The organism is Flavicella sediminum, assembly GCF_006381105.1.
Classification (GTDB): domain Bacteria; phylum Bacteroidota; class Bacteroidia; order Flavobacteriales; family Flavobacteriaceae; genus Flavicella; species Flavicella sediminum.
Genome location: NZ_VDET01000018.1, coordinates 57,672 through 115,342 on the forward strand (window position 1 = coordinate 57,672; position 57,671 = coordinate 115,342).

Here is a 57,671-nt window from a genome sequence, read left to right on the forward strand (position 1 = left end):
GCCACATTGAACACAATTTGTAAACAATTCTGGCACCTACATTTCCATCCCATTCCTTAGTGCCTACCTCACATAGGTCAAAGCCAATCAATATTTTTCCTGAATTGATAATTTTTTCCAACAAATAAATCAGTTGTTCGTACGTAAGTCCGCCAGGAACGGGGGTTCCGGTTGTAGGGCATAAGTCAGGATTTAAGCCATCTATATCTAAACTGAAATATACTTTTTCAGGCAGTTTTGATAAAATGTTTTCACAAATAGCATTCCATGAAATTCCATTAAAAAGTTGATTTTTTATAGAATTATCAGTTAAAACAGTAATATTATTTTCTTTCGCATAATTTATTTCAGCTTCACAATAATCGCGAATACCAATTTGTACTAGTTTGGATACAGCAGCTATTTGTTTTGTAACATTGTAAAAAATACTGGCATGTGAATAACTAAATCCTTCATAGGCTTGACGCAAATCCAAATGTGCGTCTATTTGTAAAATTCCAAAGTTTTGATGGATTTCACCAAGCGCTTTGATATAGCCAAAAGGAGTACTGTGATCCCCTCCAATTAATCCCACCAATTTATTTTGTGAGAACAGCAATTTACTTTCGTTGTATATATAGGCATGAAATTCAGTACAACCAGAGTTTATTTCCTCTAAAAGCTTTGCGTTTGTGGGAAGCTCATTTTCTAATGTATAAATGTGTTGCTCAGCTTTTGTTCTAAGTTTATTGTTTATGGAAATCCATTCCTTTGAAGATGGGCGCATATAGATGCCTTTTTTCCATGAATTTGGATAGTCGACATCGTATAAATCTAGTTGAGAGGAGCAGTTTAAAATATTTTGTGGCGCTTTGGAAGTTCCGGCTCCGTAAGAAACAGTAACATCCCAAGGAGCGGAAAGGAGAACAATTTTTGCTTCCTTTTCTTCAAAAGGTAAACCAATAAAATGGCCATTGTCTTTCCCAATTCCATTTGGATCGAAGTCTTTATACATTAGTTTTTGTGCATTGAAAAAAAATAATGTGTAAAATTATCAAAAAAAGATAATATTTTTGCTTTTTTTATAAAACTAAAATACAAATAATATACACTTTAATAGGAATATAAATTATGTCTAAAGTAATGATCATCGGCGCTGGAGGAGTAGGGCGTGTAGTTACCCAAAAATGTGCTTCTATCCCAACTGTTTTTTCTGAAATAATGTTGGCAAGTAGAACCAAATCTAAATGTGATATCATCGCAAATGAAGTAGGCCAAGGAAAAGTTGTCACCGCGCAAGTAGATGCCGATAATGTACCTGAGCTGGTCGCTTTGATTAATCAGTTTAAGCCTAAGATGATTATCAATGTGGCGCTTCCATATCAAGATTTGAATATTATGGATGCTTGTTTGGAAACAGGAGTTCATTATTTAGACACAGCAAATTATGAACCTTTAGAGGAAGCTAAATTTGAGTATTCTTGGCAATGGGCTTATCAAGAGCGATTTAAAAAAGCCGGCTTAACAGCAATACTAGGTTGTGGTTTTGACCCTGGGGTTACAGGTGTTTTTACGGCTAGAGCTGCCAAACATCATTTTGATGAAATACACTATTTAGATATTGTAGACTGTAATGGAGGTGATCATGGAAAAGCTTTCGCAACCAACTTTAACCCAGAAATTAACATTCGAGAAATTACTCAAAACGGTCGTTATTGGCAAGATAATGAGTGGGTGGAAACAAAACCTTTTGAAATAAAGCAAGTACTGAATTACCCGAAAATTGGAGGTAGAGATTCTTATGTATTGTATCATGAAGAGTTAGAATCACTTACAAAAAATTTTCCAACTATTAAACGGGCTCGTTTTTGGATGACTTTTGGTCAGGAGTATTTAACACATTTACGCGTCATCCAAAATATAGGAATGGCACGTATAGATAGCATTAATTATAAGGGTGTGGATATAGTTCCTTTGCAATTCTTAAAAGAAGTATTACCAGATCCTGGAAGTCTTGGAGAAGATTATAGCGGTGAAACTTCTATTGGTTGTCGTATTAAAGGCCTTAAAGATGGAAAGGATAAAACCTATTATATCTGGAATAATTGTAGTCATCAAGCTGCATACGACGAAACAGGTGCTCAAGGTGTTTCTTATACGACAGGTGTGCCTGCCATGCTGGGTGCCATGATGTTTTTAACAGGAGAATGGAAAAAGCCAGGAGTGTACAATGTTGAAGAATTTAATCCGGACCCATTTTTAGAGAAATTAGCAGCACATGGATTGGCATGGCATGAGGAGGTAAATATAGATTTAGAGTTCGATTATAATGAATAATGTAATAACGTCACCTGCATATGTGATAGACATGGCATTGTTACGTAAAAACTTAGAGCTAATACAATATGTGCAGGAGCAATCTGGAGCAACTATTATATTAGCTTTTAAAGGGTTTTCTACTTGGGGTACATTTCCATTGGTAAGAAATTACGTTAAAGGAGCAACTGCCAGTTCATTGAATGAGGCAAGGTTGTGCTTTGAGGAAATGGGGTCTTTGGCTTACACGTATTCTCCAGCTTATCATCCAGTAGATTTTGAAAAAATATGTAAGTATTCAGGGCATATTGTATTTAATTCATTATCGCAACTGGAACGATATTATAAAGAGACGCAAGAGGTTTCACATTCAATTTCATGTGGACTGCGTGTTAACCCTGAATATTCTGTGGTGGAGACGGATTTGTACAATCCTTGCGCTCCGGGTTCCAGACTAGGTGTGAAGGCATCTTTGCTTCCAAATAAATTACCAAAGGAAATTGAAGGTTTGCATTTTCATGTATTGTGTGAGTCTTCTGCAGAGGACTTGGTAGCGGCGTTGGCACTTTTTGAAAAAAAATTCAGTAAATATTTCTACCAATTAAAGTGGGTGAATTTTGGAGGAGGACATTTAATGACTAGTAAAGGATACAATGTTGATTTGTTAATTCGTACGCTTCAAGCTTTTAAGGAAAAACACAAATTGGAAGTGCTTTTAGAACCTGGTTCTGCTATTGCATGGGAAACAGGTGTTTTGATTTCTGAGGTATTGGACCTGGTGGCAAGTGATGGAATTACAACTGCAATTTTAGATGTGTCTTTTACTGCACATATGCCCGATACGTTAGAAATGCCCTATAGGCCAAAAGTTAGAGATGCACAAGATGCCATTACCGGTGGACAGTTTAATTATAGATTGGGTGGGGTAAGTTGTCTTGCCGGAGATTATATGGAAGCTTATGATTTTGGAAAAGAATTAAAGATAGGCGACCGAGTAGTTTTTGAGGACATGATTCATTATACCATGGTTAAAACTACCATGTTTAATGGTGTAAATCATCCAGATATTGTTTTGTTAAATGAAGATAAAAGTACGAAATTACTTAAGAAATACGATTACGAGCATTTTAAAGGAAGATTAGGCTAACTGAACATATTCTTTAGATGGCTAGCTCTCAATTGCTATGTTTTTTAATGAAATAGCAATTCGTGATATTTTGAATGATTATTTAATTTGCATTTCATTTTTTAAAATCTGAGCAACAGCCTGTTTGTACTTTATAGGGTTTGACGCCTTTTTTATGGCTTTGTAAGTTTTTTGAGGGTTACTTGTGGCTTGTGAAAAGTATTCCCAAAAACCTAACATTTTCATTTTTATGGGTGTAGGGCCAGATAAATATTCGTCATATTGTTTGTAAATAGTGTCATGAAATTCAGAAAAAATTTCCCATCTATTGTCAGGATATTCGGTAGTATTATTTTTGATCATGCTCGGCAAAAAAGGATCTGCAATTAAACCACGGCCAATCATAAAATGATCAATGTTTGGAAATTGCTTTTCTATGGCTTTAAACGAAGAAATACTTGTAATGTCGCCATTGTAATACAATTTATGTTTGGTACTGTGTAGGCATTTTTCGAAAGCTTCTAAGTCAACGGGACCTTTGTAAAGTTGCTTTCCAATTCTAGCATGTATCGCAATATTTTTAAGCGGGTATTCATCTAACATCGGAAATACTTCCAAAATCTCTTGCGCATTTTCATAACCCATTCTCATTTTCATAGAGACAAGAATATCGGTTTCATTGTGTGCTTTATGTAAAACTTCTTGAATTTTTGAAGGATTGCAAATTAAGCCTGAACCCATGCCAGATTTGGCCACCATAGGGTAGGGGCAACCCAAATTCCAATTCAATTCTTTGTAGCCTAAACTTTGTACATATTTGGCTACATACACAAATTCATCCGCATCATTGGTAATTATTTGTGGAATAACTTCTAAGGTCGTATTGTTTTCAGGCAGTAAATCATTTTGATATGATTGCTTGATTTTCAACTTTCCATTGAGTCGGATATACGGAGAATAAAAAGTATCAATTCCACCAAAATAATGTTGAAAAGCATTGCGAAATCTGAAATCGGTAAAACCTTGTAAGGGTGATGAAAGGAGAGTAGTTGCCATCTTCATAATTAATAAGACAAAGATAGGTCAATTGAAGGTATGTTTATATATTGTTGTTGGTATTTGATTTTTCGTAAAGCAAATTAGCACTTAAATATTACTTTTTATCCCAAATACCAACGTTTTATTTTTAGAAACTTTTAATTAAAAGCTGTTAAATTTTGTTACCTAAAAACTTTTGAAACTTTTTAGGATTGCAATCTTCATCGCCAATAAGCAAATAATAGATCATTCCAGCATCTGAAATGTCTGCTCTTTTTTCATTGTGTTTTTTCATACAAGTCCATATCCAAGCTATGTCTTTATTTTTATGATTTTTTAGCCAATTCCATACACTCCAATCCTGATTAGAACTTAAACCTTCGTTTGGATTGTTTTTATTGTTTTGGTCTTTTATGCGTTTGAATATCAGTCGATTTTCACTTAATTCGAGAACATCGTCTATAGTGTGATGCTCAGGTCTTCTTAAATGATGATCGTTATAATGGCTATGTGAAATGACATATACGTTCAACAGAGCAGTTTCATTACCTTCTTCAATAACCAGCTGTATTGCTTGGTATAAGAATTCGGAAGGTCCCATATTGATAAAATATAATGGGTCCATTGGTGTGGATTTTTCTATTTCGTGCTTGAGGTGTTTTATGGCTTCTTTTTTATGAGTTCCTACATCGAAGAAATTATTCTTATCAAAATTCCATCTTTTAATGGATCCATCAACTCCTTCTTTCATGTAATTTCTTACTGTAGTGTGAGGAGGAGATGGCGTGAAATTATTGTACGAAAAGTGAACTAATTTTTCTTGAAGCTTTTGTTTAGCTAAAATAGCCAAAGCTGCAGGAGTAGCTCCCCAGTCATCAGGGTCAGCGTAGTTATATCTTCCCTTGTATTCTAAGTCCGGTTGTGCATTCCCATCTGCGCTACAAGCAATTCTATGATTGTTGTATTTCAAGGCTTGTGCATTTGATAGTTTTGGAATAATCATCAAAAGTACAATGATGAATTGACAGCTTATTTTGTTCATGTTTTTGTTTTTTTATTCGCAGCTAATGGTTTCTGTTCGGGATTTAGATTTTTCCATGGCTACCTCATTGGTCATGCCTTTTGATAAGACAATTTTATCTAACTGGAAAAACTCTGATCTCGCACAAATTTTTAATGAATACTCTCCTGCAGCAGGAAATTCAACATTGTACCACGAACTCGCTTTTGGATTGTGTAAATCTAAAACACCTCCATAGGCAAAGTCACCTTTTCCTCGGCTGACAAACTTTTCATACTGTTCTAATACTACCGATTGGTCATTTACCCAGGCCCTACCATAGTTGTTAGGAAAATAAATCCAAACATCATTAGATTTATCACCTTCTGCCTCATCGGGTTGTCTCATATACCATTTTACAAGATATTTCGAAGCTCCGTTAATTGTGAATTTTATGGAAATTTCATGCGTAAGATTTTGACTGTTGTAACTATTGCTTCCGTAGTATTCAATATATTTTCCTCCAGAAGCTTTTTCATCTTCAACAACGCGCCATTTTCCTTTTAAATCGAAACTTTCAGCTTCTAATATTAGTAAGCCGTCTTTTTCAACGATTTTACAAACTTCAGCTTCTTCGCTTTGTGTTTCTTCTTCATTTTCTGTTTCCTCTATGTTTTCCATTTCAATTTTTGATTGTTCTTTGGAACAAGAATTAAATAAAAAAGCAGTTATGACAAATAAAGATAAAATAGAAGCGTGGAACCGATTCGTAGAAATTGTGTTTTTCATGTGTTTAGTTTTTTTATAAAATTTGAACAATTTAAATACCGCTGTTCTGAACAGATATTAAATTGTGTACTTGTTTTTTCAAAATTGCATTTTTAAAGACGAAATAAGGCGGTTTACGACTTTACAATAACTTTACAATTGCCGTAAATGCCCTTGTTTTGCTTAGCAGTAAGATGGTAAATGAATTTAAAGATGTACATTTCCAATATGAAACGGATTTTTTATTTAGTAGTTTTTTCAATTTTGTTTTTAGGGCCATTTTATGGTATTTCAAAAAACATTTCATTCAAAAATCACTCCTTATTTGTAGCCGATTTATTGAAAATAGAAGGTGTACAGTCAAGTTTTTTCAAAGAAAAATCAAAGGACACGCTTATATTAATTAAAGAACATTTAGAAAATGCTGATCAACATAAGAATAATAGTTTGTATGCTGTGGCCTACGAGCATTTATGGAAAGCAATGCTGTTAGCAAATACAATAAACGCTACTGATAAATTGGTTGCTATACATAGTGAGTTAGGAATGCTATATGGTATTTATGGTCAAGAAAAGGAAGCGATTGAACACAAAAAAAAATCTTTGTTTTATGCTAAATTAAGTGAACAGCCTATTAAAAAAAGAGAGAATGGCTTGTTAAAAGCGTATTACAATTTAGCCGTGCAATATCGCAAAGCTAAAAATTACGATCAGGCATTGGTTTATTTAGATTCTTGCTCCTATACCGAAAACAAAAACAGAGCAATATTTAGAGAGAATGCCTATGTACAAGCAGAGAAAGGAAATATAGCTTTACAAAAAATGGAGTTGGCCAAGGCTGAAATTCTTTTGTTAAGTTCAAAAAAGTTGTTAGAGCATAAAAACAAACATTATTTGGTTGTGGTTTATTCTTTTTTAGGTGACTTGTATATCGCTAAAAAAGATTTGGAAAAAGCTATTTATTATTATGAAAAAAGCTTGACGAGTATGTTTGACTTTAAATCGCATACGGATTTAAAATCGGATGTTTTTAAAAAAATATCAATGGCCTATAAGGAACAAAAACAACTAGACAAGGCTTATCAGTATTTAGAGGCTTCTACAAAAATTGCGGATAGTTTGTTCAGCATGCGAAGTCAAAACAACAGTAGGTTATTCGAAATTAAAAACAGCTATAAAGAGGCTGTAGTTGAAAAGGATAAAAAAATACGACAACAGGAGAATGTACTTGTCAATAAAAAGAAAATTCAAACACGATTAATTTTTGGGATTATCATTATTTTTTGCGTGTTTTTTCTATGGATATTTGTTTCTTCTTACAAAGAAAAACTTCGTAAGCTAAAGACTGAACAAGAGAAATCGGCACTGAAGATAAAACACAATCAGGAAAAATTAGCCATCGTTTTGGAAACAAAAAGTAAAGAACTTACGGTGTCGGCATTGCAATTAATAGATAAAGATAAAAACATAGATAAGTTGTTAAAAGCTTTAAAACTTAGTGCCCCAAAAACGTATGGAAAGGTAAAGCGAGAAATTGTAAATGGAAATAAAGGTTTGTGGGAAACTTTTAATTTGCGGTTTACAGAAGTAAACAGCGATTTTTACGTGCGTTTAAGAGCGCGACACGCAACACTTACCCCAACGGAACAAAAACATTGCGCCTTAATGAAACTAAAATTTGATAGCAAAGAAATGGCTAGATTGTTACATATATCCATAAGCAGTGTGCATATGTCTAGGCATCGTATTAGAAAAAAAATAGGCCTACAAAGAAATGAAGATTTAAGTAATTATATTGATACGATTTAGTGTGTTCTCTATGAAATTTAATGAATGTTTTTTATCCAACATCCAACATTTTACTTATTCTTTGGCTCCATGACTTTTAGCCGTTTCAATCCAGTGTTCAGAAATAGCTTTTGGATCTGCTCCCAAGGCCTTTGATAAATGCAAAGCCAAGCCTATTAGAAGTATTGAAGCCTCTCTGACTTCTTGAAAAGTAGCCACAGCTCCAAATTTTTCTTGGGCTTTTGCTAGAAGTAATTCATTGTGTTTATGAGCAAATAAAACAGGATCTTCAATGGTTGAATCTATATTAGGTAGCATCAACGTGTCTATCCATTCATTACCTATTCTTTCGGCTAATACTTCAGGAAGTTCATTCCCCATTGCTCTCCACTGACTAAGGGTTTCTGTGTCGCCAGATTCTGACAAACCGGATTCTAATAACAATTCGAAACCGATATCTGCTATGTTTTGCATGATCGTTAAATAGGCATCTTGTGCTTTTTCAAAAGGTTCGGCACCCTGGCCTTTAAGATAAGCACCGACCGTTAATTTGGGTAATTCTAAAACTTCAGCGCAGTCGGTTAAACAAGGAAATTTGGCTCCTTGGTAAATGTATTGTGCTTTTTCAAATTGTATTTGCCGACCTAAAGGATACAAACGGCAAGCTAAAGGGCGACCGAGATGCACACTACACCCCATATGGTCTATATATTGACTGCAAGCATTTTGTCCTTTGTTGTCTTGTTTTCCATCAAAGCGTAAACGTATACCTCCAAACTCGCAATATTGATCGCGAAATTCTCTGGCAGTAATTTTTTTCTCTTTGCTAAAACTTAACAATTCCCATGGGTTTAACATTACTGCTTTACCAAAACAACAAGTTCCAGCACGAGAGCAGGTTAGTGGTAATATACTGTCAGAATTTAGTTGGGTTGTTTGCATGTGTTACTTGATTTAGGGAATGTAATTTTATACTAGAACCCTAAGTTCGTCGAAGGGAGGAAGTAAAAATAGGAATTATTTACAGGTGAAGGTTTAGGAATTTTCCTTTTCTGCTATCTCATCAAGCATTTCCAAATAAATGTCTTCTACATGTTCTCTTGCCCAAGTCATTCTTCTTAAAAAGCCAAGACTCGATTTCATGGTTGGATTGTTTTTAAAACAGCGAATGTTTACGCGCTCTCCTAAATATTCCCAACCATAATACGCTACAAGTCGCTCTAATACCTGTACTAGTTTTACTCCGTGAAAAGGATTGTTTAATTCTTCTTCCGTAGCCTGTCTTCTTTTTTTTCTTGTTGGGTTGGCAGCATTCAAGGCATCATTACTCAGTGGTTCAAGTGCAGATTTAGAAACTTGTTCAGATGCGTTCTGATGATCAGTCGACTCGTTTTTTATATCCATTTTGATATGTTTTATAGCGTGTTCAAATGTACTAAAATTTGCAGGAAGCAATTGCTTTGAACGAGCCGACTGATTTTAATTCAATACCGATGATTTACTATGCTTTATAATTCAGTAAAAGAAATTACATATTGTATACTCCACCATTAATATCAAGCGTAGCACCGGTAATAAATCCGTCATATTCTGAAGCCAGATATAAAACGGCTCTGGCCACGTCATCAGCATTTCCTGCTCTTTGTATAGGAATACCGGCCGTAGTAGCTGCTGCGGATTCTTTAGTAGTGTGTGTATTGTGAAACGAGGTTCCTAAGATCAGACCAGGAGCAACCGCATTGACTCGTGTTCCTTGTGGACCTAATTCAGCAGATAAAGCTCTTGTAAAAGTTAAAATGGCTCCTTTACTGGTAGAATAAACTAACGATCCTGGATGTCCGCCTTTTCGCCCTGCAAGCGATGCCAAATTAACAATACTACTGTTTTTATTTTTGGCTAGGTGAGGAGCTGCCGTACGTGTTACAAACATCATGGATGTCATGTTTATATCCATTACTTTGTGCCAAAATTCTGCGTCCATTTCGCTTAGCATTCTTCTTGCTACAAGAGAACCTGCATTGTTGATGAGTATATCCAGTCCTCCTAAGGCTTCTATTGTTTTTTCAACCAGAGTAGTTGCATCGGCTTCTTTGGTTAAATCACCAGCGATAGCAAGTGCTTTTTGTCCTTTAGAAATTGCGTAGGCTACCAATTGATTTGCCGTATCTGCACTCGAAAAATAATGAATGGCAACATGGGCGCCACGATCAATAAAGTGTTTGGTAATGGCTTCTCCAATTCCTTGAGCTCCTGCGGTTATAAGAACATTTTTTCCTGTTAGTTTATTTGAATTCATAAGTATTGTAAATTAATTTATTTAATCGTTTTTTTCGAAATAACCTTTGTTTGACACGGCAGCATTACTTACCGAGATACTTGCGGTTTTAAACCATACTTCGGCATAATTTCCATCTTCGTATTGCTTTGGAATATCACCTCCATGGGTTTCAGCTCCAGAGCACCAGTTTTTATTTACTTCAGGAGATTTTCCATTTGTTTGGTTGTAAGCACCTAGTTTAAAGAAAAGACCTTCACCTGTATAAGCATTTTTACGCTCTACACCATCTTGGCCAATAGGAACAAACAATTTTTGTGTTTGCATTGGAATGTCGGCTTTGCTTGCGTACTCCGATACAATTAAGTTTTTTGTAAATGTTTTGGTTTCATGACCTTTACTAGAAAAGGTTAAATGCATTAGACCTTCTTTGACTTCAATTTTATAACTGAATTCTTCGCCCAACTCAATTCCTTCTGTAGGTTCTTTAGGATAGGTGTTGGCCTCAGTTCCAACAAAAGAAAAATCGTTCCCCCAAACAGCAGTTGAATAATCCCATCTAAAAGAATTGTCAGCACCAGCAGTATTAATTTCATAATGCCAAAAGACAGAACCCTTTGTGTGTCCTGGGAATTTCTTGTAGAATATTTTTAAAGGCTCGTTTTCATGGGCGTCAGCACTATGAATTTGACCTACAACAACGGCATGTGAAGCGGCAACACGAGCATCACCTGTAGCGGAAACGTTCATGACTTTTAAGGTAGCTGTCAGTTGATCATTGGCCGTTTTGGGATACCATTTTTTCGACTGGGCCAATTCAGTTCTTGTATTGTTAGAGGTTCCATGGGTGTCACCAGCATTTGGCGCTTTAAAAACAACCCAATTAGTTTTACCGTCATTTTCAGTGTAAAAGAACTTTTTATCTTCAAAATTAGTGGCAATCCCAGCGTTTGATCCATCTCCTAAAATTAATTTCCAATGATCGAAAAAAGGAATAACATCGCTAGCGTATACCTTTTCCTTCGCTTTCGTTGTATTTGTCTCCGTTGAAGGCTTGTTTTTTTTATTCTTACAGCTAGTTAAAACAAATAGGAGGCTTAGAATTAGCATGCTATTGGTAATAATTTTTTTAGAATTTAATGTACATAGTTTTTTCATTTTAATTGATTGTTTTAATATAGTTTGATAATTTAAAGAAGTGTTGCTTCATCATTTTTGTGGCAAGTTCAGGGTCTTGCGCTTCTATGGCTAATAAAATAGCTTCGTGTTTTTTTATCTCGATATGTACTAGGTCACCTTCACAAACGGTAGCTCTTTCGTAAGTTTTTAAAATAGGAGGTATTAATAAAAGCATTAAGGAAACCATGGTGTTATTTTTACTCGCTTTAGCAATGGCTAAATGAAATAATAAATCTTCTTCTAAATAATCAGTTCCGAGCGTGATTTTATCTTTGAATGCATGCAAAGCACTTTTTATTTGTTGCAAATCACTTGCTGTTCTTCTTAAGGAAGCCAATCGAACCATCTCCAATTCTAAAGAAATTCTAGTTTCTACCAACTGATTAAAGGAAGGAGCTTCTAAGGCAATTAATTCATCAATAATTCCGTTAAAGGCATGTAAGCCAACAGACAAAAGTGTACCACTTTGCGATATGGATTTTAAGACACCATAAAATTCTAATTTTCGTATGGCTTCACGAATATGATTTCTCTTGACATTAAATTTTTCTGACATTATTCTTTCTGAGGGGAGTTTATCACCACATTCCAAATTTTTAGCATTGATCAAATCTCTAATATTACAAATGATTGCATTTTGTAGGGTTCTATTGGAATTTTCATCTATTAAACTTATTTTCATGAGTATTCACAGTTTTCTATTGGTTATTCTGTTTAGTGTTTTAATTGGATAACCAGATTGGGCACCCAAATATAAGTGTTTTATTTTTAATAATAATTTGAAAATGCGGTAATTATGGTTTTTTGTTGAAAACAACTATTCAAAATAAAAAGAGGAAGTAGGTATAAAAGTACTATTGGATAGGGCAAATACACGGGTTTCGATGCGTGAAAAATCAGACATAAGAAAGCCCAATGATTCTTGAAAAAGTTCATTGAGCTCGTAGTGTTAAGTACTACTTATTTTAGATAATTGTGCTATTCAAATTTTATAGGTAAGCTATAAAAGGCTTCCACAATTTTTCCGTTTTTTTCTGCGGGTTTCCAATTGGGCATATTTTCAAAGGCTTTGCTTATTTCTTTGCTGATAGAAGCGTCTAGTTTGCCACTTAATTTGAGATTTTTTATTCTTCCCGTTTTGTCCACAACAAAATAACAATGCGAGGTTCCTTTTTGTTTGTGGGCTGAAATATTTTTTTCGAGATAGGATTTTAGCTTTTGTCTTCCTCCTATAAATTCTGGTTGTTTGTCAACATAATGATAAGGTTCTTTAAAGTCTGTATCGGTGACAATGACTCCCATGGTAATGGTCAGCATTTCTTCGTCGATTATGTCATCAGTAGTTTCGCATTCAATTTTATCTAAGTCAGGTATTGAATCTTGATGCGGAGAAATCAGCGCTTCAACACCATTTTCAAAGTAAGCACTATCAGAATCATAACAGCTACTCAAAACCAAGGTTGCTGCAATTGTGCAGATATACAAAGGTGTGTTTTGGAATAAATTTGCTGTGCCTCTATTGTAATTTAATATTATTTCTTCAGGAGTTAATTCAAAATCTAGTTGATTAGAACAAACTCTACCACAAATGGAACCTGCTTGTTTTTTGTCTAAAATTTCGAAAATTTCCTTTTTGCTTTTCTTGGTAAAGTCTACAACAGACTTGTTGCAGCTACTACAATGTCGTGAGTTGATACCTAATTTCATGACACCCCAGGTTTCAGAGCAAGGATTGTTTATTCTAAGTTTTGTGTTCTTTTCCATACATCAATTTTTGTATGAATAACCAAATATTGCTCCAAAGTCATGTAAGTTTAATTTTTTGTAAAAATTAGATGGGCAAATACGGATGCTATCTGATCTGGATTTTTAGGCTTGAAAAAATGCATATAGAATTTATACGATAAAAACAGGACAAATCAGGACAGTTGTATAGTGTTAAAAAATTAATTTTACGAAAATGATAGTTTAATACGTATGAAGAAAATGAATTTAAAACTTACTTTAATTGCTGCATTATTTGTTTCTGGAGCTTTTCTTTCCTGTCAAACAAATGAAGAACCTATTGATAAAGAAGAGGAAGAGGTAGTCGTGGATCCTGAAGAAGAAAAGGAAGAAGAGAAAGAAGAAGAAGAAGAGGAGGAACAAGAAGAAGTGGGGCCATATTCTGTATATATTGCCGATGAATTAACAGGAAGTTATGCGACTTGTACAGAGGGGAAAAATAACTCAGATAGAAGTACTGCCGATATTCCAAATGCTGTTAACCATGGTACAATTGACGATAGGAGTTGTTATTCCGACTATTCTGAAGTTGATGCCAATGGCGTTGTTTATGGTGTTTATAATATTACAGATGGTTCCAACCATTTAGATGCGCCTAATACTTTGCAACCACGTATAGAACGTTCTTTGTCGAGGTCGCAAAAAACAGGTATAGGAAGCTATGTTAAATTTAGTGGTAGGGTAAGGATTCTTGAGGTAGGAAAAACAAGTAGTGATGGAAGTGATGGAACTTACATTATGCAAGCAAAAGGAAAACACACTGGAGAAGGTGGTTCGGCAGATCCAGCAATTTGTTTGTATTTGGCAAAGCCTATATATGGAAAGGATAGCAATGGGAATACGACGCAAGTTTCTTTTAATTTGTATCGTGAACAAATAAAAGTAAGAGGAGGATCTGGTGCTTCTGGAAGGGATGTTGTGTTTTTAACGAATATCAAAAAAGGAAAACCTACAGATATCGTTTTAGAAGTTGGATTTAGACAAGACCCTAATGATGCCTCAAAAAAGATACATTATGCAGACGCCTTGATTGGAGGACTTGCATTTAATTTTAATATCCCAGAACCGGAACGTGGAACACAATCAGGTATTCGATATGGTGCATACAGAGTTAAAGGTGGTAGAGCACAAATTAGATGGGCAAATACAAGTTTTGAGAAAGTAGAAAAAGACTAATAAAGAATTTTTATTAATGTGATAATTTAGTTTTAAGTAGCAATGAGGCTGTCTGAAAAGACAGTCTTTTTTGTGTGAATTAAAACGCTGTATTGCTTTTTACAGTTTTAATTTGGTTTTAGATCCAACTTCATAATCGGTAAAAAACGATATGGAATAGTTGTTTTTAGCTTGCCTATGACATGAAAACCGAAGGCAATATAAAATTTTTTAGCATTAGGGTCGGCATTTAGGGTGACTTTTACAAAACCTGATTTTTTAATTCGTTTTAAAAAATCAGTCATCAGTTTTTTACCATAGCCTTTGCCAATAAATTTTGGATCTACAAATAGGAAATTGAGTTTTATGTCAGTTTTAGTCTCGGCTTGGTAGGCATAAAAACCAATCAGTAAATCATCAATAACTAGTTTATAGACTTGGTTTTCGGAAATGTACTTTTCTGTAATTGTTAATTCCGGTCGCCATGCTTCAATTTGCTCTTGGCCATATTCCCAATACGATTTTGAACGAATGGTTAATTCCGTTAAAATACTTGCATCAGGTTTTTTGGCTTTTGTGATGGGCATAATTAAAAATAGTGCTATTTGAAATAATAGCAAAGTTTTATATTTATCAAATTTTTTTAAAAATTTTCACGAAAAAAGCTTACAAAATCAATTACTTCGATTTGTAAGCTTAATGTAATAATGCTAATTTTTTTGGAGAAAAGAGTTGCTTTTTACTTCTGATCTTTGTTTGCAACTGAACGATTTCTAATTTTCTTCCCGTTTAAATATATCAAGCTTGTAGCCTAATCCGACCCCTAGCCATAATTTATTATCAAAATTCCATTTATTTCCAATACTTCCTAATGCATTGTCAAAGCCTAAAAAGAATCCTAATTCAAATTTTCTGATATCACCAACTATACCTATCCCATATGAAAATGACGCAACATTTACTTCAATATCTTTTTTAAGGTGTTGTAAGTTCGTTGAAGTCGATATTGAATCGAGTTTCTGAGAACTTAGGCCTATAAAAGCACCAATAGTGATACCTGATGTTTTTTCTTCCATACCATCATATTTATCATAGATATATTTTGCTCTTCCTAATTTGTAACCGACAAATACATTTGCATTAATATCCTTCTCAATTGATGAATTACTAGTTATTCCATTATTTTTCACACTTGGATGATATTTAAATGGAATTGTAAGAGCTGAAAGAACTCCACTATTCTTGCGAAAACTCACGGATTCTCGGTTTCGTAACTTGATGAAATATTTCTCATCAGGTACAAAGGTATATTCGTTTTTCTTTATGAGTTTTTTGTTTTTATCAAGATCATAATAGGTTTTATTTTTAATTTCTTCTAACCAAAAATTAATAAGAAGACTATCTTTAGATACGGAGATATTTGCTTTATAGAAACAGTCCTTTTTTTCTTTAGAGTATAAAGGTTCTATTTTGTTTTTATTTACGTAGATTATTTTAAAATTATTTTCTTTTATTATTGAATCTTTATTGAATGAATATTTTATCCCGCTATGAATTAATTCGTTTGATTTAGAAAGTTTATAATCTTTTGTAAAAAAGATAGTATCTTTTTTTTTCACTTCGATAACTTTATAAACTTGATAAGAAACATTATTATATTGCTCATTCTCTATTAGTTTATTGTCTTTATCAGTTTTTGGCTTTTTTAATAATTTTATTTTGGCATACTTTTTAAATTCTTCTTGAGAATTCATATTATTCACAGAAAAAAAGATTATCCCAAGTGTTATCAATATTAGTTTTTTCATAGTTGATATTTTTAAATTAGTTTTGTTGTCAACGGTTTGTATATTAAGAGTATGCAATTTAGAAGTACAAAATTTTTGAGTAAGTGCAAAGTTTGATACGGTATATAGACCTTGGGTTTAGAACAATTTGGATTATTTTTCATATACATTGTTGTAATTCGTTTATCCTACTTCACCAGGAGAGTTTGGTTGGCAAGTATTATCAGAGCAGCCTCCACTTGGGTCGGCAGGATCATTAAAAGCACCATAAGGATTTAATACATTAGGCCATATTGAAATATGAGGTGTCATTTGAAATACATCCTCATAGTCACGAAGTAAATTACTATAATCATTGTTAAAGGTGTTATTTATTTGAGTCCTTAAGTCATTATTATTTTTAGCTTCTTTTAAAAGGAGTGTATCCATAGGAGAATGATGTACAAATCCTCCTAATTCTTTACAAAAATTATTATAATCTTTAGTAAACATTAAAAATGTGTGCCATATTTTATCAATATTTCCAGTTAATTTATAACTCTTTTTAGTCGCATTTACTTTAGCTATGACTAACCATTTTTTTAATTCTATGGCTCTTAATTCAGCTGTTTTAGTATCGACTTTTTCATCTTTTTTATGCCTCTCAATGATTTTTGATAAATCATAGTCCTTTATTTTTTCAAATAAGTCACGTGATTCTTGAATCTCTAATTTTTTCATGTTTTTTGTTTTAAAATTTCAATTGATTGCAACAATTGTTCACGATTATCGACAAATTTTGTTAATAAAAAAGAATAAAATCACACTTCCAATAACATTTTTACAAATACTTAAAATAGGAGTGGTGTAAGGCGGTCATAGCAATTTTAAATCTGTTTAACTTCTAGTTGCTTCAACATTTTTGTATTTCGAATACTCCAAATATAGCCTCATCAACAGCTCCATAAAATACCCAACAATGGGTAAATTTTGATTTTCCTTCAATGCATTCAAAAATTAGATACTATAATCACACGATTGTTTTTAGGAGGATGCCTTAGTAGTTTCCTTTTCAATATTTATTTTTACTTTAGCCATTCAAATTTTCAAAAGGCAAACAATGGCAAAGCAATACAAATGGGGAATTATAGGTTGTGGTAATGTAACAGAATTAAAAAGCGGTCCTGCTTATAAAAAAACAGAAAATTTTGAGTTGCATGCTGTTATGCGTAGAAATTTGGACAAAGCAGAGGATTATGCCAAAAGACATAAGGTACCTAAGTTTTACAACGACGCATCTGCTCTAATCAATGATCCAGAAATTAATGCGGTTTATATTGCAACCCCGCCAGATTCTCATAAAGAATATGCATTACAGGTAGCAGCCGCAGGTAAAATTTGCTGTATAGAAAAACCCATGGCGCCAAGTTTTGAAGAATGCCAAGAAATTAATGAAGCTTTTCAAGAAAAAAATATTCCGCTTTTTGTAGCTTATTACCGTAGGTCGTTGCCAAGGTTTGAGCAAATAAAATCGTGGTTGCAAGAATCTAAAATAGGAGCTGTCCGCCATGTCAATTGGATGTATACCCGTACACCAAGTCCGGTAGATTTGTCGGAAGCATACAATTGGCGTACCGATGAAAAAATTGCCCCTGGTGGTTATTTTGACGATTTAGCCAGTCATGGTATGGATTTGTTTGTGCACTTTTTTGGAGAAATTACCACAGCGAATGGAATTGCTGTGAGTCAACAAAATTTATACACGGCCAAAGACGCCATCGTTGGAAACTGGTTACATAGCAATGGAGCCACAGGTTCTGGGACATGGAATTTTGGTGCGGATGCTAGAGTGGACAAAGTAGAAATTATTGGAACAAAAGGAAAAATCACCTTTTCTGTGTTTGATGAAGCGCCAATTTGCTTGCAAACGGAAACCGAAAATATCTCTTTAACAATTGAGCATCCAGAAAATGTACAGTTGTACCATGTAAATAATATGGAAGCCCATTTGTCAGGAAAAGCAATTCATCCGTCTACAGGTAAATCGGCAATGCATACTTCTTGGGTTTTAGATAAACTATTAGGGAAATACTAAGAAACAGCGATTTAAATTGTGGAGTTTCCTGTTAAAATTAATAGGGAATTCTGTATCTTTGCCGACTAATTTAACCGAAGTTATTTTTACAGATATGGCAAATATTAGAGAGGTGTTAAAAGAAAAAATTCTTGTACTCGATGGAGCTATGGGAACCATGTTACAAGCGTATAATTTTTCAGAGGAAGATTTTCGTGGTGAGCAGTTTAAAGACTGGAAATTGTCTGTAAAAGGAAACAACGATATGTTGTCTATTACACAACCCGACGCCATCAAAGCCGTCCACAGAAAATATTTTGAAGCTGGTGCAGATATAGTGGAAACGAATACGTTTTCTAGTACAACCATTGCCATGGCAGATTATGAAATGGAGGCTGAGGTATATCAGTTAAATTTTGAATCAGCAAAAATTGCTAAGGAAGTGGCCGATGAGTTTACAGCAGCCAATCCAGATAAACCGAGATTTGTGGCGGGTTCTATCGGACCTACAAACAAAACAGGTTCTATGTCGCCAGATGTAAATGATCCTGGGTTTAGAGCTATTACTTTTGACGAATTACGTGTTGCCTACAAGCAACAAGCAGAAGCTTTGCTAGATGGTGGAGCAGATATTTTATTGGTAGAAACTGTTTTTGATACGTTGAATGCAAAGGCAGCTTTGTTTGCTATTGAGGAAGTAAAAGAAGAAAGAGGAATCGATATTCCCGTAATGCTAAGTGGAACTATTACCGATGCCAGTGGTAGAACTTTATCAGGACAAACAGCTGAAGCTTTTTTAATTTCTGTTTCGCATGTGCCTTTGTTAAGTGTCGGATTGAACTGTGCCTTAGGGGCTAGTGCTTTGGTTCCGCATTTAGAAGCTATTTCGAGCAATACAAACTTTGGTGTATCGGCACATCCAAATGCTGGTTTGCCCAACGCTTTTGGTGAATATGATGAAACACCTGAAGAAATGGCGGCTCAGATTAAAGAATATTTAGAGAAAAATTTAGTAAATATTGTTGGAGGTTGTTGTGGTACTACTCCAGGACATATCAAAGCAATTGCAGAGGTGGCTAGTCAATACAAACCACGTAAAGTAGCTTAAAATCATAGCTTTTGGCCATTGGCCTTTAGTAAGATGTGTAAAATAGAGAATAGCCAAAGGCGAATAGCTAAAAGCAAAAACAAATGATCAAACAAACGAAATACATGAAGTTGTCTGGATTAGAACCATTGGTTTTAAGTCCTGATATGAACTTTATAAATGTAGGAGAAAGAACCAATGTAGCCGGATCACGTAAATTTTTACGTCTAATCAAAAATGAGGAATTTGATGAGGCTTTGGCAATTGCCAGAGACCAAGTTGAAGGAGGAGCTCAAATCATCGATATCAATATGGATGATGGAATGATCGACGGAAAAGAATCGATGGTTCGTTTTTTACATTTGATCATGGCAGAACCAGATATTTCACGTGTACCTATCATGATTGACAGTTCTAAATGGGATATTATTGAAGCTGGTTTGCAAGTTGTGCAAGGAAAATGTGTGGTAAATTCAATTTCTTTAAAAGAAGGAGAAGCTGTTTTTCGTGAGCATGTACGTAAATTAAAAATGTATGGTGCCGCTGTTATTGTCATGGCTTTTGATGAAGTGGGACAAGCAGATAATTATGAGCGTCGTTGCGAAATTGCAAAACGTTCTTATGATATTATGGTCAACGAAATGAATTTCCCGTCAGAGGATATTATTTTCGATTTAAATATATTTCCTGTCGCAACAGGAATGGATGAACACCGTCGAAATGCTATTGATTTTATTGAAGCGACGCATTGGGTTCGTACCAATTTAACAAACGCAAGTGTAAGTGGGGGAGTAAGTAATGTTTCTTTTTCTTTTAGAGGAAACAACGTGGTTCGTGAAGCCATGCACTCTGTGTTTTTGTACCATGCCATTCAAAAAGGAATGAACATGGGGATTGTAAATCCGGCCATGTTAGAGGTGTATGATGACATTCCTAAAGATTTATTAGAGCATGTTGAAGATGTTATTTTAGATAGAAGAGAAGATGCCACAGAACGTTTGTTAGATTTAGCAGAGTCTTTTAAAGGAGGTGCAGGTAAAGTACAAGTGCAAAATTTAGAATGGCGTGAAAAACCATTGCAAGAAAGAATAACCCACGCCTTGGTAAAAGGTTTGGATACTTATATTGTTGAAGATGTAGAGGAAGCTCGTTTGTTAGCTGCAAAACCATTAGAGGTCATTGAAGGGAATTTGATGATTGGAATGGGGGTTGTTGGCGATTTGTTTGGAGAAGGAAAAATGTTCTTGCCTCAGGTAGTAAAGTCGGCACGTGTAATGAAAAAAGCCGTGGCCCATTTAATGCCATTTATTGAAGCAGAAAAGGACGAAAATTCTAGAGCACAAGGAAAAGTTTTATTGGCAACTGTAAAAGGTGATGTTCACGATATTGGAAAAAATATTGTGGGGGTTGTATTGGCCTGTAACAACTATGAAATTGTTGATTTAGGCGTAATGGTTCCGCCAGAAAAAATATTAGAAGCAGCTATTGAACATAAAGTAGATGTGATTGGACTGAGTGGTTTGATTACGCCTTCTTTAGATGAAATGGTTCATATAGCGAAAGAAATGAAGCGTTTGGATTTTAAAATTCCATTGCTAATTGGTGGAGCAACGACTTCTAGAGCGCATACAGCAGTGAAAATTGCACAGCAGTACGATCATGGAGTGATTCATGTTTTGGATGCATCACGTTCTGTACCAGTTGTGAGTACTTTAATTAATGAAGACACAAGTCAGGAGTTTTTAGACAAGACGTATGCAGAATATGATGTTTTACGCGATGGCTATTTGAATCGAGCTCGTAAAAAAGTGTATTTGCCTTTAGACGATGCGCGAAATAATAAATTCCGTATCGATTGGAAAGCGGAAGATGTATACAAGCCAAATAAACTAGGAGTACAGGTCATTGATAATTTAGATTTGAATGAATTGGTCCCTTATTTAGATTGGACACCTTTCTTTCAGTCATGGGAATTACACGGAAAATATCCTGCCATTTTAACCGATGAGGTTGTGGGTACACAAGCAACAGAATTGTTTCAAGATGCCAAAGAAATGTTGCAAAAAGTATTGGATGAAAAATGGTTTACTGCAAAAGCAGTTTATGGATTATTCCCTGCAAATACTATAGAAAACAATGATGATATTGCGGTGTACACCGATGAAACAAGAACGGAAGTTTTAGAAACTATTTTAAGTTTGCGTCAGCAATCTAAAAAAGGATCCGGAAAACCAAATATTGCCTTGGCCGATTTTATTGCGCCTAAGAAAACAGGACTAGAAGATTATATTGGAGGTTTCTGTGTTACTACAGGATTTGGGGTAGAAGAAATTGCAGAAAAATACAGAGCCGATTTAGACGATTACAATAGTATTATGGTCAAAGCTTTGGGAGATCGTTTTGCAGAAGCTTTTGCGGAATATTTACATGATAAAGTTCGTAAAGAATTTTGGGGCTATGCTTCTGATGAAAACTTATCTAATGAAGATATGATTCGTGAAGAATACCAAGGAATTCGTCCGGCGCCAGGGTATCCTGCTTGTCCAGACCATACCGAAAAAACAACACTTTGGCGTTTGTTAAACGTAAAAGAAAATATAGGTGTAGAGCTGACAGATAGTTTGGCTATGTTCCCAACTGCTGCCGTTTCTGGATTGTATTTTGCACATCCTAGAGCAAGGTATTTTGGATTGGGTAAAATTACCAAAGAACAAGTACACGATTTCGCTGAAAGAAGAGGGTATACCCATGAAGTGATGGAACGCTGGTTGGCACCGAACTTGAATGAGTAGTTTGAATTAAGTATCAGGTATCAGGTATCAGGTATTTTGTAGAGGTGCTTAAAAAAATCAGAAGTTAAATAGGTAGATTGGGCCTATTGAAGTATAAAGAATTCAAACCTAACAGGTTTTCAAAACCTGTTAGGTTTTTTTTTGTGCTTGTTTTAAGCAAGAGAACCCCAAAAAAAAATAAAAAGATGATAAAACCTGTCAACTTAAAAGCGATTGGTAATTGAGGCTCTAAACTTTTGTTAAATATTTTTCGAGAACTGCTAAATCTTTTCTTGTGAATTGTTTAATTTCGCCATCGCGTTAGGGATTGCAGCGATATCCTTTTTGGTGCTTGCGAGAAAAACGAAGCAATCTCAAAAAGATTTAGCGGAAAGCCCGACCTGTAAGGTAACGCCCAAATTATGAAGACATGAAAATAACAGAGCATATAAAACAAGCAGAAGGAAAAACCTTATTTTCTTTTGAGATTGTACCGCCGGTAAAAGGCCAGAACATTCAAAAATTATACGATAATATTGATCCTTTGATGGAGTTTAAACCTCCTTTTATTGATGTTACTACTTCTAGAGAGGAGTATGTGTATTTAGACAAAGGAAATGGTTTGTTGGAAAGAAAAGTTACAAGAATGCGTCCTGGAACGGTGGGTATTTGTGCTTCTTTAAAACATAAATACAATGTAGATACTGTGCCGCATGTATTGTGTGGTGGTTTTACTCGTGAAGAAACGGAGTATGTTTTGGTAGATTTACATTATTTAGGAATTGACAATATTGTGGCGCTAAGAGGGGATGCTATGAAACATGAACCTCAATTTACTCCGGTTAAAGGAGGTAATAATTATGCCGTGGAGTTGGTAGATCAAATTGCCAAAATGAACGACGGAAAGTTTTTGAATGATTCAGAAGAAATGCAATACAAACCCGATTTTTGTATTGGTGTGGCGGGGTACCCTGAAAAGCATTTTGAATCGCCAAGCATGAAAAGTGACTTGCAACGTTTAAAAGAAAAAGTGGATGCAGGTGCGGATTATGTGGTCACTCAAATGTTTTTTGACAACCAAAAATATTTTGATTTTGTTGCGGCAGCCAAAGCTATTGGGATAAACGTGCCTATTATTCCAGGAATTAAACCGGTGGCCGTTGAAAGACACTTGCAAATTTTACCAAAAGTTTTTAGTTTGGACTTGCCAGATGCTTTGGTTAAAGAAGTAGAAAAATGTAAAACGAAAGAAGCTATTCGCCAAGTTGGAATTGAATGGGCAATTCAGCAAAGTAAAGAATTGATTGATTTTGGTGTGCCAACCGTACATTATTACTCAATGGGGAAATCTGATAATATTGTGAAAATTGCCAAGGAGATTTTCTAAGTTTTTCTAAGAATAATAAAAGCAAATAGAGATATAAAAAAAAGTGATTTTATCTGAAAGTTTTTAGTCTTATATTTGACTACATTTGTAGAGTAATAAAGAATAAAAATTTTAAAAATATAAAGATATGGCATTAGAAATTACAGATGCAACTTTTGAGGAAGTAGTATTAAAATCGACACAACCAGTTTTGGTTGACTTTTGGGCAACTTGGTGTGGACCTTGTAGAATGGTTGGACCAATTATTGAAGAATTAAGCAATGATTACGACGGAAAAGCTGTTGTTGGTAAAGTGGATGTAGATAGCAACCAAGAATTTGCTGCAAAATACGGAGTTCGTAACATTCCTACCGTTTTGTTATTTAAAAATGGTGAAGTGATAGACAAACAAGTTGGTGTAGCGCCTAAAGCTACTTATGCAGCTAAAATTGATGCAGCACTTTAAAAAGTACTGTTACTTATATAAAAAAAGCGGAGAACCAAGTTCTCCGCTTTTTTTATACTTTTTTATTTCTGCTTAGTACAACAAACTGAAGTGCCCTGTTTTTACCGTAGTTTTTCCTAGCTTATCTGTCAGCTCTAAACTATACCAATAATCTGTTGCGGGCATTTTACGACCTAGAAAAGTTCCATCCCACTTTTCGTCTGCTAACGGATTTAGTGTTTTTAGTAATCGACCTGTTTTATCAAATATTTTAATCAAACCATTGCTGTAATTGATGGCTTCAATACTGATTCCCCAAGTAGGGTTTTCTCCGTCGTTATCTGGTGTGAAAAATTTAGGAAAATTCAATACTGTAATGTTTTCCAAAATATTAGAGTCTCCACAACTAGCATGACTTACCATCGCGGTATAAGTTCCAGAAGGAACATCCACAAAAGTATTGTTGTTCAGTTGCTCCATTGAATAAGAGCTGCCTTCTAAACGATAAGTATAATCTCCTGTTCCTTTTGTAAGGATCACTACTGTGTTTTCTGAATTTCCGTCTTCTATTTTAAAATTAACAATAACGGGCTTGTTCGCTGACTGTGTTACAATTACTTTTTCAACCGGACATTCAGGCGATGTTGGAATACTTGCCGAAACGGTATAATTCCCAGATTTAGTAACTAAAATAGAAGGGCCTGTTCCTACAATTTTATTAGAAGAATTTCGCCAAGTATACGCATAAGTACCTGCTGGATTTTCAATGAGCAATTCTGTTTCTTCACGATCACAAATAAATACGATCTCGTCCGTTACATCAAATTCCGGCAACTGATTTACAATTAGATCAAAACCTAAACCAGCTACAAAACATTGTGTACTTGTGTTTTCTACACGAACATAAATAGTTTGCTGATGGGCTTGTGTATTTGTGTAAGGAGAAGTTAAAGCATTTGTTGCTGTTTCTGCGTCATTTAAAGAAGTGTGATAGGTTACTTTAAATGTTGCTGAAGATTGGCTTCCTAAAATTTGACTAGATTGACTTTCCAAATTGAAAGTAGAAACAATTCCATCTACAGTCGCATCTTCACAACGTTCAAGGTTGTCAGCGGCATCTATTGTTGGCAATGGATGTACCAAAAGCTTAAAGTTGCCATGTGGGTTGAAACAACCGGTGTTTTTATCTAACAATCGAATGTAAATAAGTTGGTCATTAGGGAATGCTTCAGCCGTACCAATAATTGGATTGCTGCCATTCAAGGAATCGTCAAAATTTCTATGGTAGCTTACTTCAAAATCACTTGCAGCTCTAGCTCCTAAAACAGTTGGGGTCTGACTTTCTAGGTCGAAACCACTTACCAATCCGTCTGTATCATCATCACATAATTCTAAGTCTGCCACTGCATTTAAGGCAGGAATAGGAGTTACGTCTAATTTTATATGTGGACCAAAACCGTAACATGCATTGTTAATATCACTATCTACACGTAGCCAAATTTCTTGACTTGTAGGATAGCCAATATTTCTATAATTGGCAATGTTGGATATCGGATTCAATTCAGCCAAACCGTCTGCTTGATTTCTATAATATTTAATGGTGTACGATTGTCCCGGAGGTAACATTGCTTCTACTTCAGGAGTAACACTGCTAAAATCAAAAGTAGCAATACCGTCAGCATCATTGTTATTTTCCGTATCGTTTCCGTCTTCATCCAAATAATCATCACAGCTTTCAAAAGATCGTAAAAAAGAACTGTCAATATTTGTTGTGGTAACCACCAAATCTACTTGCGCTACACTGATACAAGCAGCAGAATTTTCAACACGAGCCCAAACGGTATAGTTGTGAATTTCATGATTTTCAAAAGCGGTTGGTTCAATAATTATTTTTGAAGGATCGTTTGTTAGGGCGCCTTCTTTGCTGTCAAAATAAACAAAAGTTTCATTTCTATAATTGGCAGAAATTTCATTTTCTTTTTCTCGCAGGTTGAAATAGGTGAACCCATCAGCATCGTCGTCACATTGAACGAGTGTAACATCAGAAATAGTTGGCAATGGAATGATGGTTAAAATAAGTTCTTTAAAATCTGTTTCACAAGAAGTGCTATTACTTTTTGCAATAACAAAATAAGAAGTCGTAATAGTTGGACTTACATTGGTATTTGTGATCCGTGTTGTTTTGTCAGCTTCATAAAATTCATATTGAATGCCTGAGTCTGTAGTCGAAACCATAGTATTTAAATCGATGGAATCATAGATACATATTTCTTTATCTGTAATTGTAATATTAGGTAAAGGAGTTACGTTAACCTGTAAATCAATAGAATTAGAACAAAGGTTGGCATCGGTGTATGTATACGTAATGGTATGCGTACCAACACCTGCAGTTGATGGTGTAAAGGTCCCTGTGGTATTGACTCCAGTTCCACTGAAATCTCCTCCAGAAGGAGTTGCTATTAATTGCACAGCACTGGCATCAACACATAAATTATCTTGCGGTGTAAAAGTCAATGTAGGAGTGCTATTGACAGTAATAGTTGTGCTGTCGGTATTTTCACAGCCATTGCTATCGACATAGGTATACCTAATGTTGTGCGAACCAACTCCAGCAGTTGTAGGATTGAATTCTCCTGTATTGCTTACGCCCGTTCCACTAAATGTTCCGTTGATTGGATTTCCTGTTAATTGCACTGCATTCGCATCAACACATAATTCTGATTGTGCAGCAATACTTACAACAGGTAACGGGTTTACAACAACGTCTATAGATGCTGAATTTTGACAACCCTTGCTGTCTGTATAGTCGTAGGTAATGGTATGGGTACCCGCAGCAGCATCCGATGGAGTAAATAATCCCGTTGCATTGACACCTATTCCGCTAAAAGTACCTCCAGAAGGAGTTGCTATTAATTGAACGGCAGCAGCATCAATACATAAATCAGGTATGCTGGTAAAGTTGATGACAGGCAAAGGGTTTACTGTAATGTCAATAGTTGTACTTGCGTCGCAGCCATTGGCATCGGTGTAGTCGTAGCTAATAGTAAACGTACCCGCTAAGGAAATGCTAGGGTCAAATATTCCCGTTGCATTCACACCTGTTCCGCTAAATACACCCCCTGTTGGATTGGCCATTAACTGAACTGCTGCTGCATCGATGCATAAATCGGCTTGTGGTGTGATGCTTACATCTACAGATTTATTAACTGTAACACTAATAGAATCACTATTGGTACAAGAATTTCCATCAGTATATTCATAGGTAATTGTATGCGTACCAACACCCGCTGTTTGTGGATTGAAAAGTCCTGAAGTGCTAACACCTGTACCCGAAAAAGTTCCACCAGCTGGACTTGCTGTTAACTGTTCGCTAGGTGCTTCTATACAGAGTGCCGATTGTGGAGTCATCGAAATTACGGGTAAAGGGTTTACAGTAATTGTGATGTCTTTAGATTCTGTACAACCATTTGTATTTGTAAAGGTATAGTTGATGGTATTGTTTCCTAGCATGGCATCTGAAGCAGTAAAGATACCTGAAGCGGTCACTCCATTTCCTGAAAATGTTCCTCCAGCTGGCGTTACATCTATTTGAAAAGGCATAGCATCAATACACAAAGGACTGATACTGCTGAAGATAATTTCTGGAGCGGCATAGACAGTAATATCTGTGTTTGCAGAATTTTCACAGCCTTTCGGATCTGTAAAAGTATAGCTAATGGTATGTGTTCCTGGTCCTGCCGTACTAGGAGAAAAAACACCTGTTATGGGGTTGACGCCTGTTCCAGAAAAAGTTCCACCAGCTGGACTGGCCGTTAGTGTTACGTCTGTGGTGTTTTCACAAAGCGCACTTTGAGTATCTAAAGTGACAATAGGTAATGGATTTACGGTTAAGGTAAATTCATCTGTACAAACAATTCCATTGGTGGTAATTTTAATAAAATAAGTAGTTGTTTCTGTAGGTGAAACATCTAGTGTGCTCGTTTTATCTGGAAATAGTACTTCGGTAGCACCTTTGTAATAGCCCCATTCCACATCTGTAGTCCCCGTAAATTCAAACAAAGGCCATGAGTTTCTGTCAACGCTACTGTTTATTGCGTCGTTCCATTTAATACCGTTGCTACCAAATTCGAACTGTGCATAATCTTCTTCATTGCTAACACTGTTATTAGGAAAATCGTTTGGTTCATTGGTCGCCCAATTGCTATAAGATAGCGGAGTCCCGTCAATCCAATACCAGCCGCCGGCAGGTTCAGAAAAATCTGAAGCTGTTGCAATTTGTTTTAATCCTATCCATATGGAAATATTGTCATTTCCAACATGTCCTAAGCTTTGCAAAGCGTTGTATACATGCTGTTCTTCTGCTGTAGAGTTGATGATATACATGGAAGCACCTGCAAAAGTATCGCCCAATGCGTTTGCGGTTTCCCAAGGCATGGATTCTTTTTTAACAAAATAATGCGAATCTCCGAATGTTGTGATCAAGGTCAATTCCGGATTCTCATTCATAAAATCTTCGGCAGTTTTTGGAACCCCGTCTGTAGTCAGGGTAATAGTTTCGCCTTCACAAATTTCAGAAACACTAGATTGAATTTCAGGAGCAGATAAGAATACAGTTGTTTCAGTTCTAACATCCGTAACACAATTATTGGCATTTCTCAATTCAGCAAAATAAACCTGATTGTGGATTAGATTTTCAGTTGGAGCCAATTCTGTCCCGCCAGCATCACTTGTAAACCAGTGCAAGCTGTTTGCTCCTTGATTTTTTATTTTTAAATCGGCTATGGTAGGTATCGCTCCATCTGTAGCACAAAAAGTTTGAATAATATCTAAGATAGCTGGATTTGGAATTGCATAGACTTCGATATCAATGTCTATGGTGTTTTCACAACTAGCAGAGGTGCTATAGGTATACGTGATGGTATGAATTCCGGCCGTTGCGGTAACAGGCGTAAATAATCCTGTATTCGAAACACCAGCACCACTAAATATACCTCCTGCAGGACTTGCAGTTAATTGTACAGGTGTGTTATTTAGGCATAAAGGATCTTGAGGATTAAACGTTAAATCGGCAAAGGTGTTAACTGTTAATACGGCTGTGTCTGAAATAAGTCCACATGCATTTCCAACTTTGTTTAGTACAGCTCTATAATTAGCTTTAGACAGACTAGAATTTGTGTTAGAAAGAATCAATTCCTTCGTTGTTGTTCCTGAATAAGTAGCGTCATTTGTTAAATCATTCCATGAAATACCATCGGTACTAATTTGCCATTGAATGTCTGTTGTATTTGTGGTAATTGTAAATGTGGCGCGTTCAAATTCACAGATACTTTCGTCAATAGGTTGTGCTGTAATTTCTATAGGTGCGGCAATAATATAGGCATCATTAGGAGCAGTATAGCCATCTGAACCCGAAGTAACTTTTCCTTGAGAATTTACAATAGGACTGGCATTTCCTAAATAACCATTGTCGTTCACATCGGTAAAACCAGCTTCAATAACATCATTACAAGCGTCATCATCAGCATCGGTTTCAACAGCATTGGGTAGCAAGTCAGCATCTGTATCTGCAATGGTATAGTTTAAGATTCCATTATCTGCAACCGTTTCAAGGGCATTATGCAGTCCGTTGGCACCAAAATCTCCAACCACACCATCCACAATTCCATCGTTGTTTGCATCGGTTGCATTGGAGTTCGCTTCTTTTAAGTCATAAATTCCATCATTGTCGGAATCTAGGTCTAGATAGTCGTATAAAGTATCTGCATCTGTATCTACAATATTCTGTGATGATAGGGCAAAAATATCATACACACCATCACCATTAAGGTCAGCAGTATCAATAGAGCTTAGAATTTTTCCTGTTGCTTCGGTAATATCTGGAATTCCATCATTGTCCGAATCTGCGTCAAAATGATCTACGATACCATCGCCATCAGAATCCAATCCGATACAGTTTACGGTCATTTTAAACTTCGCTTTGTTACTTGTTGTGTCGGAGTTATTTCGGTAATTTATTTGAAATCCTTCTACCTGACTTGCACTAATGGCAAATGTACCCGAACCAAAATTCAGTGCGTTTTGGTTCATAACAAAACGTACTTCAAAAGCAGAAAAATGGGTAACACCACTTTCGTAAATTCCATCATAATTGGTGTCGACTAATAACTGGTTGTCTGGGTTGTAAATGGAAACCGTACTTTCATAGGGAACGGAAATAATAAAATTTTCGTCATTGGTGAGTCGTTCATCAGAATTTCCAGTAACAGCATATTCAAGTTTGATGTTTATAGGATTGTTAAAAGTCGTTTTGTAGGTGACTTCATTGGTAACTCCTGCTGGAGTGCTCATTACAAACGTACCTGTATTTGTTCCAGAAAATGGAGTTGTAGCAGCTGTGTTTTCGGTACTCACTTCTCCGGTAAAGGTATAGCCGCCTGTAAAACTTCCATTGGTTTCGTTGGATAAATCAAAATCATAAGAGCCTAAGGATTCGGTACAATTTAAAATACCATCGTTGTCATTGTCCAAATCAATTGCGTTCACAATACCATCGTTGTCAGAATCTTCGGGGCAATTGCTAACAGGAATATTGTCGGACCTTAAGGAGAAGGCACTACAAATGATTCTTCCTTCTACCTGATAATTTCCAGGTTCTGTAGGCACATAGCTAATACTTTTTGCACCAACAATTTCAACACCATCTTTGTACCATTGAAACTCATCATAAGAAGTCAGGGCATTCATAGAGAGGGTAACGTTTGGCAGACAGTTGGTTGTAACTCCGGCAGAAATGTCATAAAAAACTTCAGGCTTTATAGAGAAACCAGAATAGTAGCCACCAAAAGCAGCAGATCCATTGGTTCCAAAGGCAGCTACATAAACTTCTTCATCAGATAGCACACTTACATTTCCAGATAATCCTTCAATTAAATAAGTTACATAGTCTGTTTTTCCATTGACATCGGTTGGGCCGGTTACAGTAATTCCTCCACCTAACGCGGTAAAATCAACGCCATTTATTTTTAAGCCTTTATTTTTTTTTGCCAATACAGAAATACCTCCTGTAAATGTTTTGGTTCCAATGCTTTGAATCAAAGGAATATTGTCTACCTCTTTAGGTGTTTCACAATTTATAGGGGGGACAAAGAAAAGGCCGAGGTTTGCAGAGCTGTTTGTACCACCAACTGCTTGGTAGGCAAAAACATCTTTAGAGGTCCATACATATAAATTAGCCCCTGCGTTGGCACCATTAAATTTGTCACCTTCAATAGAATGGTATTCTCCGGCATTTAAAGTAGCTACCAAAGTACCTGAAATATTATCTCCATTTATATAGACTTCCGTATTGTCTTCATGGGCAACTATTATTGGATTTTCCATATCGTCCAATCCAAAGGCACGGGTAAAAATATATTCGTTACCAATTCTTTCTGTAGGAACAATTTGATCAAAACCATAATCTCTTCCGCCTCCACTTTCTGAGGTAGAGCCATTGGCAGAACCACAAGAAACGGCAATATTTTTATTAGAAGTAACGAGTGCTCCAATAAATCCGTCTAGGTTGTCTGCGCTATCTCTCGTTCTAACGGCAAAAACAATACTTTGACCGCTATTTAAGCTTAGCAAAGCAGGGGGGATGTTTATAAAACTTATACCTGGAGGTAAATCATCAATGTTTACAATTGTGTTATTTTCAGTTGCCATAATGGAAATAAAAGACAAAGAAGATACGGGGTTGTTTGGGTTGTTAAAAGCGCCAGTTCGAAATTCTTTACCGAGTCCTGCAAGACCTTTACTAACCAGTGCACCTGCTTGGGATCCATTACCCCCATTAACTTTTACGGTAACATAGACCAAATCATCGGCTTCTATTATATAACCTTTGTCTGAAAACCGTCTGAAGGTTTTATTTTCATCTATAAAAAGTTGTGTGTCTCCTCCGCTCCCAATACTGTGTACATATGGATTGTTTTTAGAGGCTGTTCCAGTAATGGTTGTACCACCAACAGCAATAATTCTTATGGGAACATCTGTTGTACTGGGTGTAGAAATATATAGATATTGATCTTGAGGTGTCGCATTAGGTTCAATACTAGTAGTTAAGGGCGGAATATAGTGTGTTTTACTAAACTGTGCGCTAACTGGGGTAATGAATGCTGTAAAAAGCAATAGTAAGAAAAACTTGAGTAGGGTATATTTCATTTTTCGGTATGAATCAAGGTTTAAAAATAAACAATTCGCTTTTAATATCTATGAAGATTATTAATTAACTGAAGAGGAAAGCAATTTATTGTTTATTGGACACTAAAAAAGAGTTTTAGTTTAAAGAATTGTTTAAATTTGAGTTATAAGAAAAGCAGATTTGATTTATGGAGGAAAAATTAATTTCAAGAAAAAAACCTAGTTTTTTAATCAGTAAAAAACTGAATAAATACCTGACAAAATATAGTAGAAATGTAGTAATGCCTATTTTTTATGAAGATTTACTTCGGTATTCTGGAGCCATAGAAGTTTATGATAAGTCGGGAGAGGATACTTTGTGGTTGCGTGTTTTTTACCCGGAGTTTGAACGCGAAGAAATAGAAAGAAGTTTAAAGAAAATTTATACGATTTTGCATGCCGATGGAAGTGATAGTTCTATTCCTTTTTTGAATGTTGATGAAATTGATTATTGCACATTTGGAAATTCAAAACCATTTAGAATTAAAATTAGAAATATTCTGAACGACAATTATATGTACATGTATATCAAAGTAGCGGATGCTTCAAGAGTATATGGCTTAGAATTAGAACATTTATTGTCGCCAGACAGGATTAATTTTTTGGTGTATAAAAATACTTTGGTAGAAGGACATATTCAAGGGATACCTGGCGATGTGTTTATGAATGAAGGCTATGAACATTTTTCTTCAAGAGATCAAAAACAATTATCCAAAGAATTTGTGAAATTTAATGAACGAAGCATTATTCGTTTGCTAGGGGATATGCGTTCTTACAATTATGTAATTGTACCTACGCACGATTTTGATCAGGTGCAGTATCGTATTAGGGCTATCGACTTTGATCAGCAATCTTATGAAGGGAAGTTCAAAGTGTATATGCCACAATTTTTAAAAGAGAACAATAGTTTTGTGAGCATGGTTCACGATAATTTGCGCGAAGAATCTATTGAACAATATAAAATAGAGGAAAGATCAGCTATTTCAAAAAGGATTTTAAGAGTTCAAAATAGAATAAAATCCTTGTTAGAATGTATGGCAGAAGATAAAATTTCTACCGATAAAAAAGTGAAAATGTTGCGTAAGGAATTGTTTGAATACACCAAAGATGTCAAGTTTAAAAAATGCAATTCTATGGGGAGTATTTTAAAAGTAGCTTTTGAATTTGTGGTTCGTAATTATGAAAATGTCAACCATTATGTAGTGCATTAGTCTGACATATTTTTTATTTTACACTAAACACTAAACACTAAACACTAAACACTAAACACTAAACACTAAACACTAAACACTAAACACAGTTCCTGTTTAAAATTTTAGTAAAAATCTGGATCTATATCATCGATGTTGTCAAACTCATCAAATCCATCAGCGTCACCAAACTCGTTTAATCCATAAGGATCGTCGTCATCTGTTTTTCTAGAGGCTTTGAATTCTTTTTCAGGGGCTTTTTCAGGAATGTCTCCAATAGAAAGAATCAGTTTTGGTAGTTCGTCTTCCGTTGTTTCAGTTACTTCAATAAGCTCAACAAAGAAAGTCCATAGTTCTAAAAAGTCGTATACATAAATTAGCTTTTCACCGCTGTCTTCAATATTCTGATCTATGGTTGTTGTGTCCATAGCCAAAGCACCAGGGGTGTCGTCCATAGAAATCAAAGGTATTTCTTCACCTTGATTCCAGTCATCATCTGTTCTGTAAAAAGAAGCCATTTGCTGTCCGTTAAAACCAAAAACGTTGGTGATTGTTTTATGTAAATCTTCCAAAGTTTTGCTTCCATCGATAGCAATTGTTCTAATTACATCTTCTTTTACATCTAAAACAACTCTAATTTTAAAAACCATGATTCCAAGTAAATTATTAGCTGCAAAAATAAACTTTAGTATTTAATAAATATGTATTTTTATGCTCCAAAGGAGAAAAAAATAATGACAAAATCACAGAAGCTTGATTTAGCGAATGCTATCAATAAAAATACCTTAATGGAAACGTTGGGTATTGTATATACAGATTTAGGCGAAGATTTTTTAGAAGCAACGATGCCTGTTACATCAAAAGTACACCAACCTATGGGGTTATTGCATGGTGGGGCAACTGTAGCTTTGGCAGAAAGTGTGGGGAGTGCAGCCTCTCATTTATTTGTAGATAATAAGAAATTTATTGTAAAAGGAATTGAAATTACTGCGAATCATTTAAAAAGTAAAAAATCGGGTATTGTGACTGCAAGAGCTTCTTTATTGCACAAAGGAAGAACTACACATCTTTGGAAAATTGAAGTAAAAGACGAAGAAGGACAATTGATTTCTTTTTGCAAATTAACCAATATTGTTTTGCCTAAAACAAAATAAAATATTTCAGATTGTCAACCATCCTTTCCTTATTTGCTAAGCTGACAGAGGCCCATACAAACAAGTTGCCTTTTGTCGCTTTTAGAAAACCAAACAGTATAAATGTAGAAGCGTTTTTTCAAAAAGATACTTTGCTACATAAAGTTGAAACTTTTAAAGAAGAAGGTTTTGTTTTTGCACCTTTTGATGCTAACAAAACGGCTTATGTGTTGCAAGTCGATACAGCTATTTCAGCAACATATGATTTTACAATAATAACGGATCATTCCTCAACTAACGAAAGTCTTGCAGCGGAAAAAGCACATATAGAATTGGTAAAAGACACCATTTCGTTTTTAAAAGAAAATGACATTTCTAAAATTGTGGTTGCTAGGCCAAAAGAAGTTTCCCTAAACTCTAATTTTATAGCTGTTTTTCAACAATTATTGACAAAATATCCAACAGCGTATGTGTATGTTTGGTACCATCCAAAGATAGGTTTGTGGTTAGGAGCAACGCCAGAAACTTTGGTGGAAATTAAACAAGGAAACTTTAAAACCATGTCATTGGCGGGTACACAAAAATTTGAAGGATCTGTGGATGTTCAATGGGGAGAAAAAGAATTAGAGGAGCAACAAATGGTAACGGATTATGTGTTGTCCAATTTAAAAGAAGTCACCAACAGCTTAGCGCATTCAACGGTTAAAACTGTAAAAGCGGGTTCTTTGTTGCATTTAAAAACAGATATTACCGGTGAATTGAAAAAAGAATTCTCCTTAGAAAAATTGATAAAAACCTTGCATCCAACTCCTGCAGTATGTGGGTTTCCAAAAGAATTGGCAAAAGACTTTATTTTAAAAAATGAAGGTTTTGATCGTTCCTATTATACCGGTTATTTAGGTGCGTTTAACAGGAATAATTGCTCTAGCCTTTTTGTGAATTTACGTTGTATGGAAGTTGTAAATACCCAAACGGTCCGTTTGTATGTTGGGGGCGGAATTACAGCAAAAAGTGATCCTAGAAATGAATGGCTAGAAACTGTTGCCAAAACACGAACCATAGAAAGTAGTCTTTAATTTTTAGGAATGCTTATCAAGCATGTGTTTTAGAGTGTTTTTGACCAATTTTTCTAAAATTGTAAGGTCAATATCTTCTAGCTTTTTTAGGTACAAACAAGATTTTCCGGTTTTATAAGTTCCTAATTGCTGCATCAATTCTTCGTTTGGTTTAAAACCACACATTATATATAAGGTCAAGTTCGTTTTTCTAGGTGAAAAGCCCACAAGCATCGAATCACCCTCTCTGCCGCTGTCATATTTGTAATGATAGCTGCCAAAACCAATAATACTTGGTCCCCACATAACCGCTTTGTATTCGGTCCATTTTTCCATGAGTGCTAGTATTTTAAAAGCATCAATTTTTATTTTTTCGTGTTCAATGTTTTCTAAAAAGGCTAGAACATTTAATTTGTTAGGAATAGTTTTCATGGTTTACACAGAAGTTAGAGTCTATAAAAAGTAAAATATGCAAGCGCAGGTTTACCCAAATATACACGATTTATTCGTAGTTTTACAACTTGAAATTTGACAGGTTTGTCTTTATGAAATATCCAAAAAATGAATTAGCACAGTTGGTCATTGCCTCATGCATTGCCAATGGTGTTAAAGATGTTGTAATATCTCCCGGATCCAGGAATGCCCCATTAACAATAGGTTTTACCCAGCACCCCGACATACAAACATTTAGTATTGTAGACGAGCGTTGTGCTGCTTTTGTGGCACTAGGAATGGCACAACAAAAGAAAAAACTGGTGGCCTTAGTTTGTACTTCGGGTTCGGCATTGTTAAATTATTATCCAGCCGTGGCAGAAGCTTTTTATAGTGATCTACCCTTGCTTGTGATTTCTGCCGATAGGCCGGCACATTTAATTGATATAGGAGATGGGCAAACCATTCGCCAAAAAAATGTATTTGAAAACCATTCGTTGTGCAATGCCAATTTAACAACAGGCGATTTTGAGGAAAATAAACAAAAGTTAGAAGACGCGATTACAATTTGTACAAAGCAAAAAGGTCCTGTTCATATCAATGTGCCTTTTGATGAGCCTTTGTATGAAACGGTACCAGAAATACTCACAGTTGCTAAGAAAGAAAAAAGAGAAAAACCTTTGTCTTTTTTAGACGAAAAACCTTTGGATGTTGAGGAGTTGCAAGGTTATGCGGATATTTGGAATGCAGCCAAAAAGAAAATAGTATTGGTAGGGTCTCATTTTCCTGATGATTTATTGCAAACACAGATGAATCATTTGATGAAAGATCCATCGGTGTTACTTTTTACCGAAACCATCTCAAATCTTTCAAATAGCAAGGTCATTAATAATATAGATCAATTGTTATTTCCCTTGTCGGATAAAGAATTAGAAGATTTACAACCCGATATTTTAATTACTTTAGGAGGTTTGGTTGTTTCAAAAAAAATAAAACAATTTTTACGAAAATACCAACCAGCGGCACATTGGCATATTTCGGCTAAAACAAGTTTGAATTCATTTCACTGTTTGACCCGTCATTTTGAAATTTCAGCACAGTTATTTTTTAGTCAGTTTTTCTTTTTGACTAAGCCGAAGACTAGTACCTATCAAGAAAAATGGTTGGAGGTGAAAAAGCAGCGCAAGTTAGCACATGCTGAATATGTAAAAAACGCACCCTATTCAGATTTTAAAGTTTTTGATGCAATTCTAGAATCTCTTCCAAAAAAAAATATGCTGCAGTTAAGCAATAGTTCAGTTATTCGATATGCCCAATTATTTGATGTAGCTCCTAGTTTGGAGGTTTTTTGCAACAGAGGAACAAGTGGCATTGACGGAAGTACTTCCACAGCAATTGGTGCAGCTATGAGTAGAAATAAACAGACTGTTTTTGTAACAGGAGATGTCAGTTTTTTTTATGATAGCAATGCATTGTGGAACCAATATATTCCGAAAAATTTTAGAATAATTTTATTGAATAATAGTGGCGGTGGAATTTTTAAATTTATTCCAGGTCCACAAAAATCAGGTTCATTAGATTATTTTGAAACGCCGCATGAATTAAATGCAAGTCATTTATGTGCCATGTATGGAATTGGGTATGATTTGGCTGTAACAGAGGAAGAATTAACTGTATCTTTGCAAAACTTTTATGCAGATACAAACAGTGCAAAACTGTTGGAGATAAAGACTCCAAGTCAAATTAACGATGTTGTATTGAAAGAATATTTTAAAAGTTTAAGTTGAAATTATGGATTTAGAAATTGGAGAACAAGTTGATTTAGTAATAGGAAGATTTACAAACGTAGGTATTAGCGTTTTGGTAAATGGCGAATATGAAGGTATGTTGTATAAAAACGAAGTTTTTAAACGAGTACGTGAAGATCAAAAAATAACTGGTTTTGTGAAATTTATTCGTGAAGATGGGAAACTTGATATTTCCCTGCAACCTATCGGATTCCTTAATAAAATTGGAGAAAACGAAAATGCGATTTTGGAAAAATTAAAATCGTTGGACGGTGGGTTTATTGGTTTAAACGATAAAAGTAGCCCCGATGATATTAAGTATCATTTTAAAATGAGTAAAAAATCTTTTAAAAGTGCAATTGGCGGACTTTACAAAGCAAAGTTAATTGTCATTTCTAGCAAAGGAATTCATTTAACAGAAGACGGCGAATAATTTCGTTGTCTTCTTAGTTTTCAGTTTCATTGCTGCTTTCATCTCCTGTGTTTTCAGTTGCTGAAGAAGTTTCATCTGTGTCTTCACTTTCTGTAGCATCTATACTTTCATCCAAATTTTCATCGGATTGTTCCGAAGCAGCTTTTGCTTCTTGCTGCAATTGCAATTGCTTGTCGGCAATACGTTTGATGTTTTTAAAGAATCCTAAAGAATAAGGAGAATCTTCAGGTATTTTTCGGTATCCTTTTTTATATGCCAAAAGTGCTTCTCTATAATCTTCTTTCTTTTCATAATACATTCCTAAATAATAATCACCTAATTCATCTTTTGGAAAATATTTTAAAGCCAAGTCGCTTAGCTTTTTTAGGTAGGTACCATTTTCTTTTTCCATGACCAAAGATTCAATGGCAATAAAATCATCTTTTCTGATGGGAACTTTTTTACCAAAAAGGTATTCTATATACTCATATTTGTAAAGTAAATATTCAATGGCAGCTTGTGGTGTCAAATATTCAATATTTTCTTTGAATTCTTCTTCAGAAATAGGAGAGTAGGTGGTAAAAATAAAATCGATAGCACTGGCAATACTCTGTGGAATAGCGACAATTTTTGATGAATTTTCAAAAGCTTCAAGTTTGTATTTAAAGTAATTGTTTTTCAATTGACTTAAACCCAAATCCACATCAAGTATGGTTTCCTTTACTTTTTCTTTGGTATGTTTTCCTAATGAAAGGTAATAGTAAAAATCTCTACCACCTAAGCCTTCTGCATAGGTTTTTATATAGTCAGGCATGTCTGGCGCATAGTAGGGATTAATGTTTATATAAGCATTGAATAAAGGTCTTTTTTCAAGTAGGAAATAGTTGTTAAAATTGGCCGTAATTTCGTTTCCGATGATCGTATAAAAATTTGAAATTCGGTAGTATTTTTCAATAAATGGAACAAGTTCAGCACCAATATATTTAAAAACATTCATACTAGAATTTGTCGGGTAGCTATTCATCATATTGTACCCGTAATCACGTTCTTTAAATTCTTCAATATCTTGAGAAACTCCCACAATTATTTGTTCAGGAATCAAACCTTTTTTTGCATATAATTTTGAAATTCCTACATAAGAATCAAATAAATCACCTTCATCCAAAACAATGGTAAGTGGGTATTTAAATTTGTCGTTTTCAAAGTAATTTTCAGGAATGTATAATTTAACTTCTTTGATCTCATTTAAAATGGCTGAATTCACATCTCTTTTTATAATGTCTTGCGCAAAACTAAAGCTGAAAACAAAGAAAGAATAGAGGAAAAGAAGTGGGTTTTTCATTATGGGGTATTAAATAATTTATTCGAATGTACTAATTTTTTTAGTTTTTTCAATAGTTATATATTTACATCGAATTAAAAATAACAATATGGAGCAAGCAAAATGGGTATCTGTAAAACCTTCTCAACATTTAGGAGAAGAGTATCAGGATATTACCTATAAAAAATCAGGGAATACCGCTAGAATTGCATTTAACCGACCAAACGTAAGAAATGCATTTAGGCCAAGAACAACCTCTGAATTATACGACGCTTTTTACGATGCTCAGGAAGATAACGACATTGGCGTGGTATTATTGTCTGCTGAAGGACCGTCAACAAAAGATGGCGTTTATTCTTTTTGTTCAGGAGGAGATCAAAATGCAAGAGGCCATAAAGGATATGTAGGAGAAGACGGAAGTCACCGATTAAATATATTAGAAGTACAACGTTTGATTCGCTTTATGCCAAAAGTTGTCATTGCTGTAGTGCCAGGATGGGCTGTTGGTGGTGGACATAGTTTGCATGTGGTTTGTGATTTGACTTTGGCAAGTAAAGAACATGCTATTTTTAAACAAACAGATGCCGATGTAACCAGTTTTGATGGTGGTTATGGTTCTGCCTATTTGGCCAAAATGGTAGGGCAGAAAAAGGCACGTGAAATTTTCTTTTTAGGAAGAAATTATTCAGCTCAAGAAGCGTTTGAAATGGGAATGGTAAATGCTGTAATTCCTCATGAAGAATTAGAAGCTACAGCTTACCAATGGGCACAAGAGATTTTAGAAAAATCGCCTACCTCTATTAAAATGTTGAAATTTGCTATGAATTTAACCGATGACGGTATGGTAGGACAACAAGTTTTTGCCGGAGAAGCTACGCGTTTGGCATATATGACCGATGAGGCCAAAGAAGGTAGAAATGCTTTTTTGGAAAAAAGAAAACCGAATTTCGATAAAAAATACATCGTATAATCAATGCTTAAAGAGAAAGTAAGAAATATTTTTTTTGCTTTTAACACATATATATGAAACCACAAATAGTTACATTTTTAATAAAGTGTCCCGATCAAAAAGGGATTATTGCAAAACTGACACATTTTTTCTTTCAAGAAGGCTTTAATATCATAAGCTCTCAACAGTATACAAACTCAGAATCGAAAAAGTTTTTTATGCGAATTCGCTGTGCTTCTGATGCTACAGTGTTGTTAAGTAAAGAACAATTGCACGAACGTTTTTCTAGATTGGCCCAAGCGTATCAAATAACTTGGAGTGTAGATTTTGGTAGAAAAAAACAAAAAGTAGCCATATTGGTTTCACATACCAGCCATAATTTATACGATTTGTTGCATAGGAACAAAGAGGGGAAATTGAACTGTGAGGTAGCTATGGTTGTGAGTAATCATGAGAAATTAAAACCTATTGCAGATATGTTTGGAATTCCTTTTTATTACCGACCGGTAACCAAAGAAACAAAGGAAACACAAGAAGCAGAACTGATTCGTTTATTTGATGAGCAAGGAATTGATTTGTTAGTGATGGCGCGTTATATGCAAATATTATCGTCTGGTTTTATCAAACATTTTGAAAATAGAATTATCAATATACATCATTCTTTTTTACCGGCATTTCAAGGAGCCAACCCTTATAAGAGAGCTTATGAAAGAGGTGTGAAATTAATTGGAGCTACGGCACATTATGCTACAGAAGATTTGGATGAAGGGCCAATTATTGAACAAGGAGTAGAACGTGTTACGCATGAAAGCACCCCAAATTCGTTGAAGAAAATTGGAGCAGATATAGAGACGCTAGTTTTGGCAAGAGCGGTGAACAGTCATTTAAACAATCAAATTATTGTGGATGGAAACAAGGCGATTGTTTTTCCTGAAACAGGAGAATAATAGGAGCTATGAAAATAATTTGTATCGGGCGTAATTATGCCAAACATATTGAAGAATTGGAAAATGAAAGACCGGATGAACCGGTGATTTTTTTAAAACCAGATTCCGCTATATTGCCAAAGAAAATGCCTTTTTTTATTCCAACCTTTACAGAGGATGTGCATTATGAAGTTGAGGTTTTGGTGAAAATTAACAAAGTAGGAAAACATATCAGTACTAAATTTGCTCATAAATATTACGATGAAGTCGGTTTGGGAATTGATTTTACCGCTAGAGATATTCAAGCAAAATGCAAAGAGAAAGGTTTGCCTTGGGAAAAAGCAAAATCTTTTGATGGAAGTGCCGTGATTGGAAATTTTTATCCAAAGGAAAAGTTTACGTCTATGGAAGATATGTCTTTCAGTCTACGTAAAAATGGGGAGTTCGTTCAGCAAGGAAATACCAATAGTATGTTGTGGAAAATTGATGAACTGGTGGCCTATGTTTCACAATACTTCACCTTAAAAAAAGGAGATGTTATTTTCACAGGAACTCCTGCAGGCGTTGGTGCTGTAAAAGAAAATGATGTGTTGTTGGGGGTGTTAGAAAATGAAACAGCATTTGAAATAAAGGTAAAATAAGAACAGAATATCAATAAAATAAGGCAGCCATCTGATGAGATGGCTGCCTTTTTATGTACTAGGGGGAATGTTTCTCTATGAATTGTATTTGTTTTCAAGTGTGTCCCATTTTTCTGAAGCTTTGGCATAACCTTGGTTTTTAGATTTTAACAACCATTGCAATCCTTTTTGTTTGTTCTTTTTAGTTCCTTTTCCTTCTAAGTATAGCGTAGCTAAATAATATTGTGCTTCTGATATATTTTGTGCTGCCGCTTTTTTAGCCCAATAAAAGGCTTTGCTATTATTTTTTTTGACTTTGTAGCCCCTTAAATAAATTCTTACCAAATTTAGTTGTGCCTTGGCATAGCCATTTTCACCTGCTGCTTCCATAAATGAAATGGCTTTTGACATATTTTGTGCTACCGTACGTCCGTGAAAATAATTTTCTCCAATGTTGTATTGGTTTACTGCCATGTTTAGATCGGTTGTGTCTGTTTTCGAATTTTGTGCAAAACCACTCATCGAAATAATTGTCATAAAAATTGCTAAGGTTTTTGATAGATACATGTCTGTTGTTTTTTAAGATTGATACGGCAAATATAGCAACTTAAAATAGTACTATGCAAAAACATAGTACTATTTTGTTTGTTTTTTAACATAATATTAAGATTTGTGAATTTTGTTGTTTAGCAATTTTATATAACAAAAACACCCCATTAACCTAGTGTTAATGGGGTGTTTTATAAGATTTCTCTGAGGGTACTATTTATTTTTCATAAATAGCGTTGTACAAGTCTTTGTAAATTTCTTTGATTACTTTCCTTTTCATTTTTAAAGTAGGGGTCAGGTGACCGCCATCAATACTCCATTCATCTGGGGTTAATTTAAATCGTTTGATTTGTTCCCATTTCCCGAAATTTTTATTGCAAGCATCAATTTCTTGTTGAATGCGTTCAATCACTTTTGGATTGTTGCAAATACTTTCATTGTCATTATCTATGGATAGATTTTTTATGTCCTCCCAGTCTCTGATAAAGTCAAAATTAGGTTGAATCAGTGCCGCTGGCATTTTTTCGCCTTCGCCAATGACCATAATTTGTTCTATAAATCGAGATTGTTTTAATTCGTTTTCTAATAAAGCTGGAGCCACATATTTTCCTCCAGAAGTTTTAAACATTTCTTTTTTTCGATCGGTTATTTTCAAAAATCCATCTTCTGAAACCTCACCTATATCTCCCGTATGGAAATAGTCGCCTGACATGACGGAGTCTGTTTTTTCTTGATCTTTGTAATAACCTAACATTACATTGGGCCCTTTGACAAGAATTTCCCCGTCTTCGGCTATTTTTACTTCAACATTGTCAATCATTCTTCCAACGGTTCCTACTCTAATTCCATAATTAAAAGGACAGTTTACAGAGATGACAGGAGAAGTTTCTGTCAATCCGTACCCTTCTAGTATAGGCATTCCGGCTGCTGAAAATACACGGATCAAACGATGTTGAAGCGCGGCAGAACCAGAAACTAAAGTACTTATATTTCCTCCCAAGGCTTCTTTCCATTTGCTGAAAATTAATTTTCTGGCAATTCGAAGTTTAAATTCATACCACCATCCATTTTGGCTATACGGCTCAAATTTTAATCCTAGGTCTACCGCCCAAAAGAAGATCATTTTTTTAATACCAGTTAATTCAGTCCCCTTGGCTACAATTTTATCATAAACCTTTTCGTACAACCTAGGCACGGCCGTCATAATATCAGGCTTAATTTCTTTTAAATTATCACTTATTTTATCGGAGGATTCTGCAAAATAAATTTCGATTCCACAATATTGGTAGAGGTATAAAATAATTCTTTCAAATACATGACATACAGGTAAAAAGCTCAAGGCTTTTGCTTCTCCTTTTCTTAACGGTACTCGCGGTGTACTGTCAATTACGTTGGATACAAGATTTTTGTGCGACAACATAACACCTTTTGGTTTTCCGGTAGTTCCCGAAGTGTAAATAATGGTGGCTAGGTCGTTTGGTTTTACTGCTTTTTTTCGTGTTTCAACTTCTGTTTGTAAACTTTCGTCTTCGCCAAGTGTCAAAACTTCTTTCCAATTCAATTCTCCAGGAATCTCATCAAAAGTATACACTGCTTTTAATTGAGTGTTTCCTTTTATTTGATTTAATTTTTCTAGGATAGAACTATCGGAAACAAAACAGTAAGTAGCTTCGGAATGATTTAAAATATATTCATAATCTTCTTTACAAATTGTAGGGTAAATAGGGACATTTTGTGCACCTACTTGTAAAACACCCATATCCATTACATTCCATTCCGTTCGATTTGTGGTAGAAATAACGGCAATTTTATCGTTGGGTTGAATGCCTAGTTTTAATAAGCCACGGCTAATTTTGTTAAACTGTGCAATATATTCTTCAGAAGAAACACTGATCCACTCATTTCCATATTTGGTGGTAAAGGCTTTTTGAAGATTGAATTTTTCCAATTGGTAGTAGGGAAAATCAAATAATAAGGATATATCTTTCATAAGTAATAAGTCAGTTTACGACCATTTTTAATTAACATAGGTTAATGCAAAATAGCGAATAAAATAAGAAATAACAATATAGGAAAAATTATTTGTAGATCGTTGTTAAAAATAAGGACTCAAAAGCATTCATTTTTCCTTAATACATAGTCTTTAGAAATAACAAACCTTACAAAAGATAAAGGGGAGTTGCACTTGCAATAGTACTTTTTTTAGGGAAATAAAACAGACAAATCTTCTTGTTAAAAGGAATTACAATATCTTTGTTTGCTAAATAATTTAGGTATGCAATCTTATAAAAAATCAGAACCAGGTACAAAAAACAAAAAAACAAAAGTCACGATGGTTTCTGCTTTTAAAAATATTATTTGGCCACGTAGAAATTTGGTTTTTATTGGATTGGTCTTAATTGTATTCAGTCGCTTGTCAAGTTTGGTTTTACCATGGAAAACAAAAGTTTTATTGGATGAGGTTATTCCTAACAAGAATTTTGATGAATTGTACAACTTATTGTTTTTAGTGGCAGGTGCTATATTGATCCAAGCGGTGACTTCTTTTTTATTGACAAAAATTTTAAGTGTTCAAGCACAATTTTTAATTTCAGAATTACGTGCGCAGGTACAAAAGAAAGTGTTGTCTTTGCCAATTAGTTTTTTCGATAATGCGAAATCAGGTGCTTTGGTTTCTAGAATTATGAATGATGTGGAAGGGGTTCGAAATTTAATAGGTACGGGTTTGGTACAGCTAGTTGGTGGAACTATAACCGCAGTTATTTCTTTGATCCTTTTGATAAAAATTAGCTTGTCAATGACGCTTTTTGTCTTAGTTCCTGTAGGAATTTTTGGTGTAGTAGCATTAAAAGCTTTTGCTTATATACGCCCCATTTTTAAAGTCCGTGGAAAAATTAATGCGGAAGTAAATGGAAGGTTGACAGAAACTTTGGCAGGTGTTAGAGTAATCAAAGCATTTAATGCAGAAGCCCAAGAAAATTTGGTTTTTGAAAAAGGTGTCGATTTGTTGTTTCAGAATGTGAAAAAGAGTTTAACAGCTACTTCATTAATGACCAGTACCTCTACTTTTTTATTGGGAATTGCTTCTACTGGAATTATGGGAATTGGGGGGTATAAAATTATGATTGGCGAATTAACTACCGGAGATTTTTTATCATTTACCTTGTTGTTAGGATTTATGATTGCACCAATTGTACAAATGAGTAATATTGGAAGTCAGTTAACAGAAGCTTTGGCAGGTTTAGATAGAACTGAAGAATTGATGAACATGCAAGCGGAGGATGAAGATGAAAATAGAGATATTGCCCTAGAAAGCCTGAAAGGTGATTTGGAGTTCAAAGACGTTTCTTTTGCTTATGAAGAAGACAAAGATGTATTACATAATATTAGCTTTACGGCGCCTTCTGGTTCTGTAGTGGCTTTGGTAGGAAGTTCAGGTTCTGGGAAATCGACCATTGCGGGTTTGTCGGCAACCTTTTTAAATCCGAAATCGGGATGTATTACTATAGACAAACAAGATTTGTCAAAAGTGCAGTTGAGTAGTTTTAGAAAACATTTGGGTGTGGTTTTACAAGATGAATTTTTGTTTGAAGGAAGCATTCGAGAAAATATTTTATTTCCAAGACCCAATGCCACGGAAACGCAATTGAAAGAAGCTGTAGCAGCGGCGTATGTCAATGAATTTACAGATCGTTTTGAAAATGGTTTGGATACGATGATTGGTGAAAGAGGCGTGAAATTGTCTGGGGGACAAAGACAGCGTATTGCCATTGCAAGAGCTATTTTGGCAGATCCTAAAATTATTATTTTAGATGAAGCGACTTCTAATCTAGATACGGAAAGTGAAGTGTTGATTCAAAAAAGTTTGGCACAACTAACCAAAAATAGAACCACCATTGTTATTGCCCATCGATTGAGTACCATTCGAAAAGCAGATCAAATATTAGTAATTGAAGGTGGCCAAATTGCCGAACGTGGAACGCATGACGAATTGATTGCTGCTGAAGGACGCTATTTCGACTTGTACACCTATCAAGGAAAAATTTAAACTTATTTTCTGTAGGAATAGCAGAGCGATCGGCTTTGTATTCCTATAAAAAAGGATGCTGTTTTATTCTTAAAATGACAATTCAAGATTTTTTCAATAAATTAATTTTTAATAATTCGTAAAGAAATGGTCTTTTCTTTTCCTGGAATTTTTAAGATATACAAACCTGTACCTAGTTCTGAAATATTTAGTTGAACACCTTGCGCTGTTCCCTTTTGCACCAATTTTGCATCGAAAGCATAGATCTCATATTCAAAATTTTGGACATCGTAATTTAAAATTTCAATAAAATCTACTGCCGGATTAGGATAGACAAGTGGTAGGGTTGAATTGAGGTTAAAAACTACTTTCGATTCTTCACTACAGGCTAAATCTAAATATTCTTGTAAATCTTCTTTTCTATGTTTGCTCTCGTAATACAAAGACTTTGATTTGTTCAGCAATTCACAGGCCTGCGCATATTTTTCAGTTTCATAAAAAACAACCCCCAAGTTGCGCATGGCAAAAGAATTTTCTTTATTGATACTTAGGGCATCTTGTAAATCTTGAATCCCTTTTTCAGTTTCTCCTAATTTATGGTACAGCAATCCTCGGGTAGTTCTTAAATCTCTTTCAGGCTGTCCAATTCCAAGTCGGTACAAACTTTTTTCATTTTTAAAAGCAATTTGAGTGTGTTCCATGGCCTCTTCATACTTCCCTAAATCGGAATAGGTAATTCCTAAAACCCAATGAGCAAAAGAATGATTGGGGACCATTTCAACAGCTTTGTTTAAATAGGCAATTCCCAAATCGTAGGAACCATTCATGGCTAAATAGGAGCCAAGGTTGTGAAATAAACGGCTTTGTTTTGGCGACGCTTTAATAGCCTTATGCTTGTATTGAATGGCATGATTTTCCATATCATACAAACCATAAATTCCCCCAAGTCGGTCGTAAATGGCAGCGACTACCTTATGGTATTTTTTATTTTTTTCTGGTGAATATTTTGCAACAATTCGTTCCAATATTTTTAGTTCATGAAGTGCTAAAGAATTATTTCCTAATTTATTTCGAAGACTTGTTCTAGTAAAAATGAGACCAAAGTTTTTTTCGCCGTTGGTTATTCTTTTATTTATTGACTTTAAAGATGCTAAGGCCTTTTTGTTTCTTTCTTCGGTTTTGGTAGAAAAGGCCAAAATATGATCGGTTCTTTCTACTAATTTTCCTTGGCTAAAAATCCATTCGGTGGTTAAATTTCCTTTGTCGTTGTATTGTTTAAAATGACCGTCAAATCTTCCCTCTTTATAATAAAGGATTTCATTTAAATTCCCCGATTTATGATAGGTTTTTAGACTGTCTATGAGTTGATCATCACCATACCACTTAATCCTTGCAGCTTTGCCATCTTTGTAAAAATTTGTTTTGATTAAATCTTTAGGAATTGCATCATCGCTGAAATTTTGTGCAAGTAGTGTGCTAGTTAGTAAAAGAGTGAAAAGAATACAATAGGGTTTAAACATCGCTTTTTTTTTGTCAAGATACTTCTTTTTAACCTAGTACAATAGGTATTTGTTTTTGAAACAGTTGTTTCAGTCTCAATTGTTTTCGATATCACTAATATGATGCTCTAATGCTTTTACGGATATTTGAATTTCAACAATTAATACAGAAAGCGAAACAATTAATAAAAGCAGTGCCAATCCAAAAGTCCAGTTGGCCAAGGTGTTTAGTTCAATATAAATTAAAAACATGGTAACCACGCAAAGTAACAAACTGCTAATACCAAATATTTGCATGGCTCTGGTAAGGTACAAGCGTTGTTTGATGTTTTTTATTTGTTTGATTAAAACAGAATCTTTGTTTTGCAAATATTTGTCGTGCAAACTCCTAACCACAGTGGCATAAGCTAAAAACCGATTGGTGTAGGCCAACATAATTAAAGAGATGGCTGAGAATAATAAAGCAGGGGTTGTTAATGTAAGTTCTTTCATAAAAAATAAGCATGTATTGTTTTACGAATGTAGTAAATCTAGTTGATGTTACTTTTACTTATCGGAGCAAGTGTTCTTTCAGTTTTTTATTTTTGAAGAACAGCATTTAGTTTTTCCCATATTTTATTATGAAATTCTACCGGTACTAAGGTCGTACTCGGATCTTCACCCATACGGATTACAACTAAATTTTGACTAGGAACGATGGCTACAAACTGCCCATTTTTACCCATTCCTGCAAATAAATCATCAGGGGCATTTGTTGCTAAACTCGTAGGAAATGTTTTTGAGATTCCAGGAAGCGCAATTTTATTTTTTCCATTCAACCACCACAAATAGCCATAGGAAGGATTTAAGTTTTGTGAACTTGCGGTCATTTCAAAGAAAAAGTCATTTTTATACAAGGCTTCGGTATTTTTCCAAACCCCTTTGTTTAATGTAAGTAAACCAAATCTTGCCATGGCTCTAGCAGTACTCCAATAAACGGTATTAGATCCTGTGGTGATCCATTTTCCATCCATACCAATAACACTTTTTATTTTTTGGTTCGTATACAAATTGTAATCCATGCCAGTTGCCTTTTGTAAAACTTGATGAAGTAGTGTGTAGGGAGCGTTGTGATAGTACCATTGATCACCGGCATCAGTTCCATAGGCTAAACAATCAGGCTCTTGACAATCCAAATCGGATACATTGTAGTTTAGACCGGTAGTCATTGATAACTGATGTTTAATTGTAATTAAATCTTCTTTTTCTAAGGCTGTGGAAGTCCAAGCATTTCCTAGATAATCCGAAGTTTTATCATGTAAGTCAAGCTTTCCTTCTTTTTGTGCAATACCTACCAATGTTGCGGTAAGTGCTTTAGATGCAGAAGCCCAATACCACTGACTATTTGCATTGAATTCGGATTTGTTTAGTATAGTGTTCCCCCAATATTTTTCAATAGCAATTTTACCCTCTTTTAAAACAATAAATGCTCTGGTGTCATTTGTTAGTAGGTAATTGTAAAGATTTTCTAGTTCGCTTGTATTCCAATTAAGGCTGTTTATATCAATGGTTTCCCACTGGGTATCGTTCGTTGGTGGAAAATAGAGGCTTGTTTCTGCAGGTGTTGTTTGATCTGGAAGATTTTCAGATTTGCTACAAGCAAAAAATACGCTTAGAAATAGGAGGAGTGCTATTCGGTTTTTCATGAGTTAACGGATCTTTTTTTTAGACCTTTTGACGTGTGTTTGGTTTAATTAATGACAATAAATTGTGTTGGTCATTTTTAGCTTGGCATTTTTCTTCTCGGTTCATTGGCCTCATGAAGAACGAATTCTGAATGTAAAAAAGCTGCGGCTTCTGCAGAGTCTTTTACTTTGCGAGCACTTCGCTTTAGCATTTCAGTTTCAAATGCTGTTAACACCGTTTTTCGTATTCCTTTAGATTGCCAATTAGCTAATGGGCTGCTTTGTTTTGTGATTTCTCTAGCCAAAGACAAAGCGTCTAATAAAGCCTGATTTGCTCCTTGTCCTTTAAACGGACTCATAGGGTGTGCTGCATCTCCAAGAAGTGTTATTGGACCGCAAGTGTTTAACTGATCAGGGGTTAATAATTCTCGATCGTAAACAGGATAACCTGATATTTGTGCTTCCGCTGTGGCGGCAATAATTTCTGGAATTGGGCTGTGCCACTGGGTTCTTTTACAGGCTTCTTTTTTTAGAGCTATTGCTCCTTCTGAACTTAATTCCTTCGCTTCCTTTTCTGACATCGGAAAACTCAATTGCCACATAATAGCTGCTTGATCATAAGGCATCATATAAATTCGCTCATTGCCATTGGCGGTTTGAAACACCGTTGCAGAATCTAATAAAGGATGGTCAATACCTTCTAAATTTTGTAAAGGACAAATTCCTAAAATGACGATACAGTCTAAATAGCGTAAGGGAGTATTGTTATTTGCAAACACCAAATTTCGAACGGAACTTCGGATACCATCGGCACCCACAACAAGATCGGCTTTGGCCTTTTTTATTTCTCCGTTGACTTCAAAATTTATGTTTATTGTTTGGTCTTCTCTTTTTGTTAAATTCACCAATTGGTGATTCCATTGAACGCTAGCATGTTCTTCCAGTTGCTTTAGCAAAGCTAAGCGTAAGGATTGTCGTGCAATATGTATGTTTGTTCGTTTTGATGCTTTTTTTTCGTCCGATTGCATCCATTTACGCATACCCCATTCGCCAATTATTTTTCCATCGGTATTATGTACCACATGCCTTGTAGAAACGACGCCTTCTTCTAAAGCTAAAATACCGAAACCTTCAATGGCTTTACTGGCTTGTTGTAAAGTCAACCCGTAGCCTTGTGACCTAGAATCAAAACTTGGATCTCGTTCATAAAGCGTAAAAGGAATTCCGCGATGCAAGCAGGCAACCGCCAAAGCGGTACCACCAATACCACCACCAATAATGGCAATATGTGGGTAGTTTTCTGTGTTTGGAACTGGAGGAGAACTAGCTGCAAGTAGTCCAGACCCTGAACAGTCCACACACGCATATAAATCACCTTGCGGGCGAATGGGAGTTGTGCCTGTACAATTTTCTTGTTCAAATAGTGCGACTGCTTTTTGGTAGCGAAGTTTTGTTTTTTTACGCAATTTCCTGCGTTTCTTACCTCGTCCACCGCAGGCTTCGCACATCGTCCAACTGTTCTTTTTCTCTTCTGTCATTTTTGTGTTTACAAGCTAGGGCCGTTTTCTATTTCTTATTTTGGATTCTTAGAATTTTCACAATTCGATTGTACGTAATTTGTGATAAATTCCAGAGATAATCATCAAAATTAGTGGTATTTAAAAATTGAACAACAACGAGGTCTAAATCTTTGTGGTATTTGGCAAGACTTTGATAGCCGGGAACCAAGCCACCATGTTCGTATTCATAAATAGTAGCGTAAATTTCTTGTTCCCCTTCTTTAAAAGCAGAACCATCATTTAAGGCACGAATGAATTTTCCAACATCTTCTGCGGTTGCCAACATTCCTTTTTCTTGGTATTTAAAATCTTCCTCAACTCCTACATAATAGCCACTCATTACTTCATCCATAGGTACTTCACTAAGCGATCCAAATGTGTTTTTCAGTCCAAGCGGAATTAAAATTTCTTCTTTTACAAATTGATGGCGGCTATACCCAACAATTTTTTCAATGATACGAGAAAGCAATAAATAATTGGTATTGGAATAACCATAAGCTTCACCAGGTTCAAAATTGGCAGGTAGGTTTAAGGCATAGCCAAGCGTTTCATCAAAGTTTTTTGGCGGTTTTTCCCAAAACCCAGGATTGTCTGTATAATTAGGAATTCCACTTTTGTGTTGAACCATGAGGCGTAGGGTGATTTTTTCCGCATTTTCAATTTTTTCAACCAATTCGGGAAAATAGTAAGCCAGTGTATGGTCTAAAGACAAACGTTTGCTTTTGGCCAATTTGGTAATGGCAACCGCTACATAAAGTTTGCTGATACTGGCAATTTTAAATAAGGCTTGTGGTTTGGCGGGAATTTTCTTTTTCTTGTCGTGCCAACCACCCGTATAAAATTGGGGGCCTTTTCCTGCCTGATCCACATAAACGATGATACCTTCAAATCCATGCCCAAGTGTTTCTTGTACTTGTTCGGGCACTGTTTCAGGAAGTGGTAAAATCCAAGCCTTTACCAAAATCCAAGGTACAAATGCCAATGAGGCAATGCTTACCATAATAAAAAGAATTCTGAGGATGTCTTTTATTCGTTTCATGCGTTTCTTCCTTTATAAGCCTTTATTTAGATAACAATTTTGCCAACGGGGTGTTATGGTGAAGTGAATGATTCAATATTATGGGTGTTTTTTTTGAATAGCCCCCTAAGGGGCGACAGTAAAATAATTTAGGCAATTTTTGAGAAGTAAAGATAACAAATGTGAGGAAAGGGAAATAAGGACTCGTTTTTAATTTTTCTCTGTCGGATTGTTTGTGTAGTTCCAAAGGAAAACGAGCTTACTCGAAAATACATTTTTTGTAAGGGAAGACTTCTGCTAGATTTTATTTCACCTAAATTCTATGTAAACCAAACAATAAACAAAAATTCCCTCAAGAAGTACTTGAGGGAATTTAGATAGGTGTTATAAAATGTGTGCTGTATAAACTTTATACTTACGGGTTTGTAGACCATAAGGCGGCACCTTTTAACATCGCTCTTCTAGGAAGTTTTAACCCAGCCAATACTAATTCTGCAAAATCTTCGGGTTGCAGTACATTTTCTTCAGAGCCTTTGTTTAGCATCCCCAATTCCACTGTCATTTCAGTTTCTATGGTACTTGGCGTTAAGGTACATACTCGAATATTATTTTTACGCACCTCTTTCATCAAAGATTCTGACATACCGATAACGGCAAATTTGGACGCCGAATAAGCCGAGATATTTGCGTTGCCATTTAAACCGGCAGTTGAAGAAATATTGACAATATCTCCTTCGTTTTTTTCAAGTAAATAAGGAAGCACTTCTTTGGTTACATAATACATACCCATAACATTGGTTTGAATAATTTGTTGCCATTGCGCCACTTCCATGCTTTCAAAAGAACCGATAGCCGCAATACCAGCGTTGTTGACTAATATATCTACGGTTCCTAAAGTTTTTACGATCGTTTTGATACTGCTTTTTACTTCTTCGTAATTGCTTATATCGAAAACAGAATAGCAAGCTTGCACCCCATAGCTTTGCAGTTCAGCAACAGTTTCTTTCAAGGCTTTTTCATTTCTTCCTGTGATAGCCACAGCTATTCCTTCTTTGGCGAAGGCTAGGGCAGTAGCTTTTCCAAGTCCCCTTGAGCCACCAGTAATGATGGCTTTTTTATTTTTTAAATTTTCCATTTTATCTTTTTTTAGAAGGAACTGTTGTTATTTTGTCCAATAATCTAAGACCAATACATCGGCAATAATGGGCCCAATTTTACCCACCATGGCTAAATGTGCTTTGTGAAATAAATAAATTTCGCGGGCATGTTCATTTTTAAAAGTTAAAGTAAAACAATGTGTTAAACCTTTTGAATGACCTTCGGTACTGTCGTTAACTCCCCATTCAAGATTTGCAATTTCAGGAATTTCATTTTTAAGATTTGCAAAAGCTTTAACAGCTGCATCAACTTGTTCTTTGGTAGCCGTTTTTTTATAGGTCAAGTTCACCATATGTCTTAGCACTTTTCCTTCTCTATTAATTTTTGGTGCAATTTTATAGGTAGCAATTTTTCCTAAATCAAATCGGAAAGAACCTGCAATTAGGAAATTAGTATTGCCAATTTTATGCGATTTTAAACCATAATAAATAGAAAATCCAGTTTCTAAATAATGCAAAGGCGTTAAAATTCCTTCTTCGTTTAGTTTGCACAATTGAATGCTGGCATCGTCTCTAGTACCCACAGCAATAACAGCTTCGTTATTTTGAACAGAAACAATTTCAATTCTTGTTTGCCCTTGCAATTTTGTGGTTTCATCATCTTTTAAAATAGAATGTGGAATAAGTGCTCCTTTTTTATTCACTTTAAAAATACTTACAGCATCGCCATGGTAAACAAAATCAGGTCTTTTAATAAAGCCACCTCTTTTGTAGTATTTATGGTGTCTGTGTCCCACAATTACATACTTGTTTTCACCCAAAGTAACCCCCGTAACCGGATAAGCACCTGTTAAATATCTGTCTTTCGTATTGTCGCTAATATTATTGACATTTTTGAATTTTCCACTTTCGTAAACTCTAAAACTGCTCACACCATTGTCTTGAAAACCACTTGTATATAAAAATGTTTTTCCTTTAATTACATGAGTAAACATTCCTATAATCCCATCAGTATGAATGCTTTCATCATCTTTCATAGATTGTACATGGGTCAATTTTCCATCGTTCTGTATTTTGAAAGAACTCAATCCTGGAGTTTCTTCTAAACCTCCTACAAACAGATACGAAGCTTTTTTCATATGAATTACCTGTAGCGTAATTGCGGTTCCTAAATGTGTTTCTTCGGTGTCTTCCATTAAAGCAACACGTTCTAAAGCACCATTGTCTAAAATTTTAAAACTTTCAATAACATTTCCATGTTTGTTGGCAACAAATAAAAAGTCGGTTCCGTTAATATTGTCGGCAACCATACCTCTGGCAGGTCCTTTTTTCATGTGTAATTCGTGGTTGCTAATAGGTGTAAGTATGCCTTCCTGATCTAAGCTATAGACATCTACATTTCCTACACCACCGGCATACACAAAGTGCAATCCGTTTTTTTCGTAGCTGGTTACCGAAACGGTATTTTTCCCAGTTATGTTTTTAAAATCTTGTCTGTATAGCATTGGCTCTTGTGCGAAACCAATTTGTGCTAAAATGAAGAAGAGAACGATCAGTCCTTTTTTGATATGATTCATAATTTTTGTTTTTTTCGTTTTTACTTATAAAATAGCTTGTGCTCCGGTTGTAGCAATTTCTCTGTCTTGGTCTATGGTTCCACCACTAACGCCAATAGCGCCTATAATTTTACCCTTTTTATTTTTAATAGGAAGTCCACCCGGAAAAGTAATCAATCCACCGTTGGAATGTTCAATATTGTAAATGATACCTCCAGGTTGGGTTAGCTCTCCTAATTTACCCGTGTCAATATCGAAATATCTAGCGGTTTTGGCTTTTTTAATGGCCACGTCAATACTTCCTAGAAAAGAATCATCCATTCTAATAAAAGCCTTTAAATTTCCACCAGCGTCTACTACGGCAATATTGACAAGGACTTTTGTGGCTTCTGCTTTTTTCTTTGCAACTAATAATATTTTTAAGGCTTGCTCATGCGAAATATCGTTTGTTTGGGCAAATGCCAAATTAGATAGCATTAGTAGTGTCCCTAAAAAGACACAAATTTTGAAATGTTTACGTAAGTTCATCATTCTCTTCTAAATTTTATATGGCAAAAATTAGAAATCCTTCTGAGAAAAAAGTTGAACTTGTTCAACACTCTTAAAAAAGCTTGGCTTATTTCTTTTGTTTTTTCAGTTTGCTAAGAAACTCATGGGTGATACCCAAATAACTGGCAATTTGCCTATCAGAGACTTTAGAGGAAATATCAGGATAGGTAGTTAAAAATTTATGGTAACGTTCCTTAGCCGTAAGTGAATTGCTGCTAATAAGACGCCTTTGCCAAGCAATAAGGGCTTTTTGCGACATCACTCTAAATAATTTTTCTACAGCAGGTTGGGTTTCGTAAAGGGCAAGCTTGTCTTTTCTATCAATTAAAAGTACTTGGCTGTCTTCAAGGGCTTGAATATTTAATACGGAAGGTGATTGATTCATAAAACTATCAATATCCATTAACCACCAATCTTTGGTCGCAAAATACAAGGTGTTTTCATTTCCTTTTTTATCGATTGAAAATATGCGAAAACAACCACTTAATACAAAACCTTCAAATTTACAGACTTCGCCTTGTACTAAAACGAAAGCTTTTTTGTGGATGGACTTTTCATAAAAATAGCTACAAAATTCTTCAAGGGCTGATTTAGAAAATGGAACGTTTTTAAGTATGTTTTTTTTTAGTAAATCCTTGGTCATTGCTTTCTTAAATAAATGGCACTTCTTTTTTACTTGTTTTAGAAGGCCTTAAACTAAGACTTTTTTTATAGATAGAAAGGATGAATTGCAAATTTACAGTATAGCAGAAATACATTTTAGGCTTGCAAAACATAATTTTGAATGACAAACAGTTCTGTAAAGCCCAATTTCAGGTATATATTTTTTCCCATGGCCGAAGCTTGTAAACTTACGTATTCCATTTGCTGACTAAGTGCCAAATTTATAAGTTGTTTCATCAATTGCTCGGCATAGCCTCTTCGTCTCATTTCTGGTGGTATGCCTACAGAATGAATTCCCATGCTATTGTTACTTGCGTAGGCTATGGCTGTGCCAACAGGCGTGTCTTTATCATAAGCTATATAATACGGAATGTCTTGAAGTGTTTTTTCAATAGTTTCAATACTTATGACATACTTAAAAGCTTGGAAAAATAAATCGGCCCAAATTTTAATTTGTGTGCTATTGGTGACACGTTGAATTTTAAAATCTGTTGCTATAGCAAAAGCTTCGTCTATTTTTAAGGACATACCGACTTGTTCAAACCGCAGCTTAAAACCATTTTCTTTTAAAAGTGTTTCTTGTTTTTTATTGGGAAGTTGCCAAATTGGGAGGGTGATATAAGAACTTGCAGTGGTTAGTTTTTGTTGAATGATAGGCAGATTTTCTTCGGTAATGGGTTTTTGAAACCAAATTCTATTAGGCCAAGCAGAACCTTTAATTTCACAGAAATCAAAATTTGAAGTTTTTTCATAAGCGTTAAAAGCCCTACCCGCTGTTTTCCATAGATCCGTCAGATTTTGCAGGTTGTCGTTTATAAGTTCAGTTGTTGTTTTCATTTTATATTGATTAAAAGAATTCCGAAAATCATTGCAATAAGGCCTAGTCCTCTTTTTAAACTGATGGGTTCCAAAGGTAAATTTAGCCAACCAAAATGTCCTGCAAAAACAGAAAAGGCCAATTGCCCAAACAAACCGAAAGAGATCATGGTAGAAATACCCAATTTAGGAATGGTGTAATAATACAAACTAATTCCTAAAACACTAAACAAGCCCCCTGTAAACCATAAATAAATAGGAATTTGTTTGAGCGTGATTGCCATAGGGAAATTTTTGCCGCTAAGAAAAACTAAAGCGATTGCAAAAATGCTACTGCTACAAAAAGCAACAACCGATGCCAACAAGGGATTTTTTAGCAATACGCCTAAATGTGCATTGAGTCCGCCTTGCATGGCCAAAAAAACGCCACCTACTATGGCCAGTATAGCTAAGGATACTTGGTTCATAAGCATTGAGTTTTTTTAGCCGATTTTTCGGAGTCCGGATTTATTGAAGAATTGTATTTGTTGTAGCGCATGCTGTTTTGTTTTGTCATGAAAAGACAAAAGTAGCAGAAGTGAACATCAGGCGCATTTACATATGTTGATTCAAGGACTTTTTTTTAAATCTTTACGGATGCGACTTAGCTGTGTGGGGGTAATTCCTAAATGAGAAGCAATGTGCAATTGCTGTATGCGTTGGTCAATATTG

The 57,671-nt window shown here is 35.1% G+C and carries 49 protein-coding genes (2 of these 49 cut by a window edge); 18 read left to right on the forward strand and 31 right to left on the reverse strand.

Features of this window, described 5'->3' with window-relative positions:
* Positions 1 to 994: the 5' portion of an agmatinase family protein gene (locus FGM02_RS15000; protein ID WP_139959314.1), read on the reverse strand. It extends 11 nt beyond the left edge of the window; only the first 994 of its 1,005 coding nucleotides appear in the window; the start codon lies at positions 992 to 994; the stop codon falls past the left edge of the window.
* A 116-nt stretch (positions 995 to 1,110) separates the two neighbouring features.
* On the opposite strand from FGM02_RS15000, the gene FGM02_RS15005 reads away from it, so the two are divergent.
* Together FGM02_RS15005 and nspC are read left to right on the forward strand one after the other, a co-directional pair.
* Positions 1,111 to 2,316 carry a saccharopine dehydrogenase family protein gene (locus tag FGM02_RS15005; protein ID WP_139959315.1) on the forward strand — a complete coding sequence of 402 codons (1,206 nt, stop codon included), beginning with the start codon at positions 1,111 to 1,113 and terminating at the stop codon, positions 2,314 to 2,316.
* A complete protein-coding gene (gene nspC / locus FGM02_RS15010) occupies positions 2,309 to 3,442 on the forward strand; it encodes a carboxynorspermidine decarboxylase (protein WP_139959316.1) in 1,134 nt (377 codons plus the stop codon). The genes FGM02_RS15005 and nspC overlap by 8 nt, the downstream gene beginning before the upstream one ends.
* A gap of 78 nt (positions 3,443 to 3,520) precedes the next feature.
* Here nspC and FGM02_RS15015 read toward each other — a convergent pair whose 3' ends face one another.
* The 3 genes from FGM02_RS15015 to FGM02_RS15025 all read right to left on the reverse strand — a co-directional run bounded on the left by FGM02_RS15015 (position 3,521) and on the right by FGM02_RS15025 (position 6,248).
* Positions 3,521 to 4,477, reverse strand: a complete 957-nt coding sequence (locus FGM02_RS15015; protein WP_139959317.1) for a tRNA dihydrouridine synthase — start codon at positions 4,475 to 4,477, stop codon at positions 3,521 to 3,523.
* 154 nt (positions 4,478 to 4,631) lie between these two features.
* Positions 4,632 to 5,501, reverse strand: coding sequence for a hypothetical protein (locus FGM02_RS15020; protein WP_139959318.1), 870 nt, complete (start codon positions 5,499 to 5,501; stop codon positions 4,632 to 4,634).
* A 12-nt stretch (positions 5,502 to 5,513) separates the two neighbouring features.
* Entirely contained in the window at positions 5,514 to 6,248 is a 735-nt protein-coding gene (locus tag FGM02_RS15025; RefSeq protein ID WP_139959319.1) for a hypothetical protein, read from the reverse strand.
* Positions 6,249 to 6,455: 207 nt separating this feature from the next.
* Here FGM02_RS15025 and FGM02_RS15030 point away from each other — a divergent pair, with 207 nt between their 5' ends.
* Positions 6,456 to 8,036: a tetratricopeptide repeat protein gene (locus FGM02_RS15030; protein WP_139959320.1), complete on the forward strand. Its 1,581-nt coding sequence runs from the start codon at positions 6,456 to 6,458 to the stop codon at positions 8,034 to 8,036.
* A 54-nt stretch (positions 8,037 to 8,090) separates the two neighbouring features.
* Here FGM02_RS15030 and FGM02_RS15035 read toward each other — a convergent pair whose 3' ends face one another.
* From FGM02_RS15035 to FGM02_RS15060, 6 genes are all read right to left on the reverse strand, one after another.
* Complete coding sequence (locus tag FGM02_RS15035; RefSeq protein WP_139959321.1) at positions 8,091 to 8,957, reverse strand: YkgJ family cysteine cluster protein; 867 nt, start codon at positions 8,955 to 8,957, stop codon at positions 8,091 to 8,093.
* 93 nt (positions 8,958 to 9,050) lie between these two features.
* Positions 9,051 to 9,419, reverse strand: a complete 369-nt coding sequence (locus FGM02_RS15040; protein ID WP_139959322.1) for a VF530 family protein — start codon at positions 9,417 to 9,419, stop codon at positions 9,051 to 9,053.
* A gap of 124 nt (positions 9,420 to 9,543) precedes the next feature.
* Positions 9,544 to 10,311 carry an SDR family NAD(P)-dependent oxidoreductase gene (locus FGM02_RS15045; RefSeq protein ID WP_139959323.1) on the reverse strand — a complete coding sequence of 256 codons (768 nt, stop codon included), beginning with the start codon at positions 10,309 to 10,311 and terminating at the stop codon, positions 9,544 to 9,546.
* A gap of 21 nt (positions 10,312 to 10,332) precedes the next feature.
* A complete protein-coding gene (locus tag FGM02_RS15050) occupies positions 10,333 to 11,448 on the reverse strand; it encodes a polysaccharide lyase family 7 protein (RefSeq protein WP_243739420.1) in 1,116 nt (371 codons plus the stop codon).
* A 1-nt stretch (position 11,449) separates the two neighbouring features.
* On the reverse strand, positions 11,450 to 12,151 hold the full coding sequence (locus FGM02_RS15055) for a FadR/GntR family transcriptional regulator (protein ID WP_139959324.1): 702 nt from the start codon (positions 12,149 to 12,151) through the stop codon (positions 11,450 to 11,452).
* A 296-nt stretch (positions 12,152 to 12,447) separates the two neighbouring features.
* Positions 12,448 to 13,233: an energy transducer TonB gene (locus tag FGM02_RS15060; RefSeq protein ID WP_139959325.1), complete on the reverse strand. Its 786-nt coding sequence runs from the start codon at positions 13,231 to 13,233 to the stop codon at positions 12,448 to 12,450.
* Positions 13,234 to 13,455: 222 nt separating this feature from the next.
* Here FGM02_RS15060 and FGM02_RS18095 point away from each other — a divergent pair, with 222 nt between their 5' ends.
* Complete coding sequence (locus tag FGM02_RS18095) at positions 13,456 to 14,430, forward strand: hypothetical protein (RefSeq protein WP_166461198.1); 975 nt, start codon at positions 13,456 to 13,458, stop codon at positions 14,428 to 14,430.
* A 107-nt stretch (positions 14,431 to 14,537) separates the two neighbouring features.
* Here FGM02_RS18095 and FGM02_RS15070 read toward each other — a convergent pair whose 3' ends face one another.
* From FGM02_RS15070 to FGM02_RS15080, 3 genes are all read right to left on the reverse strand, one after another.
* Positions 14,538 to 14,996: a GNAT family N-acetyltransferase gene (locus FGM02_RS15070; RefSeq protein ID WP_139959326.1), complete on the reverse strand. Its 459-nt coding sequence runs from the start codon at positions 14,994 to 14,996 to the stop codon at positions 14,538 to 14,540.
* 186 nt (positions 14,997 to 15,182) lie between these two features.
* A complete protein-coding gene (locus FGM02_RS15075) occupies positions 15,183 to 16,217 on the reverse strand; it encodes a transcriptional regulator (RefSeq protein WP_139959327.1) in 1,035 nt (344 codons plus the stop codon).
* A 162-nt stretch (positions 16,218 to 16,379) separates the two neighbouring features.
* Positions 16,380 to 16,916 carry a glycine-rich domain-containing protein gene (locus FGM02_RS15080; RefSeq protein WP_139959328.1) on the reverse strand — a complete coding sequence of 179 codons (537 nt, stop codon included), beginning with the start codon at positions 16,914 to 16,916 and terminating at the stop codon, positions 16,380 to 16,382.
* Between the two features lie 379 nt (positions 16,917 to 17,295).
* Between FGM02_RS15080 and FGM02_RS15085 the strand changes: the two genes are divergently transcribed.
* The 5 genes from FGM02_RS15085 (at position 17,296) to trxA (ending at position 23,939) form a co-directional block, all read left to right on the forward strand.
* Positions 17,296 to 18,270, forward strand: a complete 975-nt coding sequence (locus FGM02_RS15085; protein WP_139959329.1) for a Gfo/Idh/MocA family protein — start codon at positions 17,296 to 17,298, stop codon at positions 18,268 to 18,270.
* Between the two features lie 94 nt (positions 18,271 to 18,364).
* On the forward strand, positions 18,365 to 19,357 hold the full coding sequence (locus FGM02_RS15090; protein WP_139959330.1) for a homocysteine S-methyltransferase family protein: 993 nt from the start codon (positions 18,365 to 18,367) through the stop codon (positions 19,355 to 19,357).
* Positions 19,358 to 19,440: 83 nt separating this feature from the next.
* Positions 19,441 to 22,128: a methionine synthase gene (gene metH / locus FGM02_RS15095; protein ID WP_139959331.1), complete on the forward strand. Its 2,688-nt coding sequence runs from the start codon at positions 19,441 to 19,443 to the stop codon at positions 22,126 to 22,128.
* Between the two features lie 409 nt (positions 22,129 to 22,537).
* Entirely contained in the window at positions 22,538 to 23,494 is a 957-nt protein-coding gene (metF, locus tag FGM02_RS15100) for a methylenetetrahydrofolate reductase [NAD(P)H] (RefSeq protein WP_139959332.1), read from the forward strand.
* Positions 23,495 to 23,621: 127 nt separating this feature from the next.
* The gene (gene trxA / locus FGM02_RS15105) at positions 23,622 to 23,939 is read left to right on the forward strand and encodes a thioredoxin (RefSeq protein WP_139959333.1); all 318 of its coding nucleotides are present in this window, start codon (positions 23,622 to 23,624) and stop codon (positions 23,937 to 23,939) included.
* A gap of 72 nt (positions 23,940 to 24,011) precedes the next feature.
* On the opposite strand, the gene FGM02_RS15110 is transcribed toward trxA, so the two are convergent.
* Entirely contained in the window at positions 24,012 to 32,120 is an 8,109-nt protein-coding gene (locus tag FGM02_RS15110; protein WP_139959334.1) for a T9SS type B sorting domain-containing protein, read from the reverse strand.
* Between the two features lie 167 nt (positions 32,121 to 32,287).
* Here FGM02_RS15110 and FGM02_RS15115 point away from each other — a divergent pair, with 167 nt between their 5' ends.
* Positions 32,288 to 33,349 carry a hypothetical protein gene (locus FGM02_RS15115; RefSeq protein ID WP_139959335.1) on the forward strand — a complete coding sequence of 354 codons (1,062 nt, stop codon included), beginning with the start codon at positions 32,288 to 32,290 and terminating at the stop codon, positions 33,347 to 33,349.
* A gap of 104 nt (positions 33,350 to 33,453) precedes the next feature.
* Here the strand turns inward: FGM02_RS15115 and FGM02_RS15120 are convergent, their stop codons facing one another.
* Positions 33,454 to 33,978, reverse strand: a complete 525-nt coding sequence (locus FGM02_RS15120) for a plasmid pRiA4b ORF-3 family protein (protein ID WP_139959336.1) — start codon at positions 33,976 to 33,978, stop codon at positions 33,454 to 33,456.
* Between the two features lie 84 nt (positions 33,979 to 34,062).
* On the opposite strand from FGM02_RS15120, the gene FGM02_RS15125 reads away from it, so the two are divergent.
* Complete coding sequence (locus FGM02_RS15125; protein ID WP_139959337.1) at positions 34,063 to 34,482, forward strand: PaaI family thioesterase; 420 nt, start codon at positions 34,063 to 34,065, stop codon at positions 34,480 to 34,482.
* 11 nt (positions 34,483 to 34,493) lie between these two features.
* Positions 34,494 to 35,537, forward strand: coding sequence for an isochorismate synthase (locus FGM02_RS15130; protein ID WP_243739421.1), 1,044 nt, complete (start codon positions 34,494 to 34,496; stop codon positions 35,535 to 35,537).
* Between the two features lie 3 nt (positions 35,538 to 35,540).
* Here the strand turns inward: FGM02_RS15130 and FGM02_RS15135 are convergent, their stop codons facing one another.
* Positions 35,541 to 35,948, reverse strand: a complete 408-nt coding sequence (locus FGM02_RS15135; RefSeq protein WP_139959338.1) for a DUF1801 domain-containing protein — start codon at positions 35,946 to 35,948, stop codon at positions 35,541 to 35,543.
* Positions 35,949 to 36,061: 113 nt separating this feature from the next.
* Here FGM02_RS15135 and menD point away from each other — a divergent pair, with 113 nt between their 5' ends.
* Positions 36,062 to 37,735 (forward strand): 2-succinyl-5-enolpyruvyl-6-hydroxy-3-cyclohexene-1-carboxylic-acid synthase, encoded by a 1,674-nt coding sequence (gene menD, locus FGM02_RS15140; RefSeq protein WP_139959339.1) that lies wholly within the window; start codon positions 36,062 to 36,064, stop codon positions 37,733 to 37,735.
* Positions 37,736 to 37,739: 4 nt separating this feature from the next.
* Entirely contained in the window at positions 37,740 to 38,168 is a 429-nt protein-coding gene (locus FGM02_RS15145; RefSeq protein WP_139959340.1) for a S1 RNA-binding domain-containing protein, read from the forward strand.
* Between the two features lie 13 nt (positions 38,169 to 38,181).
* On the opposite strand, the gene FGM02_RS15150 is transcribed toward FGM02_RS15145, so the two are convergent.
* Positions 38,182 to 39,489: an alpha/beta hydrolase gene (locus tag FGM02_RS15150; RefSeq protein ID WP_139959341.1), complete on the reverse strand. Its 1,308-nt coding sequence runs from the start codon at positions 39,487 to 39,489 to the stop codon at positions 38,182 to 38,184.
* 88 nt (positions 39,490 to 39,577) lie between these two features.
* Between FGM02_RS15150 and FGM02_RS15155 the strand changes: the two genes are divergently transcribed.
* From FGM02_RS15155 to FGM02_RS15165, 3 genes are read left to right on the forward strand one after another with little or no spacing between them, the layout of a single operon-like run.
* Positions 39,578 to 40,438, forward strand: coding sequence for a 1,4-dihydroxy-2-naphthoyl-CoA synthase (locus FGM02_RS15155; protein ID WP_139959342.1), 861 nt, complete (start codon positions 39,578 to 39,580; stop codon positions 40,436 to 40,438).
* A 53-nt stretch (positions 40,439 to 40,491) separates the two neighbouring features.
* Positions 40,492 to 41,364 (forward strand): formyltetrahydrofolate deformylase, encoded by an 873-nt coding sequence (purU, locus tag FGM02_RS15160; RefSeq protein WP_139959343.1) that lies wholly within the window; start codon positions 40,492 to 40,494, stop codon positions 41,362 to 41,364.
* An 8-nt stretch (positions 41,365 to 41,372) separates the two neighbouring features.
* The gene (locus tag FGM02_RS15165) at positions 41,373 to 41,984 is read left to right on the forward strand and encodes a fumarylacetoacetate hydrolase family protein (RefSeq protein WP_139959344.1); all 612 of its coding nucleotides are present in this window, start codon (positions 41,373 to 41,375) and stop codon (positions 41,982 to 41,984) included.
* Between the two features lie 75 nt (positions 41,985 to 42,059).
* On the opposite strand, the gene FGM02_RS15170 is transcribed toward FGM02_RS15165, so the two are convergent.
* Together FGM02_RS15170 and FGM02_RS15175 are read right to left on the reverse strand one after the other, a co-directional pair.
* Positions 42,060 to 42,500, reverse strand: coding sequence for a tetratricopeptide repeat protein (locus FGM02_RS15170; RefSeq protein WP_208021526.1), 441 nt, complete (start codon positions 42,498 to 42,500; stop codon positions 42,060 to 42,062).
* A gap of 229 nt (positions 42,501 to 42,729) precedes the next feature.
* Entirely contained in the window at positions 42,730 to 44,502 is a 1,773-nt protein-coding gene (locus tag FGM02_RS15175) for an AMP-dependent synthetase/ligase (RefSeq protein ID WP_139959346.1), read from the reverse strand.
* 285 nt (positions 44,503 to 44,787) lie between these two features.
* Here FGM02_RS15175 and FGM02_RS15180 point away from each other — a divergent pair, with 285 nt between their 5' ends.
* Positions 44,788 to 46,560, forward strand: a complete 1,773-nt coding sequence (locus FGM02_RS15180; RefSeq protein ID WP_139959347.1) for an ABC transporter ATP-binding protein — start codon at positions 44,788 to 44,790, stop codon at positions 46,558 to 46,560.
* A 101-nt stretch (positions 46,561 to 46,661) separates the two neighbouring features.
* On the opposite strand, the gene FGM02_RS15185 is transcribed toward FGM02_RS15180, so the two are convergent.
* The 12 genes from FGM02_RS15185 to FGM02_RS15240 all read right to left on the reverse strand — a co-directional run.
* Positions 46,662 to 48,059 carry a T9SS type A sorting domain-containing protein gene (locus FGM02_RS15185; protein WP_139959348.1) on the reverse strand — a complete coding sequence of 466 codons (1,398 nt, stop codon included), beginning with the start codon at positions 48,057 to 48,059 and terminating at the stop codon, positions 46,662 to 46,664.
* 75 nt (positions 48,060 to 48,134) lie between these two features.
* Positions 48,135 to 48,530 (reverse strand): DUF2721 domain-containing protein, encoded by a 396-nt coding sequence (locus FGM02_RS15190; RefSeq protein ID WP_139959349.1) that lies wholly within the window; start codon positions 48,528 to 48,530, stop codon positions 48,135 to 48,137.
* 86 nt (positions 48,531 to 48,616) lie between these two features.
* Positions 48,617 to 49,723: a serine hydrolase domain-containing protein gene (locus FGM02_RS15195; protein ID WP_139959350.1), complete on the reverse strand. Its 1,107-nt coding sequence runs from the start codon at positions 49,721 to 49,723 to the stop codon at positions 48,617 to 48,619.
* A gap of 77 nt (positions 49,724 to 49,800) precedes the next feature.
* A complete protein-coding gene (locus tag FGM02_RS15200; protein ID WP_139959351.1) occupies positions 49,801 to 51,240 on the reverse strand; it encodes an FAD-dependent oxidoreductase in 1,440 nt (479 codons plus the stop codon).
* Between the two features lie 28 nt (positions 51,241 to 51,268).
* Positions 51,269 to 52,300 (reverse strand): serine hydrolase domain-containing protein, encoded by a 1,032-nt coding sequence (locus FGM02_RS15205; protein WP_139959352.1) that lies wholly within the window; start codon positions 52,298 to 52,300, stop codon positions 51,269 to 51,271.
* A gap of 394 nt (positions 52,301 to 52,694) precedes the next feature.
* Entirely contained in the window at positions 52,695 to 53,414 is a 720-nt protein-coding gene (locus FGM02_RS15210; RefSeq protein WP_139959353.1) for a 3-ketoacyl-ACP reductase, read from the reverse strand.
* Positions 53,415 to 53,441: 27 nt separating this feature from the next.
* Entirely contained in the window at positions 53,442 to 54,953 is a 1,512-nt protein-coding gene (locus FGM02_RS15215) for a Dabb family protein (protein ID WP_139959354.1), read from the reverse strand.
* A 24-nt stretch (positions 54,954 to 54,977) separates the two neighbouring features.
* Positions 54,978 to 55,460: a GlcG/HbpS family heme-binding protein gene (locus tag FGM02_RS15220; protein WP_139959422.1), complete on the reverse strand. Its 483-nt coding sequence runs from the start codon at positions 55,458 to 55,460 to the stop codon at positions 54,978 to 54,980.
* 88 nt (positions 55,461 to 55,548) lie between these two features.
* On the reverse strand, positions 55,549 to 56,124 hold the full coding sequence (locus FGM02_RS15225; protein WP_139959355.1) for a Crp/Fnr family transcriptional regulator: 576 nt from the start codon (positions 56,122 to 56,124) through the stop codon (positions 55,549 to 55,551).
* Positions 56,125 to 56,240: 116 nt separating this feature from the next.
* Positions 56,241 to 56,981: a GNAT family N-acetyltransferase gene (locus FGM02_RS15230; RefSeq protein ID WP_139959356.1), complete on the reverse strand. Its 741-nt coding sequence runs from the start codon at positions 56,979 to 56,981 to the stop codon at positions 56,241 to 56,243.
* Positions 56,978 to 57,427, reverse strand: coding sequence for a DMT family transporter (locus tag FGM02_RS15235; protein WP_139959357.1), 450 nt, complete (start codon positions 57,425 to 57,427; stop codon positions 56,978 to 56,980). Before FGM02_RS15235 ends, FGM02_RS15230 begins: the two co-directional genes overlap by 4 nt.
* A 141-nt stretch (positions 57,428 to 57,568) precedes the next feature.
* Positions 57,569 to 57,671 carry the 3' end of a Crp/Fnr family transcriptional regulator gene (locus tag FGM02_RS15240; protein WP_243739422.1) on the reverse strand. The gene runs 497 nt beyond the window's last position, so only the last 103 of its 600 coding nucleotides appear in the window; its start codon lies beyond the right edge, outside the window — the gene reads right to left on this strand; its stop codon occupies positions 57,569 to 57,571.

What these genes read in the sequence shown, in the direction of transcription:
- FGM02_RS15005 (WP_139959315.1), top strand. Translation starts at nt 1,111, where the DNA reads ATGTCTAAAGTAATGATCATCGGCGCTGGAGGAGTAGGGCGTGTAGTT.
- nspC (WP_139959316.1), top strand. Translation starts at nt 2,309, where the DNA reads ATGAATAATGTAATAACGTCACCTGCATATGTGATAGACATGGCATTG.
- FGM02_RS15015 (WP_139959317.1), bottom strand. Translation starts at nt 4,477, where the DNA reads ATGGCAACTACTCTCCTTTCATCACCCTTACAAGGTTTTACCGATTTC.
- FGM02_RS15020 (WP_139959318.1), bottom strand. Translation starts at nt 5,501, where the DNA reads ATGAACAAAATAAGCTGTCAATTCATCATTGTACTTTTGATGATTATT.
- FGM02_RS15025 (WP_139959319.1), bottom strand. Translation starts at nt 6,248, where the DNA reads ATGAAAAACACAATTTCTACGAATCGGTTCCACGCTTCTATTTTATCT.
- FGM02_RS15030 (WP_139959320.1), top strand. Translation starts at nt 6,456, where the DNA reads ATGAAACGGATTTTTTATTTAGTAGTTTTTTCAATTTTGTTTTTAGGG.
- FGM02_RS15035 (WP_139959321.1), bottom strand. Translation starts at nt 8,957, where the DNA reads ATGCAAACAACCCAACTAAATTCTGACAGTATATTACCACTAACCTGC.
- FGM02_RS15040 (WP_139959322.1), bottom strand. Translation starts at nt 9,419, where the DNA reads ATGGATATAAAAAACGAGTCGACTGATCATCAGAACGCATCTGAACAA.
- FGM02_RS15045 (WP_139959323.1), bottom strand. Translation starts at nt 10,311, where the DNA reads ATGAATTCAAATAAACTAACAGGAAAAAATGTTCTTATAACCGCAGGA.
- FGM02_RS15050 (WP_243739420.1), bottom strand. Translation starts at nt 11,448, where the DNA reads ATGAAAAAACTATGTACATTAAATTCTAAAAAAATTATTACCAATAGC.
- FGM02_RS15055 (WP_139959324.1), bottom strand. Translation starts at nt 12,151, where the DNA reads ATGAAAATAAGTTTAATAGATGAAAATTCCAATAGAACCCTACAAAAT.
- FGM02_RS15060 (WP_139959325.1), bottom strand. Translation starts at nt 13,233, where the DNA reads ATGGAAAAGAACACAAAACTTAGAATAAACAATCCTTGCTCTGAAACC.
- FGM02_RS18095 (WP_166461198.1), top strand. Translation starts at nt 13,456, where the DNA reads ATGAATTTAAAACTTACTTTAATTGCTGCATTATTTGTTTCTGGAGCT.
- FGM02_RS15070 (WP_139959326.1), bottom strand. Translation starts at nt 14,996, where the DNA reads ATGCCCATCACAAAAGCCAAAAAACCTGATGCAAGTATTTTAACGGAA.
- FGM02_RS15075 (WP_139959327.1), bottom strand. Translation starts at nt 16,217, where the DNA reads ATGAAAAAACTAATATTGATAACACTTGGGATAATCTTTTTTTCTGTG.
- FGM02_RS15080 (WP_139959328.1), bottom strand. Translation starts at nt 16,916, where the DNA reads ATGAAAAAATTAGAGATTCAAGAATCACGTGACTTATTTGAAAAAATA.
- FGM02_RS15085 (WP_139959329.1), top strand. Translation starts at nt 17,296, where the DNA reads ATGGCAAAGCAATACAAATGGGGAATTATAGGTTGTGGTAATGTAACA.
- FGM02_RS15090 (WP_139959330.1), top strand. Translation starts at nt 18,365, where the DNA reads ATGGCAAATATTAGAGAGGTGTTAAAAGAAAAAATTCTTGTACTCGAT.
- metH (WP_139959331.1), top strand. Translation starts at nt 19,441, where the DNA reads ATGATCAAACAAACGAAATACATGAAGTTGTCTGGATTAGAACCATTG.
- metF (WP_139959332.1), top strand. Translation starts at nt 22,538, where the DNA reads ATGAAAATAACAGAGCATATAAAACAAGCAGAAGGAAAAACCTTATTT.
- trxA (WP_139959333.1), top strand. Translation starts at nt 23,622, where the DNA reads ATGGCATTAGAAATTACAGATGCAACTTTTGAGGAAGTAGTATTAAAA.
- FGM02_RS15110 (WP_139959334.1), bottom strand. Translation starts at nt 32,120, where the DNA reads ATGAAATATACCCTACTCAAGTTTTTCTTACTATTGCTTTTTACAGCA.
- FGM02_RS15115 (WP_139959335.1), top strand. Translation starts at nt 32,288, where the DNA reads ATGGAGGAAAAATTAATTTCAAGAAAAAAACCTAGTTTTTTAATCAGT.
- FGM02_RS15120 (WP_139959336.1), bottom strand. Translation starts at nt 33,978, where the DNA reads ATGGTTTTTAAAATTAGAGTTGTTTTAGATGTAAAAGAAGATGTAATT.
- FGM02_RS15125 (WP_139959337.1), top strand. Translation starts at nt 34,063, where the DNA reads ATGACAAAATCACAGAAGCTTGATTTAGCGAATGCTATCAATAAAAAT.
- FGM02_RS15135 (WP_139959338.1), bottom strand. Translation starts at nt 35,948, where the DNA reads ATGAAAACTATTCCTAACAAATTAAATGTTCTAGCCTTTTTAGAAAAC.
- menD (WP_139959339.1), top strand. Translation starts at nt 36,062, where the DNA reads ATGAAATATCCAAAAAATGAATTAGCACAGTTGGTCATTGCCTCATGC.
- FGM02_RS15145 (WP_139959340.1), top strand. Translation starts at nt 37,740, where the DNA reads ATGGATTTAGAAATTGGAGAACAAGTTGATTTAGTAATAGGAAGATTT.
- FGM02_RS15150 (WP_139959341.1), bottom strand. Translation starts at nt 39,489, where the DNA reads ATGAAAAACCCACTTCTTTTCCTCTATTCTTTCTTTGTTTTCAGCTTT.
- FGM02_RS15155 (WP_139959342.1), top strand. Translation starts at nt 39,578, where the DNA reads ATGGAGCAAGCAAAATGGGTATCTGTAAAACCTTCTCAACATTTAGGA.
- purU (WP_139959343.1), top strand. Translation starts at nt 40,492, where the DNA reads ATGAAACCACAAATAGTTACATTTTTAATAAAGTGTCCCGATCAAAAA.
- FGM02_RS15165 (WP_139959344.1), top strand. Translation starts at nt 41,373, where the DNA reads ATGAAAATAATTTGTATCGGGCGTAATTATGCCAAACATATTGAAGAA.
- FGM02_RS15170 (WP_208021526.1), bottom strand. Translation starts at nt 42,500, where the DNA reads ATGACAATTATTTCGATGAGTGGTTTTGCACAAAATTCGAAAACAGAC.
- FGM02_RS15175 (WP_139959346.1), bottom strand. Translation starts at nt 44,502, where the DNA reads ATGAAAGATATATCCTTATTATTTGATTTTCCCTACTACCAATTGGAA.
- FGM02_RS15180 (WP_139959347.1), top strand. Translation starts at nt 44,788, where the DNA reads ATGCAATCTTATAAAAAATCAGAACCAGGTACAAAAAACAAAAAAACA.
- FGM02_RS15185 (WP_139959348.1), bottom strand. Translation starts at nt 48,059, where the DNA reads ATGTTTAAACCCTATTGTATTCTTTTCACTCTTTTACTAACTAGCACA.
- FGM02_RS15190 (WP_139959349.1), bottom strand. Translation starts at nt 48,530, where the DNA reads ATGAAAGAACTTACATTAACAACCCCTGCTTTATTATTCTCAGCCATC.
- FGM02_RS15195 (WP_139959350.1), bottom strand. Translation starts at nt 49,723, where the DNA reads ATGAAAAACCGAATAGCACTCCTCCTATTTCTAAGCGTATTTTTTGCT.
- FGM02_RS15200 (WP_139959351.1), bottom strand. Translation starts at nt 51,240, where the DNA reads ATGACAGAAGAGAAAAAGAACAGTTGGACGATGTGCGAAGCCTGCGGT.
- FGM02_RS15205 (WP_139959352.1), bottom strand. Translation starts at nt 52,300, where the DNA reads ATGAAACGAATAAAAGACATCCTCAGAATTCTTTTTATTATGGTAAGC.
- FGM02_RS15210 (WP_139959353.1), bottom strand. Translation starts at nt 53,414, where the DNA reads ATGGAAAATTTAAAAAATAAAAAAGCCATCATTACTGGTGGCTCAAGG.
- FGM02_RS15215 (WP_139959354.1), bottom strand. Translation starts at nt 54,953, where the DNA reads ATGAATCATATCAAAAAAGGACTGATCGTTCTCTTCTTCATTTTAGCA.
- FGM02_RS15220 (WP_139959422.1), bottom strand. Translation starts at nt 55,460, where the DNA reads ATGAACTTACGTAAACATTTCAAAATTTGTGTCTTTTTAGGGACACTA.
- FGM02_RS15225 (WP_139959355.1), bottom strand. Translation starts at nt 56,124, where the DNA reads ATGACCAAGGATTTACTAAAAAAAAACATACTTAAAAACGTTCCATTT.
- FGM02_RS15230 (WP_139959356.1), bottom strand. Translation starts at nt 56,981, where the DNA reads ATGAAAACAACAACTGAACTTATAAACGACAACCTGCAAAATCTGACG.
- FGM02_RS15235 (WP_139959357.1), bottom strand. Translation starts at nt 57,427, where the DNA reads ATGAACCAAGTATCCTTAGCTATACTGGCCATAGTAGGTGGCGTTTTT.